General features: G+C 69.6%; 58 protein-coding genes, 5 tRNA genes and 1 other RNA gene (1 of these 64 only partly in view). 31 read left to right on the forward strand and 33 right to left on the reverse strand.

Going from position 1 to position 54,981, the window contains the following annotated elements; translation table 11 throughout:
* Positions 1-5 precede the first annotated feature (5 nt).
* Positions 6-635 carry a DedA family protein gene (locus E1202_RS08780; protein ID WP_132682091.1) on the reverse strand — a complete coding sequence of 210 codons (630 nt, stop codon included), beginning with the start codon at positions 633-635 and terminating at the stop codon, positions 6-8.
* 510 nt (positions 636-1,145) lie between these two features.
* Between E1202_RS08780 and E1202_RS32085 the strand changes: the two genes are divergently transcribed.
* A complete protein-coding gene (locus E1202_RS32085) occupies positions 1,146-1,283 on the forward strand; it encodes a hypothetical protein (protein WP_235877893.1) in 138 nt (45 codons plus the stop codon).
* Positions 1,280-2,896, forward strand: a complete 1,617-nt coding sequence (locus E1202_RS08790) for an alpha-amylase family protein (RefSeq protein ID WP_132682094.1) — start codon at positions 1,280-1,282, stop codon at positions 2,894-2,896. Before E1202_RS32085 ends, E1202_RS08790 begins: the two co-directional genes overlap by 4 nt.
* On the opposite strand, the gene E1202_RS08795 is transcribed toward E1202_RS08790, so the two are convergent.
* Positions 2,885-3,796 (reverse strand): LysR family transcriptional regulator, encoded by a 912-nt coding sequence (locus E1202_RS08795; RefSeq protein WP_132682096.1) that lies wholly within the window; start codon positions 3,794-3,796, stop codon positions 2,885-2,887. The two genes, E1202_RS08790 and E1202_RS08795, sit on opposite strands and share 12 nt — an antisense overlap.
* 72 nt (positions 3,797-3,868) lie before the next feature.
* Here E1202_RS08795 and E1202_RS08800 point away from each other — a divergent pair, with 72 nt between their 5' ends.
* On the forward strand, positions 3,869-4,768 hold the full coding sequence (locus tag E1202_RS08800; protein WP_207918518.1) for an EamA family transporter: 900 nt from the start codon (positions 3,869-3,871) through the stop codon (positions 4,766-4,768).
* Positions 4,769-4,899: 131 nt separating this feature from the next.
* Here the strand turns inward: E1202_RS08800 and E1202_RS31340 are convergent, their stop codons facing one another.
* The 8 genes from E1202_RS31340 to E1202_RS08835 all read right to left on the reverse strand — a co-directional run bounded on the left by E1202_RS31340 (position 4,900) and on the right by E1202_RS08835 (position 12,522).
* Positions 4,900-5,076: a hypothetical protein gene (locus tag E1202_RS31340; RefSeq protein ID WP_165943792.1), complete on the reverse strand. Its 177-nt coding sequence runs from the start codon at positions 5,074-5,076 to the stop codon at positions 4,900-4,902.
* Positions 5,077-5,155: 79 nt separating this feature from the next.
* Complete coding sequence (locus E1202_RS08805; RefSeq protein ID WP_132682098.1) at positions 5,156-6,241, reverse strand: ABC transporter ATP-binding protein; 1,086 nt, start codon at positions 6,239-6,241, stop codon at positions 5,156-5,158.
* 70 nt (positions 6,242-6,311) lie between these two features.
* The gene (locus tag E1202_RS08810; RefSeq protein WP_132682099.1) at positions 6,312-7,310 is read right to left on the reverse strand and encodes an ABC transporter ATP-binding protein; all 999 of its coding nucleotides are present in this window, start codon (positions 7,308-7,310) and stop codon (positions 6,312-6,314) included.
* 12 nt (positions 7,311-7,322) lie between these two features.
* Entirely contained in the window at positions 7,323-8,255 is a 933-nt protein-coding gene (locus E1202_RS08815) for an ABC transporter permease (protein WP_132682101.1), read from the reverse strand.
* A 6-nt stretch (positions 8,256-8,261) separates the two neighbouring features.
* Complete coding sequence (locus E1202_RS08820) at positions 8,262-9,272, reverse strand: ABC transporter permease (protein WP_132682103.1); 1,011 nt, start codon at positions 9,270-9,272, stop codon at positions 8,262-8,264.
* Positions 9,273-9,352: 80 nt separating this feature from the next.
* Positions 9,353-11,047: an ABC transporter substrate-binding protein gene (locus tag E1202_RS08825; RefSeq protein WP_132682104.1), complete on the reverse strand. Its 1,695-nt coding sequence runs from the start codon at positions 11,045-11,047 to the stop codon at positions 9,353-9,355.
* A 327-nt stretch (positions 11,048-11,374) separates the two neighbouring features.
* Positions 11,375-11,971, reverse strand: a complete 597-nt coding sequence (recR, locus tag E1202_RS08830; protein ID WP_132673322.1) for a recombination mediator RecR — start codon at positions 11,969-11,971, stop codon at positions 11,375-11,377.
* Positions 11,972-12,201: 230 nt separating this feature from the next.
* Positions 12,202-12,522 (reverse strand): YbaB/EbfC family nucleoid-associated protein, encoded by a 321-nt coding sequence (locus tag E1202_RS08835; RefSeq protein ID WP_235877941.1) that lies wholly within the window; start codon positions 12,520-12,522, stop codon positions 12,202-12,204.
* 242 nt (positions 12,523-12,764) lie between these two features.
* Between E1202_RS08835 and E1202_RS08840 the strand changes: the two genes are divergently transcribed.
* Positions 12,765-14,567, forward strand: coding sequence for a S9 family peptidase (locus E1202_RS08840; RefSeq protein ID WP_132682108.1), 1,803 nt, complete (start codon positions 12,765-12,767; stop codon positions 14,565-14,567).
* A gap of 7 nt (positions 14,568-14,574) precedes the next feature.
* Here E1202_RS08840 and E1202_RS08845 read toward each other — a convergent pair whose 3' ends face one another.
* Positions 14,575-16,797: a DNA polymerase III subunit gamma and tau gene (locus E1202_RS08845; RefSeq protein ID WP_132682109.1), complete on the reverse strand. Its 2,223-nt coding sequence runs from the start codon at positions 16,795-16,797 to the stop codon at positions 14,575-14,577.
* 58 nt (positions 16,798-16,855) lie between these two features.
* An RNA gene (gene ffs, locus E1202_RS08850) (signal recognition particle sRNA small type) lies at positions 16,856-16,950 on the reverse strand.
* A gap of 122 nt (positions 16,951-17,072) precedes the next feature.
* Between ffs and E1202_RS08855 the strand changes: the two genes are divergently transcribed.
* Positions 17,073-17,158 (forward strand) — tRNA-Ser (locus E1202_RS08855).
* Between the two features lie 149 nt (positions 17,159-17,307).
* Positions 17,308-18,669 carry an FAD-binding oxidoreductase gene (locus E1202_RS08860; protein ID WP_235877897.1) on the forward strand — a complete coding sequence of 454 codons (1,362 nt, stop codon included), beginning with the start codon at positions 17,308-17,310 and terminating at the stop codon, positions 18,667-18,669.
* A gap of 45 nt (positions 18,670-18,714) precedes the next feature.
* On the opposite strand, the gene E1202_RS08865 is transcribed toward E1202_RS08860, so the two are convergent.
* From E1202_RS08865 to E1202_RS08880, 4 genes are all read right to left on the reverse strand, one after another.
* On the reverse strand, positions 18,715-20,496 hold the full coding sequence (locus tag E1202_RS08865) for an endonuclease/exonuclease/phosphatase family protein (protein ID WP_132682112.1): 1,782 nt from the start codon (positions 20,494-20,496) through the stop codon (positions 18,715-18,717).
* A 161-nt stretch (positions 20,497-20,657) separates the two neighbouring features.
* A tRNA-Ser gene (locus tag E1202_RS08870) sits at positions 20,658-20,742 on the reverse strand.
* Positions 20,743-20,851: 109 nt separating this feature from the next.
* Positions 20,852-21,343, reverse strand: coding sequence for a nucleoside deaminase (locus tag E1202_RS08875; protein WP_132682113.1), 492 nt, complete (start codon positions 21,341-21,343; stop codon positions 20,852-20,854).
* Positions 21,340-21,828, reverse strand: coding sequence for a tRNA adenosine deaminase-associated protein (locus tag E1202_RS08880; RefSeq protein ID WP_132673303.1), 489 nt, complete (start codon positions 21,826-21,828; stop codon positions 21,340-21,342). Before E1202_RS08880 ends, E1202_RS08875 begins: the two co-directional genes overlap by 4 nt.
* A gap of 122 nt (positions 21,829-21,950) precedes the next feature.
* Between E1202_RS08880 and E1202_RS08885 the strand changes: the two genes are divergently transcribed.
* Entirely contained in the window at positions 21,951-22,922 is a 972-nt protein-coding gene (locus E1202_RS08885; protein ID WP_132682115.1) for a prephenate dehydrogenase, read from the forward strand.
* 337 nt (positions 22,923-23,259) lie between these two features.
* Here the strand turns inward: E1202_RS08885 and E1202_RS08890 are convergent, their stop codons facing one another.
* Positions 23,260-23,457, reverse strand: a complete 198-nt coding sequence (locus tag E1202_RS08890; protein WP_132673301.1) for an antitoxin — start codon at positions 23,455-23,457, stop codon at positions 23,260-23,262.
* Positions 23,458-23,669: 212 nt separating this feature from the next.
* Here E1202_RS08890 and E1202_RS08895 point away from each other — a divergent pair, with 212 nt between their 5' ends.
* The 4 genes from E1202_RS08895 (at position 23,670) to E1202_RS08910 (ending at position 26,562) form a co-directional block, all read left to right on the forward strand.
* Positions 23,670-24,353 (forward strand): TetR/AcrR family transcriptional regulator, encoded by a 684-nt coding sequence (locus E1202_RS08895; protein ID WP_132682116.1) that lies wholly within the window; start codon positions 23,670-23,672, stop codon positions 24,351-24,353.
* A 23-nt stretch (positions 24,354-24,376) separates the two neighbouring features.
* Positions 24,377-25,561 (forward strand): cytochrome P450, encoded by a 1,185-nt coding sequence (locus E1202_RS08900; protein ID WP_132682118.1) that lies wholly within the window; start codon positions 24,377-24,379, stop codon positions 25,559-25,561.
* 47 nt (positions 25,562-25,608) lie between these two features.
* On the forward strand, positions 25,609-26,154 hold the full coding sequence (locus E1202_RS08905) for a YbaK/EbsC family protein (RefSeq protein ID WP_235877899.1): 546 nt from the start codon (positions 25,609-25,611) through the stop codon (positions 26,152-26,154).
* Between the two features lie 201 nt (positions 26,155-26,355).
* On the forward strand, positions 26,356-26,562 hold the full coding sequence (locus E1202_RS08910) for a hypothetical protein (protein WP_132682119.1): 207 nt from the start codon (positions 26,356-26,358) through the stop codon (positions 26,560-26,562).
* Between the two features lie 48 nt (positions 26,563-26,610).
* On the opposite strand, the gene E1202_RS08915 is transcribed toward E1202_RS08910, so the two are convergent.
* Entirely contained in the window at positions 26,611-27,588 is a 978-nt protein-coding gene (locus E1202_RS08915) for a GlxA family transcriptional regulator (RefSeq protein WP_132682120.1), read from the reverse strand.
* 70 nt (positions 27,589-27,658) lie between these two features.
* Between E1202_RS08915 and E1202_RS08920 the strand changes: the two genes are divergently transcribed.
* Positions 27,659-28,900 (forward strand): MFS transporter, encoded by a 1,242-nt coding sequence (locus E1202_RS08920; protein WP_235877901.1) that lies wholly within the window; start codon positions 27,659-27,661, stop codon positions 28,898-28,900.
* A gap of 743 nt (positions 28,901-29,643) precedes the next feature.
* Complete coding sequence (locus E1202_RS08925; protein WP_132682123.1) at positions 29,644-29,823, forward strand: hypothetical protein; 180 nt, start codon at positions 29,644-29,646, stop codon at positions 29,821-29,823.
* Between the two features lie 31 nt (positions 29,824-29,854).
* On the opposite strand, the gene E1202_RS08930 is transcribed toward E1202_RS08925, so the two are convergent.
* Positions 29,855-30,700: a PhzF family phenazine biosynthesis protein gene (locus tag E1202_RS08930; RefSeq protein ID WP_132682125.1), complete on the reverse strand. Its 846-nt coding sequence runs from the start codon at positions 30,698-30,700 to the stop codon at positions 29,855-29,857.
* 83 nt (positions 30,701-30,783) lie between these two features.
* On the opposite strand from E1202_RS08930, the gene E1202_RS08935 reads away from it, so the two are divergent.
* The 6 genes from E1202_RS08935 (at position 30,784) to E1202_RS08965 (ending at position 35,910) form a co-directional block, all read left to right on the forward strand.
* Positions 30,784-31,665, forward strand: a complete 882-nt coding sequence (locus tag E1202_RS08935; RefSeq protein ID WP_132682126.1) for a LysR family transcriptional regulator — start codon at positions 30,784-30,786, stop codon at positions 31,663-31,665.
* Positions 31,666-31,705: 40 nt separating this feature from the next.
* On the forward strand, positions 31,706-32,239 hold the full coding sequence (locus tag E1202_RS08940; protein ID WP_132682128.1) for a DinB family protein: 534 nt from the start codon (positions 31,706-31,708) through the stop codon (positions 32,237-32,239).
* A 22-nt stretch (positions 32,240-32,261) separates the two neighbouring features.
* Positions 32,262-32,807, forward strand: a complete 546-nt coding sequence (locus E1202_RS32090; RefSeq protein WP_235877903.1) for a putative quinol monooxygenase — start codon at positions 32,262-32,264, stop codon at positions 32,805-32,807.
* 355 nt (positions 32,808-33,162) lie between these two features.
* Complete coding sequence (locus E1202_RS08950; RefSeq protein ID WP_132682129.1) at positions 33,163-33,351, forward strand: hypothetical protein; 189 nt, start codon at positions 33,163-33,165, stop codon at positions 33,349-33,351.
* Between the two features lie 667 nt (positions 33,352-34,018).
* On the forward strand, positions 34,019-34,315 hold the full coding sequence (locus E1202_RS08960) for a hypothetical protein (RefSeq protein WP_132682132.1): 297 nt from the start codon (positions 34,019-34,021) through the stop codon (positions 34,313-34,315).
* Positions 34,316-34,980: 665 nt separating this feature from the next.
* The gene (locus E1202_RS08965; protein ID WP_235877905.1) at positions 34,981-35,910 is read left to right on the forward strand and encodes a tyrosine-type recombinase/integrase; all 930 of its coding nucleotides are present in this window, start codon (positions 34,981-34,983) and stop codon (positions 35,908-35,910) included.
* Positions 35,911-35,960: 50 nt separating this feature from the next.
* On the opposite strand, the gene E1202_RS08970 is transcribed toward E1202_RS08965, so the two are convergent.
* From E1202_RS08970 to E1202_RS08985, 4 genes are all read right to left on the reverse strand, one after another.
* Positions 35,961-36,033, reverse strand: a tRNA-Arg gene (locus E1202_RS08970).
* A gap of 40 nt (positions 36,034-36,073) precedes the next feature.
* Positions 36,074-36,163 (reverse strand) — tRNA-Ser (locus tag E1202_RS08975).
* 79 nt (positions 36,164-36,242) lie between these two features.
* Positions 36,243-38,219 (reverse strand): acetoacetate--CoA ligase, encoded by a 1,977-nt coding sequence (locus E1202_RS08980; protein ID WP_132682135.1) that lies wholly within the window; start codon positions 38,217-38,219, stop codon positions 36,243-36,245.
* Between the two features lie 65 nt (positions 38,220-38,284).
* Positions 38,285-38,971: a dienelactone hydrolase family protein gene (locus E1202_RS08985; protein WP_132682137.1), complete on the reverse strand. Its 687-nt coding sequence runs from the start codon at positions 38,969-38,971 to the stop codon at positions 38,285-38,287.
* 197 nt (positions 38,972-39,168) lie between these two features.
* Here E1202_RS08985 and hisC point away from each other — a divergent pair, with 197 nt between their 5' ends.
* Entirely contained in the window at positions 39,169-40,221 is a 1,053-nt protein-coding gene (gene hisC, locus E1202_RS08990) for a histidinol-phosphate transaminase (protein WP_132682138.1), read from the forward strand.
* A 236-nt stretch (positions 40,222-40,457) separates the two neighbouring features.
* Here the strand turns inward: hisC and E1202_RS08995 are convergent, their stop codons facing one another.
* From E1202_RS08995 to E1202_RS09010, 4 genes are all read right to left on the reverse strand, one after another.
* Entirely contained in the window at positions 40,458-40,871 is a 414-nt protein-coding gene (locus E1202_RS08995; protein ID WP_132682140.1) for a hypothetical protein, read from the reverse strand.
* A 50-nt stretch (positions 40,872-40,921) separates the two neighbouring features.
* Positions 40,922-41,731, reverse strand: coding sequence for a L,D-transpeptidase family protein (locus E1202_RS09000; RefSeq protein WP_235877907.1), 810 nt, complete (start codon positions 41,729-41,731; stop codon positions 40,922-40,924).
* A gap of 266 nt (positions 41,732-41,997) precedes the next feature.
* Positions 41,998-42,768 carry an ABC transporter permease gene (locus tag E1202_RS09005; RefSeq protein ID WP_132682141.1) on the reverse strand — a complete coding sequence of 257 codons (771 nt, stop codon included), beginning with the start codon at positions 42,766-42,768 and terminating at the stop codon, positions 41,998-42,000.
* Positions 42,765-43,736, reverse strand: coding sequence for an ABC transporter ATP-binding protein (locus E1202_RS09010; RefSeq protein ID WP_132682143.1), 972 nt, complete (start codon positions 43,734-43,736; stop codon positions 42,765-42,767). Before E1202_RS09010 ends, E1202_RS09005 begins: the two co-directional genes overlap by 4 nt.
* A gap of 167 nt (positions 43,737-43,903) precedes the next feature.
* On the opposite strand from E1202_RS09010, the gene E1202_RS09015 reads away from it, so the two are divergent.
* The 4 genes from E1202_RS09015 to E1202_RS09030 all read left to right on the forward strand — a co-directional run bounded on the left by E1202_RS09015 (position 43,904) and on the right by E1202_RS09030 (position 45,402).
* Complete coding sequence (locus E1202_RS09015) at positions 43,904-44,332, forward strand: MarR family winged helix-turn-helix transcriptional regulator (RefSeq protein WP_132682236.1); 429 nt, start codon at positions 43,904-43,906, stop codon at positions 44,330-44,332.
* 50 nt (positions 44,333-44,382) lie between these two features.
* A tRNA-Ser gene (locus E1202_RS09020) sits at positions 44,383-44,467 on the forward strand.
* Between the two features lie 146 nt (positions 44,468-44,613).
* Positions 44,614-44,967, forward strand: a complete 354-nt coding sequence (locus tag E1202_RS09025; protein ID WP_235877945.1) for a YunG family protein — start codon at positions 44,614-44,616, stop codon at positions 44,965-44,967.
* Between the two features lie 57 nt (positions 44,968-45,024).
* Entirely contained in the window at positions 45,025-45,402 is a 378-nt protein-coding gene (locus E1202_RS09030; RefSeq protein WP_132682145.1) for a hypothetical protein, read from the forward strand.
* Between the two features lie 45 nt (positions 45,403-45,447).
* On the opposite strand, the gene E1202_RS09035 is transcribed toward E1202_RS09030, so the two are convergent.
* Both E1202_RS09035 and E1202_RS09040 read right to left on the reverse strand, forming a co-directional pair.
* Positions 45,448-46,290 carry a GNAT family N-acetyltransferase gene (locus E1202_RS09035; RefSeq protein WP_132682146.1) on the reverse strand — a complete coding sequence of 281 codons (843 nt, stop codon included), beginning with the start codon at positions 46,288-46,290 and terminating at the stop codon, positions 45,448-45,450.
* 49 nt (positions 46,291-46,339) lie between these two features.
* Positions 46,340-46,984 carry a TetR/AcrR family transcriptional regulator gene (locus E1202_RS09040; protein ID WP_132682148.1) on the reverse strand — a complete coding sequence of 215 codons (645 nt, stop codon included), beginning with the start codon at positions 46,982-46,984 and terminating at the stop codon, positions 46,340-46,342.
* Positions 46,985-47,106: 122 nt separating this feature from the next.
* Between E1202_RS09040 and E1202_RS09045 the strand changes: the two genes are divergently transcribed.
* A complete protein-coding gene (locus tag E1202_RS09045; protein WP_207918519.1) occupies positions 47,107-48,387 on the forward strand; it encodes an MFS transporter in 1,281 nt (426 codons plus the stop codon).
* Between the two features lie 68 nt (positions 48,388-48,455).
* On the opposite strand, the gene E1202_RS09050 is transcribed toward E1202_RS09045, so the two are convergent.
* Both E1202_RS09050 and E1202_RS09055 read right to left on the reverse strand, forming a co-directional pair.
* A complete protein-coding gene (locus E1202_RS09050) occupies positions 48,456-49,622 on the reverse strand; it encodes a metallophosphoesterase family protein (protein WP_132682149.1) in 1,167 nt (388 codons plus the stop codon).
* A 146-nt stretch (positions 49,623-49,768) separates the two neighbouring features.
* Positions 49,769-50,542, reverse strand: coding sequence for a sporulation protein (locus E1202_RS09055; protein ID WP_132682150.1), 774 nt, complete (start codon positions 50,540-50,542; stop codon positions 49,769-49,771).
* A gap of 108 nt (positions 50,543-50,650) precedes the next feature.
* Here E1202_RS09055 and E1202_RS09060 point away from each other — a divergent pair, with 108 nt between their 5' ends.
* From E1202_RS09060 to E1202_RS09070, 3 genes are all read left to right on the forward strand, one after another.
* Complete coding sequence (locus E1202_RS09060) at positions 50,651-51,538, forward strand: LLM class F420-dependent oxidoreductase (RefSeq protein ID WP_132682152.1); 888 nt, start codon at positions 50,651-50,653, stop codon at positions 51,536-51,538.
* Positions 51,539-51,589: 51 nt separating this feature from the next.
* Positions 51,590-51,808 (forward strand): helix-turn-helix domain-containing protein, encoded by a 219-nt coding sequence (locus tag E1202_RS09065; protein WP_132682153.1) that lies wholly within the window; start codon positions 51,590-51,592, stop codon positions 51,806-51,808.
* Between the two features lie 81 nt (positions 51,809-51,889).
* Positions 51,890-52,078 carry a hypothetical protein gene (locus E1202_RS09070; RefSeq protein WP_132682154.1) on the forward strand — a complete coding sequence of 63 codons (189 nt, stop codon included), beginning with the start codon at positions 51,890-51,892 and terminating at the stop codon, positions 52,076-52,078.
* Between the two features lie 45 nt (positions 52,079-52,123).
* On the opposite strand, the gene E1202_RS09075 is transcribed toward E1202_RS09070, so the two are convergent.
* Positions 52,124-52,804, reverse strand: a complete 681-nt coding sequence (locus E1202_RS09075; RefSeq protein WP_165943795.1) for a TetR/AcrR family transcriptional regulator — start codon at positions 52,802-52,804, stop codon at positions 52,124-52,126.
* A gap of 120 nt (positions 52,805-52,924) precedes the next feature.
* On the opposite strand from E1202_RS09075, the gene E1202_RS09080 reads away from it, so the two are divergent.
* The 3 genes from E1202_RS09080 (at position 52,925) to E1202_RS09090 (ending at position 54,891) form a co-directional block, all read left to right on the forward strand.
* On the forward strand, positions 52,925-53,359 hold the full coding sequence (locus E1202_RS09080; protein ID WP_132682157.1) for a hypothetical protein: 435 nt from the start codon (positions 52,925-52,927) through the stop codon (positions 53,357-53,359).
* A gap of 151 nt (positions 53,360-53,510) precedes the next feature.
* A complete protein-coding gene (locus E1202_RS09085) occupies positions 53,511-54,116 on the forward strand; it encodes a hypothetical protein (RefSeq protein WP_132682158.1) in 606 nt (201 codons plus the stop codon).
* Positions 54,117-54,243: 127 nt separating this feature from the next.
* Positions 54,244-54,891, forward strand: coding sequence for a dihydrofolate reductase family protein (locus E1202_RS09090; protein WP_132682160.1), 648 nt, complete (start codon positions 54,244-54,246; stop codon positions 54,889-54,891).
* A 39-nt stretch (positions 54,892-54,930) separates the two neighbouring features.
* Here the strand turns inward: E1202_RS09090 and E1202_RS09095 are convergent, their stop codons facing one another.
* Positions 54,931-54,981 carry the end of a M28 family peptidase gene (locus E1202_RS09095; protein WP_132682161.1) on the reverse strand. It continues 1,461 nt past the right edge of the window, so 51 of the gene's 1,512 nt are visible here — the last part of the coding sequence; its start codon lies off the right edge, out of view; it ends in the stop codon at positions 54,931-54,933.

The following is a 54,981-nucleotide window of genomic DNA, read 5'->3' on the forward strand; positions in this document are numbered from 1 at the left end:
GGGGTTCAGCTGGATTGGGCCGGTTCCGGTTCTTCTGCGGCTTCGGCTCGTTCGACTCGCTTCTGGATGATGCGGGTGCTCCACCAGGCGAAGCCGACGGCGATGACCAGGCCGATCCACGAGAAGCGGTGGAACCACTGCCCCGCGACCAGGCCGAACCCGTAGGACAGGGCGGTCACCAGGCCCGCCCACGCGATGCCGCCGGTGGCGTTGGCCAGCAGGAACTTGCGGTAGGGCATGCCGAGGCTGCCCGCGAGCGGCCCGGCGAGGATGCGCAGCAGCGCCACGAACCGGCCGCCGAAGACCGTCCAAGCACCCCAGCGCTCGAAGAGCTTCTCGGCCTGGGCCAGCGGCTTGGGACCGAAGTGCTTCGGCAGCTTGGTGCCCAGCCAGGTCAGCAGCTTCCGGCCGAAGCGCTTGCCGACGGCGTAGCCGATCGAGTCGCCCACGATCGCCCCGATCGAGGCGAAGGTGGCGAGCAGGATCGGGTTGATCACCCCGTGCGAGGCTGCGACACCGGCGCTGACCAGCAGGATCTCGCCGGGCAGTGGGATTCCCACGCTCTCCAGCCCGATGACTCCCGCGACCACCAGGTAGATCACCCCGGCTGGGATCGTGTTCAGCCACTCGATCATGGAAATCCGTTCTGGTCGGGGGCAAGCGCAGTTCGGCTCCTGCAAGGGTACGGACTGCCTCTCGGCCGTCACCGGGCACCGGGTGGCGGAAAATCGCCGGTCACGGGCACAACTCCGGTAACAGGGCAGAGCGGGCCGGACCTGGGGATCCACGAGCCCGCACGGCCCATCGGCCGAGGACGACCCTCACGCTCAATCGGGGAACGGACTCGACCAAAGTCGGTATTGCCCGGCGCCGCGAACCGGCATCATGGACTCACGTCGCGGGGATGCAGGCGGCGCCCCTGGGGGAGAACTAGTTGAGGAGAAGCGGCGCAGACGGGGGAAACGTCGGGGCATTGCCGCTTCTCCTCTTCTATCTCCCGCAGCAGATCATCACTCGAACGGTCTATGAAACTTGATGTTCGAGAGTTCGCACGGTTCAGTGATGTGGCTATGTGGCCGACCGAAGATCCGACGGAGCAGCTGCGGTGGCGCATCGAGTGCGCCACGTCGAACGGTTGCGGGAACGTGACCGTGTTGGTCATGGGAGACCGCGTCGGAGTCGTGCTACCGCCCGGGGACACCCTGATCTTCACCGCGGAGGAGGCCGAGAGCCTCGCCTACCTGGTGGAGAAGGCGATCGGCTACGCATCGGTGCCGAGATGAGCCTGATCGACACCGACCTGAGCTTCGATCCCCGCGATCCGCGCTTCCCCGTCCCGGGCGGACCGCTGAGCTGGTCGGTTCAGGTGTTCACCACCGCCAACGGCTACGGCCTGCGACCCGCCGAACCGCTCGTCGACGCCGATCGCGTGCGCCTGCGCACCGGCTACGCCGCGCTCGGGCAGCAGCGCACCGTCGACGCCGGTGCCGTCGACGCCGAGGTCGTGCTCCGGGACGGCGTGCTGAGCTGGTCGATCACGGCTGAGCACACCGAGCCGATCAAGGCCGTCAAGCTGCTGCTGCGCGGGCTGCCGGAGCGGCAGCTGAGCGCCGGCTGGTGGGCGCCGAACACCGGTCGCTCGCACAGCCACCACGCGCGCTTCCAGCTGGAGTACCCGAGCCCGGACTGGGCGACGCCGTGGGTCGCCGTCGGCGCGGAGTCCGACTGCTCGCTGCTGAGCGTCCGGGATCCGTCGGTGCGCAGGCACGTGCTGCACGTCAACGCGCCCGCCCACTCCTCCGAGCCGATCGCGGAGCTGGTGCACGTGCCCGCCGCGTCGGCCCGCTCGACGACGTGCCGGGTCCCGGAGATCCGGCTGCGCCAGGACGCCTCGTCACCGGACCAGGACCTGGACGAGCACCTGCGTTTCGTCGAGTACGCGCACGGCCTGCGGCCGTGGGCGTCCCGGCCGGACGTGCCCGGCTGGCTGCGGGACACCGCGCTGGTCGTGACGCTGCACGGCCAGCACTGGACCGGCTACGTGTTCAACACGTTCCCGCGGATGAGCGAGGCCCTCCGCTTCATCGCGCAGCACATCGACCCGCATCGCGTGCTCGCCTACCTGCCCGGCTGGGAAGGCCGCTACTACTACGCCTACCCGCGCTACCGGCCCGGTGCCGATCTCGGCGGCGACGAGGGGTTCGCCGAGCTCGTCCGCACCGCGCACGAGCTCGGGTTCCGGTTGATGCCGATGTTCGGCGGGCACGGCGCCAACGTCGCGCAGTACCCGGACTGGGAGCGGGCGGTGATGCGCAACGACACCGACCGCTACGTGGAGCTGCTCAACCGCCCCGACTGGGACTCCGACCGCTCCGGCGAGGGCGATCAGGTCTTCCTCAACCCCGCCGAGCCCGGTTTCCGCGCGCACCTGGTGGAGTCGATCTCCGCGCTGGTCGAGGAGTTCGGCGTGGACGCGGCGTTCCTGGACACCGTGGGCTACTACTTCAACGACCCCCGTCACGACGTGTTCGACGGGTACCGGCTGCTGGTCGAGGAGCTGCACCGGCGGCATCCCGGGCTGGTGCTGGCCGCCGAGGGCTGGTGGGACGCGCTCAGCGCGCTGTTCCCGTTGAGCCAGCAGTGGTTCGGCACCGACCGGGACCTGCGCGAACCCCGGGTCCTGTCGCGCTACGCCCGCACCACCGGACACCTCGCCGAGGGCACCCCGGGCCCGGGCAGCACGGGTGTGCACGAGAAGGGCTACATCCCGAGGCCGCCGGACGTGGTGCGCGAAGGCCACCTGCCCGTCGTCGGCGTCGTGGACGGCACGCTCGCCGAGCACGGCGACGAACTCGCCGCGATCTGCCGCTGGGCGGCCGCCAACTCACCCCGGTGAGTTGGCCTCCGTCCGGGCGCGGGCTTCGGCGGTGAGCGCGTCGAGGGCGACCTGCACGGCCGGGCGTTCGGTGGCGCCCTTGCGGGAGACGACCTCGATGTTGCGGCCCGCGCGGACCCCGGCGAGCGGGCGCATCACGAGCTGCGAGCTGTTCACGGTGTACCTGGGCAGCAGCGCGATGCCGTGACCTGCGGCGACGAGCGCTTCGGTGACTCGGAAGTCGTTGATGCGCTGGACGACCGTCGGCCGCACACCGGTGCGGACCGCCAGCGAGCGCAGCACGTCGTCGACCGGGAATCCGATGTCGACGCTCAGCCAGGGTTCGCCGACCAGCTCGGTGAGCTCGACGCGTTCGCGGCCGGCCAGCGGGTGCCCGAGCGGCATGGCCACGTCCAGCGGTTCGCGCAGCAGCGGCGTGACCGCGACCCGCTCGCCGTCGTGGGGCGGGGCCTGGTCGTCCCGGTGCGTGACGACCAGGTCGAAGTCGGCCGTGAGGCGGGGGACCTCCGACGGCACCATGTCGACGTCGCGAGCCTCCAACCGGACCGCCGGGTGCTCGGCGATGTGCCGCAGCACACCCGGGAGCAGCAGGAACGCGCCGGAGGGGAACAGCGCGACGCGCACCACGCCGCGCGGTGACGAGCGGTAGGTGTCGAGCTCGGCCTCGGCCCGGTCCAGCGCGGCCAGCACCTCGTCGGCGCGCGTGGCCAGCGCCCAGCCGGCGTCGGTGAGGCGCAGGCCACGTCCGGCCGGTTCGGTCAGCCGCACCCCGACCTCGGCCTGCAGGGCCCGGATCTGCTGCGACACCGAAGAAGGCGTGTAGGACAGGGCCTGGGCGACCGCGGTGACCGTGCCGCGATCGGCCAACTCGCGCAGGAGTCTCAACCTGCGAACGTCCATAGAGGAATACTACACAGTACGTGCACATAGTATTGCTTGTGCTTCACAGACGGTCCCCGCAGGCTGATCGGTATGACCACGAGAGATCGCCTGCTGGCGGTGGTCGTCGCAGTGTTCTGGGGCGGCAACTTCATCGCGTTGGACCAGGGGTTGGGCCATTTCCCGCCGTTCTTCTTCGCCGGGCTGCGCTTCGCCGTGCTGCTGCCGATCCTGTTCTTCGTGCCGTTCCCGCGGGTGAGGTGGCGCTGGCTGATCGGCTACGGCCTGTTCTTCGGGACCTTGCAGTTCGCGTTCCTGTTCGTCGCGATGAAGATCGGCATGCCGACCGGGCTGGCCTCGCTGGTGCAGCAGGGGTCGGCGCCGTTCACCGTGCTGCTGGGCGCGTTGCTGCTGCGCGAGAAGCTCACGCCGGTGCAGGTGCTGGGCATCACCACGGCGGTGCTGGGCATGGTCGCCATCGGGTGGCACCGCGCGCAGACCGCGACCCTGCTGCCGATGCTGATCACGCTGTGCGGCGCGTTCTCCTGGGCGCTGGGCAACCTGTGCAGCCGCAAGGCGGAAGCGCCGAACCCGCTGCACCTCTCGCTGTGGATCGCGATCGTCCCGCCGGTGCCGATGTTCGCGGCATCCGCGCTGTTCGAGGGGCCCACGACCGGCTGGCACGCGCTCACCACCGTGCTGGACTCCCCGACCGGGACGGCAGCGCTGGCCGGTCTCGCCTACACGTCGCTGCTGGCCACCGTGGTGGGGTCCGGGCTGTGGACGACCCTGCTCGGCAGGTACCCGGCGAGCACGGTGGCCCCGTTCTCGCTGCTGGTGCCGGTGGTCGGCTTCAGCACGGCCTGGCTGATCCTCGGCGAGCAGCCGCACCCGTTCGAGCTCGCCGCCGGGGCGGTGGTCGTCGGCGGCGTGCTGCTCGGCAGCATGCGGATCGCCCGACGCCGGCCGGCGCTGGAGCCGACACCGGTGTGACGACCGGAAGGGCCCGATCTGCTGACCTGGTCAGGATTGCGGCGGAGCCGCTGTTCCCAGTGGGACTCAGCTCGCTCCGCCGCGGGCGTCAGGTTCCGCTGCCCGCACCGCCACGCAGAGGAACCTTCGTCCTATGCGATCGGGCCCTTCTCGAAATTCGGATTCCTGACGTGCACGCCGTTCCCCACCGGGCAGTCGTAGAGCACCAGCGCCTGGTTGGTCTCGGCGACGAGCCGGGTGGCGACGATTCGGTCCAGAATCGCCCGGTGCTCGCAGGCCGAGCACCGGAGCGCGCTGCTGTACCTCACGCGCGACCTCCCTTCCCCAGCCGAAGATCCTATGTGGACGTCGGCCGCGACGGAACGGGCTCGCGAGAAACCGCCAGGATCACGCCGTCGGGACGACGGCTTCCGGCGTCACCGAGCGGGGCTGGAGCTCGCCGTCGCGGATCTCCTCGGCGAAGTGGCAGGCGACCCGGTGACCCGTTCCGATCTCCCGCAGCACCGGGCGTTCGGTGTCGCAGCGCTCCTCCTGCCGCCACGGGCAGCGGGTGTGGAACCGGCAGCCCGACGGCGGGTTCGCCGGTGAGGGCAGGTCGCCGGTGAGCAGGATCTGCTCGCGACCGTCCTCGACCTGCGGGTCCGGCACCGGAACCGCCGACAGCAGCGCCTTGGAGTAGGGGTGCAGCGGCTGCTCGTAGAGGTCGTCCGATGTGGACTCCTCGACGATGCCGCCCAGGTACATCACGCCCACCCGGTCGGCGATGTGCCGCACCACGGCGAGGTCGTGCGCGATCACCAGGTAGGTCAGGCCGAACTCCTCCTGCAGGTCCTCCAGCAGGTTGAGCACCTGCGCCTGCACCGAGACGTCCAGCGCAGACACGGGTTCGTCGGCGACCACGAGCTCCGGGCCGACCGACAGCGCGCGGGCGATGCCGACGCGCTGGCGCTGCCCGCCGGAGAACTCGTGCGGGTACTTGCGCAGCGCGGTCGGCGGCAGCCCGACGGCGTCGAGCAGTTCGCGCAGCCGCTTGTCGGTCGACGCCTTGTCGTTGGCCAGGCCGTGCGCGCGCATGCCTTCCACCAGCAGCGATTCCACCGACTGGCGCGGGTCGAGCGAGGACAGCGGGTCCTGGAAGACCATCTGCATCCGCTGCCGCATCGTGCGCAGCTTCTCGCCCTTCATCCCGGACAGGTCGGTGCCGTCGAAGACGACCTCGCCGCCGGTCGGCTTCTCCAACCGCAGCACCGCGCGCCCCAGAGTCGACTTGCCGCAACCCGATTCCCCGACGAGACCGTAGGTCTCACCGCGCCGGATGCTCAGCGACACCCCGTCCACGGCGTAGACGTGGCCGACCGTCCGGTCCAGCACCACGCCCTTCTTGATCGGGAAGTGCACCTTCACGTCGTTCAGCTCGACGAGCACGTCCTCGCTCGCGACGTCCTGAGCGCCGGGCACGGGATTTTCGCTCATGACGCCACTCCGTTCTGCGGGCCACCCGCACCCGGTCGGCTCACATGAGCGTGAGGGACGAGATTTTCGCTCATGACGCCTCCATGCTGTTCGAGATCCGCTCGCGAACCGGGTTGTGGCAGCGCAGCAGCCGCGCTCCCGCGTCGACGCTGACCTCGGGGGTCTCGCGCTCGCACACCTCGGTGGCGTTCGGGCAGCGCGGGCAGAACGCGCACCCGGTGTCCCACGGGATGTTGTCGGCCACCGAACCCCTGATCGGCGACAGGCGTTGCCCACGAGGCGAATCCAGTCGCGGGATCGAAGCGAGCAGGCCTGCGGTGTAGGGGTGCTTGGGCCGCGCGAACAGCTCGTGCCGCGCCGCGCGTTCGACCACGCGACCGGCGTAGAGCACGTTCACCTCGTCGCACAGCCCCGCCACCACGCCGAGATCGTGGGTGATCATGATCAGCGCGGTGTCGGTCTCGGCGACCAGTTCCGAGAGCAGCTTGAGGATCTGCGCCTGGATCGTCACGTCCAGCGCCGTCGTCGGCTCGTCCGCGATGAGCAGCCGCGGCTTGCAGGCCAGCGCCATCGCGATCAGCGCCCGCTGCCGCATCCCGCCCGAGAGCTGGTGCGGGTACTCCTTGAGCCGCCGGTTCGGGTCCGGGATGCCCACCTTGCGCAGCAGCTCCTCGGCCTCGGGCATCGCCTGCTTGCGGGGCAGACCGCGGTGCCGCTCGATGACCTCGGAGACCTGCAACCCGATGGGGACAACCGGGTTCAGCGAGGTCAGCGGGTCCTGGAACACCATGCTCAGGTCCTTGCCGCGCCGGGCGTCGAGCTCCTTCTTGGGCAGCGTCAGCAGATCGGTGCCGTCGAAGGACACCGAACCCGACACCTCCGCCCCGCGCGGCGGCAGCAGGCCCATGATCGCCAGCGAGGTCACCGACTTGCCGCAGCCGGACTCGCCGACGAGGCCGACGGTCCTGCCCGGTTCGACGTCGAAGGAGATCCCGTCCACCGCGGTCACCGGCGGCTCGCCCTTGCGGGCGAAGACCACGGAGAGGTCGCGAACTTCCAGCAGTGCCATTGCCAACTCCCCTTACCGGCGCCGCTTGGGGTCGAGCGCGTCGCGCAGCGACTCGCCGACCAGCGTGAACCCGAAGGCGACCAGGATGATGCAACCCGCGGGCCAGAACGCCAGCTGCGGATGCGAGTCGATGATGTTCTGCGCGCCGCCGAGCATCTGGCCCCATTCCGGCACCGAGTCGTCGGCCGCGCCCAGCCCGAGGAAGGACAGCGCCGCCGCGTCGATGATGGCCACCGCCAGCACCAGCGTGGCCTGCACGATCACCGGCCCCAGCGCGTTGGGCAGCATGTGCCGGAACACGATCGCGCTCTCCTTCACGCCGAGAGCCCGCGCCGCCAGCACGTGGTCACTGCTGCGCTGCGCCAGCATCGTGCCGCGCAGCAGCCGCCCGAAGATCGGCACCTGCACGATCGCCACCGCGAGGATCACCGTGAACTGGGTCTGCTCGGCGAACAGCGCGCCGATCGACACCGCCAGCAGCAGCGACGGCACCGACAGCATCACGTCGGCGATGCGCATGACCAGCGAGTCGACCCAGCCGCCGAAGGCACCGGCGAGCAGGCCGAGCACCAGGCCGCCGCCGAGGCCGATGACGGTGGCCAGCACCGCCACCAGCAGCGTCTGCTGGGACCCCAGCAGCAGCCGGGACAGCAGGTCGCGGCCGTACTGGTCACCGCCGAGCGGGAATCCGGGCTGCGACGGCGGAATCGTGTTCTCCGCGCGGGAGACCTGCGATTCCAGCAGGCGTTGCGCCGGGTCGTGCGGCGCCAGCAGCGGTGCCAGCAGGGCCAGCAGCACGAACGCCACGATGACCAGGGCGCCGACGATGAAGACCGGGTTGCGGCGCAACCTCCGCCAGGCCGACGCGGCGAGGCTGACACCGGCGTCGGAGGCCGATTCCGCCAGCGCGTCGAGCTTGTCCTTGCGCTGCGTGTTGAGCACCATCGTCCCTCACCGTGTCCGCAGTCGTGGGTCGATCAACGCGTACGAGAGGTCGACGACGAGGTTGACCAGCACGTAGACCATCGCGGAAGCCAGGATGACCACCTGCAGCACCGGGAAGTCCTTGCGTTCGAAGCCGATCGCGACGGCCTGCCCGATGCCGGCGATGTTGAACACCCGCTCGGTCAGCACCGCGCCCGCCAGCAGCGCACCGGTCTGCAGGCCGATGGTGGTGACCACCGGCAGCATCGCGTTGTGCAGGATGTGCCTGCGCCGGATCACCATCTGCCCCAGGCCCTTCGCGCGCGCGGTGCGCACGTAGTCCTCGTCCATCACGTCGAGCACCGCGGCCCGGGTGATCCGGAAGATCACCGCGAACGGGATGGTCGACAGCGCGATGGCGGGCAGGATGAGGTGCACCAGCGCGTTCCACGAGGCGTCCCACTCGCGGGTCAGCAGCCCGTCGAGGATGTAGAAGCCGGTGACGCGGGTGGCGTTGATCGCCGAGTCCTGCCGCCCGGACGCGGGCAGCGCGCCGAGCTCGATGGCGAAGACGAACTTCAGCAGGAACGCCAGGAAGAACACCGGCACTGCGACGCCCACCAGCGACCAGGTGATGCTCAGGTTGTCCAGCCATCCCCCGCGCTTGCGGGCCGCCAGGTACCCCAGCGGGATGCCGACCACCACGGCCAGGGCCAGCGCCAGGATGGACAGCTCCAGCGTCGCCGGGAAGCGCGTGATGAACACGTCCAGCGCGGAGTCACCGCGCTGCACCCCGGTCGAGGTGCCGAAGTCGCCGGTGATCGCCCGGCCGAGGAACTTGAAGTACTGCACGAAGATCGGCTGGTCGAGCCCGAGAGCCTTCTCGAGCTGCTCCCGCGCGGCCGGTGTGGCGCGGTCGCCCAGCAGTGCCGAGACCGGCCCGCCCGGCAGCATGCGCAGCCAGCCGAACAGCAGCATCGACAGGACGAAGACGACCAGCACCAGCTGTCCCAGTCGTCGAACAGTGAAGCGGAGCACGCGAAAACCCCCGTGTTCAAGTCAGCGAACCGGGTGCTGCGCGGAACCGGTGCGAACCGGCCCGCGCAGCACCTCGCCGATCACTGCTCCGAGACGCTCACCGAAGCGAACTCTTCGGCGGTCAGCGGTGAGGTCACCAGACCCTGGACTCGGGAGCTCGTCACGATCGCCGGCGGCGAGTGCGACAGCGGGACCGCGGGCAGGTACTCGGACAGCAGCTTGCGGTTGATGTCCTGGTACATCGAGGTGCGCTTGGCCTCGTCCGGCTCGGAGTCGGCCGCCTTCAGCTGCCCCGCCAGGTCCTCGCCCCACGGCGCGCCCGCGGTGTAGAAGCGGTTGGTCGGCGTGCCGAAGAAGGTGCCGATGAAGTTGTCCGGCGTGTTGTAGTCACCGGTCCAGCCGAGCAGGAAGATGTCGGCCTTGGCGTTGTCGACGTCGTCGATGTAGCCGCCGTTCCACGGCTTGCTCACCGGGTTCACGGTGATGCCTGCTTCGCGCAGGTCCTCGGCGAGGGCGTTGTAGATGCCCTGCGGGTCCGGCATGTAGGGCCGGGTGACCTCGGTCGGCCAGTAGAAGTTCAGCGTCAGGTTCGACGCGCCCGCCTCGGCGAGCAGCTGCTTGGCCTTGGCCGGGTCGTGCGGGTACTGCTGCACGTCGGGCGCGTAGCCGTCGACGTTCTGCGGGTAGAACTGGCTGGCCACCGTGGCGCCTTCCGGCAGGTTGGCCTTGACCAGCGTCTCCCGGTCCACCGCGTGGGCCAGGGCCTGCCGAACCTTGAGGTTCTGCAGCGCCGGGTTGTTCTTCTGGGTGATCCCCAGGTACATGATGTTGAACGGCTCGCGGACCTGGACGTTGTGGCCCGCGTCGCGCAGCGCCTTCAGGTCGGCGGCGTTGGGGAAGTCGTAGCCGTCGATCGCGCCCGACTCCAGCTCCTGCTTGCGCACGGTCTCGTCCGGGATGATCCGGAAGATCAGTTCGTTGACCTTGGTCTTGTCACCCCAGTACTGGTCGTTGCGGACCAGCTTGATGGTGCCGTTGGACTGGTCGTAGGAGTCGAACTTGAACGGCCCCGTGCCGGTCGGGTGGGCCTTGGCGTACTCGGGGTAGACGAAGCTGTCGCCCTGCGCCTGCACGTCGTTGGCCTTGTACTTCTCCATCGCCGTCGGCGACTGCATGCTGAACGACGGAAGGCCCAGCAGGTCGGGGAACTTCGAGGTCGCGCGGGTCAGGTGCACGACTGCGGTGGTCGGGTCCGGGTTCTCGCAGTTCTGGAACAGCGAGGGCGCCTTGCCGTCGGCGAAGCCGCCGAAGTTCTCGATCCAGTAGTAGGACAGCGCGTTGTTCTGCCCGGCACCGGTCTGGTTGTACCAGCGCTGGAAGTTCTTGCAGACCGCGTCGGAGTTGAAGTCCGTGCCGTCGTGGAACTTCACGCCGCTGCGCAGCTTGAACGTCCAGGTCTTGCCGTCCGGGGTGTGCTCCCAGCTCTCGGCCAGGGACGGTTCGACCTCGACCGAGCCCGGCTTGAAGTTGACCAGGCCCTCCATCAGCTGGCGCGTGACGCGGAAGGTCTCCCCGTCCGAGGCGTAGAAGGGGTCGAACAGGTCCGGAGCACCGGCCGCACCGAAGGTGAAGGTGCCGCCCTCTCCGCCACCGGCCCCGCGCTCGGATTGCGCGCAGCCCGCCAGGGACGCTGCAGTTGCGAATGCGATGCCGACCGTGATGATCCGACGCAGAGAGCGGGTCCCGCTTCGCCGCACCGATGGAGCTCTACTCATTGGATTTACCCACCCGTTTGTGTCCAGAGGCAGCAGAGTTCCGTGAGAGTAACCCTCGAAAGGAGGGGAATGGAACAATCGAGGTTACGATCGCGCTACTTAGGCGATCCTTAGCGAACGGGGATCAATCAGGCAAAAGAAGAACCTTGCCAGAACTGCGAGTTCTCCGCTAAACGCGGGCGAATAGAGGACGGAATCGCCCTAGTCAAGACCCTGGCGACTTGTTTCCTCGGACACGAAGACGGCGCCTGACCTCCCGAGAGTCCGAGAAGAAAGGCGCCGCCGTTCTCGCTATTGATTTGTTCGCGTTTTAAACGTTCGCGCCTACTACATCGAACGCCGACCGGACAGCGCCCGACCGAGCGTCAATTCATCGGCGAACTCCAGGTCGCCACCCATCGGAAGTCCGGAAGCGAGCCGCGTGACGTTCAGACCCGGGAAGTCGCGCAACATCCGCACCAAATACGTCGCGGTCGCCTCGCCCTCGGTGTTCGGGTCCGTCGCGATGATCACCTCGCTGATCTCGTCGGTCCCGATCCGCGCCAGCAGCTCCCGGACCCGGAGCTGATCCGGTCCGACGCCCGACAGCGGATCCAGCGCACCACCGAGCACGTGGTAGCGGCCCTTGAACTCGCGGGTGCGCTCCACCGCGAGCACGTCCTTGGGCTCCTCCACCACGCAGACCAGCGTCTTGTCCCGCCGGGCGTCCCGGCAGATGCGGCAGGTCGTCTCCTCGGAGACGTTGCCGCAGACGTCGCAGAACACCACGCCCTCCTTGACCTGCTGCAGGACCTCCTGCAACCGGGTCACGTCCGCCGGCTCAGCGGCCAGCAGGTGAAAGGCGATGCGTTGCGCGCTCTTCGGACCGATGCCGGGAAGACGTCCCAGCTCATCGATCAAATCCTGTACCGGACCCTCGTACACGTCGACTCGCTTAGAAGTTGCGGAAGTTCGTGGTCTTCCGAGCGGCGGAGCCGCCTTCTCGTTCACCAGCTCAGCAGCCGGCACCGCCGCGGGTTCTGAGGTGGTTCTCCTGTGAGGACGCCTCGACGCCGTGTATGGCACACATGAGTCGGGGCGCCCGGAGCAGGAGGGCCGCCTCAGGTTCCGCTAACCGCACCGCCACGCAAGCAGACCACCAACCTCCTCGCTGATCACAGGCCTGGCAGGCCGAGGTCGCCCAGGCCGCCGCCCAGGCCGCCCGTCAGCGGGCCCATCTTCTGCGCCTGCAACTCCTGCGCGGCCCGGTTGGCGTCGCGAACGGCCGCCACGACCAGGTCCGCCAGCGTCTCGGTGTCCTCCGGATCGGCCGCCTTCGGGTCGATCACCAGTCCCTTGAGCTCCCCGGCACCGGTGACGGTCGCGGTCACCAGCTCGCCACCGGCACTCCCGGTGACCTCCGCATCGGCGAGCTCCTGCTGCGCAGACATCAGCTGCTCCTGCATCTTCTGCGCCTGTTCCATGATCTGCTGCATGTTCGGCTGGCCACCTGGCTGCACCGTTACTCCTCATCGCCCGGGTGAGTACCCCCGCACGGGGCACACAACCAGCGTAGAGGTTCTGCGGTTCCAGCTCTGAACTCACCTTGCTTGGCGGCGCGGGTTGCGGTGCCGGCTGCCAGGGTGGCCTTCACATCTCGTGGCCGCGCCCCTCGCACGACGAGACGGGGCGGGCTCCCGTCCTTGGTCGTCCTCACACGACGTGACAGGGTGATCACGTGACGCTGGACATCGCGCGGCTGTTGGAGCTGACCACCTGGCGCGCGTTCGACGTGACCGACGACGGGCGGGTGCTCGCGGGCTGCGACGAGTCCGGCTCGGTGCAGCTGGTGGAGCTCGCCGACCACCGGCGCACCGAGCTGACCGCGCTGACCGGAGCCGTCACCGGGCGCTACCTGCCGGGCGAGCGCGCCGTGGTGGTGCAGCACGACAGCGACGGCAACGAGCGCGGCCAGCTCTCGCTGCTGCGCCTCGACGACCGCCGGCGGCGACCGGCCCAGCTGTCCGAACTGGAGCCGCTGGTCCGCGACCCCGAGCACGTGCACCGGCTGCTCGACGTGCTGCCCGGCCGCATCGTCTACGCCACCAACCGCCGCAACGGCGTCGACTTCGACGTGGTGATCCGCAGCGTCGTCACCGGCGAGGAGCACGTCCTCTACGACGGCGGCGGCATGGTCGCCGAGGTCTCGGTCTCCCCCGACTCCCGCTACGCGGCCATCACCGTGCCCGCCGCGAACCCCCTGTCGGACCAGGTGATCCTCGCCGACACCATGCCCGAGACCGGGGCCGACCGGATGCGCGAGCTCACCGGCCGCGACCTCGCCGCGCGCCACCTGAACCCCGGGTGGCAGGCCGGAGGCCTGGTCGTGACCAGCGACGCCGAGCGCGAGCACACCGGCATCGCGCGGCTGGACCCGCGCACCGGTGAGCGCCGGTGGCTGCTCACCTCCCCCTCGCACGACCTCACCGGCCTGGTGTCGCCGGACGGGCGCACCCTGCTGGTGCTGACCTCCGTCGACGGCGCGCACCGGCCGGCCCTGCACGACGCCGAGACCGGCGAGCACCTGATGGACATCGCGCTGCCGACCGAGGGCTGGTGCGGGTTCCCGCTGCCCGAGCCGGTCTGGTCACCGGACTCCCGGTTCGCGGCGCTCACCTTCAGCTCCCCCACCTCCCCCGGTGACGTGCTGCTCGTCGACACCACCGCCCGCACCTGCGCTCCGCTGACCTTCTCGGCGGCGCAGCTGGCCGGGGAAGCCCTCGCCGAACCGACCGCGCACCGGGTGCCCGCTCGCGACGGCCAGGAGATCCCGTGCTTCCGCTACGCCCCGGCCGAGCCGGACGGATCGGCCGTCCTGCTCATCCACGGCGGCCCGGAGAGCCAGTCGGTGCGCGCGTTCCACCCGCTGGTGCAGGCGATGGTCGCGCGCGGCCACACGGTGCTGGTGCCCAACGTGCGCGGCTCCACCGGCTACGGCAAGACCTGGTACTCGGCCGACGACGCCCGCAACCGGCTCGAATCCGTCGACGACCTCGCCGACCTGCACCGGTGGCTGCCCTCGGTGGGCGTCGACCCGTCCCGCGCGGCGCTGTGGGGCGGCTCCTACGGCGGCTACATGGTGCTCGCGGGGCTGGCCTTCCAGCCGGAGCTGTGGGCGGCGGGCGTGGACATCGTCGGCATCTCCTCGCTGGTCACGTTCCTGGAGAACACCGCGCCCTACCGGCGGGCCCACCGGGAACGCGAGTACGGCAGCCTCGCCACGGACGCCGACTTCCTCCGCGAGGCGTCGCCGCTCACCCGGGTCTCCGCCATCGCGGCACCGCTGTTCGTCCTCCACGGCGCCAACGATCCGCGCGTGCCGCTGACCGAGGCCGAGCAGATCGTGGAAGCGGTGCGCGGCAACGACGTCGCGTGCGAGTTCCACGTGTACCCCGACGAGGGTCACGGTCTCGCCAAGCGCTCCAACCGCCTCGACGCCTACCCGAAGGCCCTGGCCTTCCTGGGTCGGCACCTCAGCTGACGGGACGTCAGCCCTCGATGCGGCGAGCGCCCAGCTCCCGTTCGAAGAGCTCGACGGCCGCCGAGTCGGGATCGCGGCCGACGCGCGTTCCGGCCTCCATCGGGGAGGACTCCGCGAGCATCGACTCCGGGTCCTCGTCCTCCGGCTCCGGCACCGCGGGGCGCTGCGGCTCCGGCGGCGGCGGGATGTCGTCCGGCGGGGGCTCCTCGTCCGGGGGTTCCGGCGGCGGCGGGATGTCATCGGGTTCTGGCGGACGCGGAACCGAACCACCGCGCGCACCACCGGGATTGCGCTGCTGAGCAGCACCGTGGGGGCCTTGCCCGTTGCCTTGGGACGGCTTGGGCTCCGGCGGGCGCTGCTCCGCCGGCTGCTGCTGCGGCGCGGGGGCCTGCTGCTGCGACGGGCGCTGCGGTGGTTGCGGGGGCTGCTTCGGCGCGGCGGGCCGGGCCGGCGGAGCCGCCCCGGCTTCGACGCACTGGATGTCCCACTCGCCGCCGACGACCTCGCGCAGCGACTCCCGGACGAAGTCCAGCCGCCGCTGCTGCGCGAGCTGCTTGACCAGCCCGGACGTCGGCATCGACAGCACCAGCACGCCGTCGTTGAGGTCCTGCACGGTGGCGTTGAGCAGCAGCGCCTGCGTCGGCCGGTTGCGCTTGGCCACGCCCTGCAGCACGTCGGTCCACACCCGCCGCACGGCCGCGGCGTCGAACCCGTTCGGCGCCGACGCGGCGGGAGCGGACGCAGCGGGAGCCGATGCGGCGGGCTGGGCGGGTTCCGGGGCCGGTTCCGGTGGGCGCGGTGGCTCGGCGGGACGCTGCGGCTGCGGTGCCGCGGCGGGCTTCTCGGCCTGCGCCGCAGGCCGCTGCGGTGTCGGTTCGGGCGCCGGAGCAGGTGCCGGCTTCTCCTGCACGGCAGGGGTTTCCGCCGGTTTCGGCGTGGCGGGCGCCTCCTGCGCGGTTTCAGCGGCGGCGCGCTCGTGCGGTCGCTGGAAGACCCGCTTCGGCTTGTCGCCGTCGTTCGAAACCGGCGCCGCAGCACCGGGTTCCGCGGCCGGAGCCTCTCCCGGCGCGATGGTCATCCGGCGCTCGACGCGTTCGAGACGTTGCAGCAGCGCGGTTTCCGAGTCCGACACGGCCGGCAGCAGCATCCGCGCGCACAGCAGTTCCAGCAGCAGGCGCGGCGCCGTGGCTCCGCGCATCTCGGACAGTCCGGTGTGGACGATCTCGGCGAACCTCGACAGCGTCGCCGCGCCCAGATGCTCGGACTGCTGCTGCATGCGGGTGAGCTCGTCCCCGGTGGTCTCCACCAGACCCCGCTCGCCCGCGTCCGGGACGGAGCTGAGCAGCACCAGGTCGCGCAGCCGGTCCAGCAGGTCGGAGCCGAAGCGGCGCGGGTCGTGCCCGGCCTCCACCAGCCGCTCGACCGTGCCGTAGACGGAGGCGGCGTCACCGGCCGCGAGAGCGTCGACCATGTCGTCGATCAGCGCGACGTCGGTGACCCCGAGCAGCGCGACGGCCCGCTCGTAGGTGACGCCCTCGTCCCCGGCGCCGGCCAGCAGCTGGTCGAGCACGCTGAGGGTGTCCCGCGCCGAACCGCCACCAGCCCGGATGACCAGCGGGAACACCGCCGGTTCGACCTTGACGCCCTCGTCGGCGCAGATCCGCTCCACCAGCTCGCGCATCACGCCCGGCGGCATCAGCCGGAACGGGTAGTGGTGGGTCCGGGACCGGATGGTGGTCAGCACCTTGTCCGGTTCGGTGGTGGCGAAGACGAAGATCAGGTGTTCCGGAGGCTCCTCGACGATCTTCAGCAGGGCGTTGAAGCCCTGCGTGGTGACCATGTGGGCCTCGTCGATGATGAAGATCCGGTACCGCGACTGGGCCGGGGCGAAGAACGCGCGGTCCCGCAGCTCGCGGGTGTCGTCGACACCACCGTGGCTGGCCGCGTCGAGTTCGACCACGTCAACGCTGCCGCCGCCCTCGGGCGCCAGCGACACGCAGGAGTCGCACTCGCCGCACGGGTCCGCCGTCGGGCCCTGGGCGCAGTTCAGCGACCGCGCCAGGATGCGCGCGCTGGAGGTCTTGCCGCAGCCGCGCGGGCCGGAGAACAGGTACGCGTGGTTGATCCGCCCGGCGGACAGCGCGGTCCGCAACGGCTCGGTGACGTGTTCCTGCCCGGCGACCTCAGCGAAGGTCGCCGGACGGTACTTGCGGTAAAGGGCGAGCGCCACGGTCGGAACCCTACGCGGTCGGGCTGACAACTCGGACCAGGGTGAGCTTCCCTGAAAAGTAAGGGGACCCCGTGCACCCGTCAGAGCCCGCTTACCCTTGCTGCCTTCCGGCCCTGGGGGAGTTCACAGGATGGACGCCGCACGAGGTCCACGGACAGTGTACCCAGACGCGGCCCCCGCTCGTAAAACCGGGGCCCGCGACTCGCGCCACCAGTGGTCACCGCAGCTCAGACCCCCTATCCGCTTCGCCGAAACGCCCTGTTAGGCTTCCGCACGGAGGATTGGCCGAGCGGCCTAAGGCGCACGATTGGAAATCGTGTTGGGTTAATAGCCCTCACGGGTTCGAATCCCGTATCCTCCGCTCGCGAAGAGCCCCGGACCAGCTGGTCCGGGGCTCTTTCTCATTTCCGCCCTTTTCCGGGCCGAACGTCTCTGTGCAGCGCACCGCAGGAGTCGCATGGTGCGATCGAGGCGAACGCGCAGAGCGGAGCGGGGGCGGCTGTCGTGGGCATGACGATCGAACAACTGCGGGAGCAGGTACGCGGTCCGGTGATCACACCACCGGACGCCGGCTACGAGGCCGCCCGACGGGTCCACAACGCGATGATCGACCTGCACCCCGCCGCCGTGGTGCGCTGCGCCAACGCCGGGGACGCGCGGGCAGCGGTCGCCTTCGCGCGGCAGAACGGCGTCGACCTGGCGGTGCGCGGCGGTGGTCACAGCGTGCCCGGCTTCGGCACCTGCGAGGGCGGCGTTGTCGCCGACCTGTCCGGGATGCGCGGCGTGCGCGTCGACGGCGAGCGCCGGACCGCGCGCGCGGAGGGCGGCGCGACCTGGGGCGACTTCAACGCGGCCACGCACGCCTACGGGCTGGCGACCACCGGCGGCATCATCTCCACCACCGGGATCGGCGGGCTCACCCTCGGCGGCGGGATCGGGTACCTGGCGCGGGGGCTCGGCCTGTCCTGCGACAACCTCATCTCCGCCGACGTCGTGCTGGCCTCCGGGGACGTGGTCGTGGCCGACGAGCAGCACAACACCGACCTGCTGTGGGCGCTCCGCGGCGGAGGCGGCAACTTCGGCGCGGTGACGTCGTTCGAGTACCGGCTCAGCCCGGTGCGCGAGATCTACGGCGGCCCGATCTTCTTCGACCTGGAACACGCGGCGGACGTGCTGCGCGGCTTCCGCGACCTGATCGCCGACGCGCCCGAGCAGCTCGGCGGTTTCCCGGCCTTCCAGATCGCCCCGCCGCTGCCGTTCATCCCCGAACAGCGGCACGGCGTCCCGCACATCGCGGTGGTGACCTGCTGGTCGGGGCCGGTCGAGGAAGGACCGGCGGCCGTGGCCGCGCTGCGCGACCTGGCGCCCGTGGTCGCCGAACACGTCGGCCCGATGCCCTACCCCGCGCTCAACGCCGCCTTCGACGCGCTGGTCCCACCGGGCCTGCAGCACTACTGGAAGGCCAACTTCGCCACCGAGCTCAGCGACGAGATGATCGCCGCGCACCTCCAGCACGGACCGCGGGTTCCGGTGGTGAACTCGACCGTGCACATCTACCCGATCAACGGTGCCTGCCACCGCGTCGCACCCGGCGAGACGGCCTTCGCCTACCGGGACGCGAACTTCGCGACCGTCATCGCGGGCATGTGGCCGGATCCCGCCGACAACGAGGCGAACATCAGCTGGGTGCGCGACTACTACGCCGCGACCGCTCCGCACTCGGAAGAGGGCGGCTACGTCAACTTCATGGCCGCCGACGACCAGAACCGGATCAAGGCGAACTACCGCGAGAACTACGATCGCCTGGCCGAGACCAAGCGCCACTACGACCCGCACAACCTCTTCCGGCTGAACCAGAACATCGTGCCCTGACCCCCGACGTGGCGGGGTTCCAGCTGGAACCCCGCCACTCGCGGGTCATTCCGCGGCGCGGAGGCGGACGACCTGCGGGTCGTGGTCGCTGATCTGGTCGGGGAACTCGGCGTTGACGTGCACGATGTCGTAGTCGACGGTGAGCGGTCCGGTCAGCAGGATGTGGTCGAGCTGCTGCGAGTTGCCCTCGTAGACGTAGCTGTAGCGCTCCACGGGCGGCAGCGCGTCGGCCGGTGAGGTCAGGGCCTCGGTCAACGGCGCGAGTGCCGGGGAGAAGCCGTAGTCGTTGAGATCGCCGGCCACCACGATCGCCGCCTGCGGGTCGACGGCGAGGGTCTGGTCGACGAACCCGCGCACGGCCTTCGCCTGCTCGGCGCGCTGCTGCTCGGAGGACCGGGCCGGCGGCTGGAAGCGGCCGTGCAGCGGCTGGTCACCGCCCTTGGAGCTGAAGTGGTTGGCCACCACGAACACCGGCCGCCCCTGGAACAGGAACTCGCCGACCAGCGGTTTGCGGCTGTCGGTCCACGCGGCGTTGGCCGGTTCGACGCGGCCGGGCGAGACGCTCAGCGCGGCGCGGTCGCCGTCGGCCACCGGCTGCACCGCGGTGGTCGCGTCGCCGCCGGGCCGGTCGACGAAGGACACCCGGGCGGGGTTGAACATCAACGCCACCCGGATGTTGCCGCCGGGCTCACCGCCGTCGGCGTTGTTCTCGGGGTCGATCTGCCGCCACTGGTAGCGCGGGCCGCCCGCTGCGGCGATGGCGTGGGTGAAGCGCTGCAGCGTCTCGTCGGCGGCGACCACGCCGTCATCGGTGGCGCCGGTGTTGTCCTGGACCTCTTCGAGGGCTAGGACGTCCGGTGCGGCGAGGTTGCCGACGACGCCTTGCGCGAGCCGGTCGAACTTGGTCTGCTCGTCGGCCGCGTCGAGGTTCTCCACGTTGTAGGTGGCGACGGCGAGTTCGTCGGGCCGCTGCGCGCGGGTCGTCTCCGGCTGCGCGCCGCCGGGCACGTGGGCGCCCAGCTGCGCGGCTTCGAGCACGTACCCGCCGAAGGAGCTGTAGTCCAGCGGACCGGAGGTCGACCCCTGCAGCCGGTCGCCGACCGCTGCCGCCGGGAACTCGCCGGCCAGCAGCGATTCGACCTTGAGCCGTCCGGCGTTGGGGTCGGCGTAGCCGGTGTAGGTGGTGCCGCCGCGCTCGTTGGCGTTCTGCGCGGGCTTGGTGGTGATCCACAGCGACCGGTACTCGTCGGTCGGACCGACCACGCGGGCGTCGTCGACCCGCAGCGCCATGGCCTCGCGCGACTCGTAGAAGTCCAGCGCGAACCGCTCCGGTTCGAGCTCGCGCGAGTCGATCTCCCCGTCGGGAGTGTGCTCGACCGGCACGGTGTCGGCGACCAGCGGCTCGGGCGGGATCTCACCGGTGCCGCTGACCTGCCAGGACGCCGAGGTCAGCTCGGTCACGGACTGGTTCGGCCCGTCCTGGCCGCCCGGGTAGTGCTCGGCGACGGTCCCGGAGACGGTGACCGCTGCACCCACCGCGACCTGCGGCGTCAGGTCGCCGGTGAAGACGAACAGCCCCTCGCTGGTGCGCGGGTCGGTGTCGGGCTGCGGGTCCTGGAACCAGAACCCGCGCGCCGAGCCGGTCGCCCGGACGCCGGTGACCACGCCGGTCACCCCGCTCACCTGCTGCCCGTTCAGCGGCGAGACCCGCGTGGTGCCCTGGATGTCATGGATGCGCACGGCCTGCTGCGCAGCGGCGAGCGAGGCCGTCGCCGGTAAGACCGTGGTGGTGAGCAAACCCGTGGCGATCAACGGTAAGACGCGCACGTCGCGTTCCCCCTGAAGTCGAAGAGCCGATCAACGCCGGACGCTAACCAGCCGAATCGACGACAGCGTGAACACCGAACCCCCTGAGCAGAACTCGCCACGATCCACAGGGGGGCGGACGTGCAAAAGGGCCGGTCCCCGAGGGGACCGGCCCTTGCGAGCGGTAGCGGTGGGATTCGAACCCACGGTGGCTCTCACCACACGCGCTTTCGAGGCGCGCTCCTTAGGCCGCTCGGACACGCTACCGCCGATAAGGCTACCGGCCGCCTCGTCACGGCCCGCACAGGGGGTGGCCCCCGGCGCGCTCCGGAGCCGTCTCCCCTGGCCACCGAGGGCGCGACTCCGTACGCCGGCCTCAGCCCCCGGGAGAGGTGCCGCGGTGGGTCGCGAAGAAGGATTCCAGGAGGGCTGCCGACTCGTCGGCGAGGACGCCGCCGACGACCTCGGGGCGGTGGTTGAGGCGGTTGTCGCGGACGACGTCCCAGAGCGAACCGACAGCTCCGGTGCGCGGTTCCCAGACGCCGAAGACGACCCTGGCCACGCGGGACAGGACCAGCGCTCCAGCGCACATCGTGCACGGTTCGACGGTGACCGCGAGGGTGCAGCCCTCCAGCCGCCAGCCGTCGCCGTGGGCCCGGGCGGCGGCGCGCAGGGCGAGGACCTCGGCGTGCGCGGTGGGGTCGCAGTGGGCTTCGCGCCGGTTGCAGGCCTCGGCGAGCACCCGGCCTCGGGCGTCGGCGACGACGGCACCGATGGGCACGTCGCCCGTGGACGGCGCGTCGGCGGCCACCCGCAGCGCGGCCCGCACCAGCTCGACGTCGCCGGCGCGGGCCTCGGTGGTGTTCACCGGTACATGTTCTCCAACAGCTTCGAGAAGTCATCACCGAACCCGCAGCGCTGGGCGATCATCTCCAGCTGCTCGTCCGGGTAGAGGTCGACCTCCTCGATGATGACCAGCAGCTCGCCCTCGGGAAGCCCCAGGTCGGACAGCACCGCGAGGTTGCCCTCCGGCCAGACCTCCTCGTCGTCCTCATCCGGAGCGTCCACGCGCAGCAGGTCGAGCACGTCCGCGGCGATGTCGTAGTCCAGCGCCGCAGCGGCATCGGACAGCAGCAGGTCCACACCCCCCGGGACCGGCCGGATCAGCACGAAGAACTCGTCGTCCACATTGCACATTCCGAACACCGCGCCGGTGGAACGCAGCTCGCGCAACGCCGTGATCGAGGCGTCCAGGCCGGTCAGCACCGAGTTGTCCATCGCGCTGCACCGCCACCGCCCGTCTTCCCGGACCACGGCGACGGCGAAGCCTGCGACCGGCTCCTGCACCGTCATGGAGACACCGTAAAGCGTACGAAGGCCACCCGAAAGCACTATTGCGATTGTCGTATCCATCAGGGGACGGAAAGCGCTCAACCGGGTGCGTGCGATGCGGCTCCGTCGGGCAGGATGGACGGATGCGTGCCGTGTGCGTGATCGGACTGGGACTCATCGGCGGATCCGTGCTGCGGGCCGCGTCCGGCGCCGGGCGCCCCGCGTGGGGTGCCACCGCGTCGGAGGCGGATGCCGCAGCAGCCCGCGACGACGGTTTCGAGGTGCTCGAGACCGATGCCGCGCTGCGCCGGGCCAAGCAGGAGGACGCGCTGGTGGTGGTCGCGGTGCCGCTGACGGCGCTGCGCGAGGTGCTGCGCGCGATCGCCGAGATCCACCCGGGCGCCTGGCTCACCGACGTGGTCAGCGTGAAGGACCCGGTCGACTTCGAGGTCCGCAAGCTCGTGCCGAACGCCCGCTACGCCGGCGGTCACCCGATGGCGGGAACTTCGGCCTCGGGTTTCGCGGCCAGTTCCGCGGAGCTGTTCCAGGGCGCGGCCTGGGCGGTCACGATCGAGGAGGCCACCACGATCGACGCGTGGCGCGAGGCCGCTGCGCTGGCGCTGGACTGCGGCGCCCACGTGGTCCCGACCGGCGCCGCGGCGCACGACGACTCGGTGGCCCGGATCTCCCACCTCCCGCACCTGTTCGCGGCGATCCTCGCCACCGTCGGCGCGGACGGCGGCCCGCTCGCGCTGTCGCTGGCGGCGGGTTCGTTCCGCGACGGAACCCGGGTGGCGGGCAGCAACCCGGAGCTGGTGCGCGCCATGACCGAGGGCAACAAGGCCGCCCTGCTCGACGCCGTCGACGACGCCCTGGGCCGCCTGGGCGCCACCCGCGGTTCCCTCGCCTCCACCGGCGGCCTCAAGTCCACACTGGACTCGGGTCACGAAGCCCGGAAGCGCCTGGACGCCCTGGCCACCGGCGAGGGCACGACGACCTCGACGGTCCGCCTCCGCCCGGAAGCCCTCGCCCGTCTGAGAGACCTCGGCGAACTCGGCGGCCGAGTCACAGCCATCGACGACGACCAGGCAACAACCCAGGTACCAGTCGCCTAACCCACAACCCGTCAGGCAAGCGACGCAGTCGCTTTCTCAGCACCCCACCAGAGCAACTGGCACCGCCGCGGGTTCTCAGACGTCTTCTGGGGAGGACAGCCGAAGCGCCGTGCATTGGACATGCACAAGCCTCGGATCCCGGAGCCAGAAGACGACTGAGGTTCCGCCACCCGCACCGCCACGCAGATGTGCCCCACAAGATTCATCAAGACGAAGAAGAGGTCGCCCTGTGCGTGGGGGCGACCTCTTCTATGGTGCGCTCCGACCACTGGTCGGGACGGCTTCTCGCCTGGTCCCGCCGCCAGCGTGGGCCGCAGCGCCGTTGCTTCGAGTTGTCCTACTGGCCGGGCGGCGGGGGCTCTTCCTGGTCTCCACCGACGAAGCCCTTGCCCTTCTCCACGGCCTGGTCGACCTGGTCCTCGTGACCGAACTTGTTCTTGGCCGCGTCACCGGCCTTGTCCATGCCCTGCTCGACCTTGTCGCCGTGCTCCTGACCGAGGTTCTGCAACTTGTCCTTGAAGTCTCCGAAGCCCATGGTGCTCCTTCCCGTGCCTCGTGAAAAGCATCGTTGAGTCCCCCGGCGAAGCTAAGCCCGATCGCTGGTTCCTGCTCGACGCAACACCCGTCGAGGCAGGGCCCTTAACTCGTCCCGGTGACACCTTGCGCACGCCCGAGCACGGGACTACCTTGAAAATGACCTGATGACCAGTTTTGCAATTCTGGTCACTGAGTCACGGAGGTACCCGCATGAGACAGCCCACCGACCGGGCGGACCGCATCCTCGACGCGGCCGCCGAGCTCATGGTCAGGTTGGGCTACCGCAAGGTCACCATCGACGACGTCGCCCGCCGCGCCGGAATCGGCAAGGGCACCGTCTACCTGCACTGGCGCACCAAGGAGCAGCTGTTCGAGGCGCTGATCATGCGCGAGTCGATCGGCGTGCTCAACGGCCTGGTGGAGGCGTTCCGGGCCGATCCGGCCGAGGTCCTGCCGCACCGATTCTTCGCCCGCAGCTTCCTGGCCGCCATGCGCGATCCGCTGATGAAAGCACTCGTCACCGGCGACACCGAACTGCTGGGCAGCATCAAGCAGTCCGCGCACCAGGGGCAGGCCCAGCGGTTCGGCGACCGCTACCGCGAGCTGATCTTCAAGCACCGGTTGCTGCGCGACGACGTGCCGGACGTCTACATGGCCGTCGTCGCCACCGCGACCGGCTTCCACCTCACCGACAACATCAACCCGGAGTTCGCCGCCCTCGACCACGAGGCCAAGGCGCGGGCGCTGGAACACACCATCCGGCACGCGTTCGAGCCGGCGGGCGACCCCGACCCGGAATCGCTGGCGGCCGTCGCCGACGAGATCGGGAACCTCTTCGACGAGCTCAACGCGCGGTTCCGGGAGTGGATCTACACACCACAACAACGCGGCTGACCGGCCGCGATCGGGGGCATGACATGACCGCACTGGCCGACACCTGGGGGATCAACGCCGCGCAGTTCTGGCTCCGCGGCCAACGGCCGGACCGCGAGGTCGGCTACGAGGAAGCGACCGGGATGTGGGAGGTCCACGGGTACCCGGAGATCCTGCGGGCGCTCAGCGACCCGGCGACCTTCTCCTCCAACACCCAGCGACTGGTCCCGGAGGCGAGCGGGTTCTCCGAGGGCAACCTGACCCAGCTGGACCCGCCCGACCACCAGAAGCTCCGGAAACTGGTCAGCCACGCCTTCACCCCGAAGGTCGTGGCCGACCTGGAGCCGAGGATCGCCGAGATCACCGTCGAGCTGATGGATCAGATGGAGGACCGAGCGGAGCTGGTGGCCGACCTGGCCTACCCGCTGCCGGTGATCGTCATCGCCGAACTGCTCGGGGTTCCCGCGAGCGACCGCGACAAGTTCAAGCGGTGGGTCGACGGGATGTTCAACTCCACCAACAAGGTCTCGATCACCGGGGACCGCTCTCCCGAGGACGAGGCGTACTTCGCCTCGGCCATGGAGCAGGTTGGCGAGCTCGCCAACTACCTGACCGAGCACGTCCGCGAACGCCGCGCCGAGCCCCGCGCGGACCTGCTGAGCAAGCTGGTCGAGGCCGAGGTGGACGGTGTCCGGCTCACCGACGCCGAGATCACCAACTTCGGCATGGTGCTGCTGGTGGCCGGGCACATCACCACCACGATGCTGCTGGGGAACACGCTGCTGTGCCTGGACGCGCACCCGGACCAGTTCGCGATGGTGCGGGCCGACCGGTCGATGGTTCCGGCGGCGATCGAGGAGTCGCTGCGGTTCCTCAGCCCGTTCGCGGCGGTGTCGCGGGTGACCAACGAGGAGACCGAGCTCGGCGGGGTGCGCATCCCGGCGGACCAGATGCTGCTGCTGTGGATCGCCGCGGCCAACCGCGATCCCCGGCAGTTCGCCGACCCGAACGTCTTCGACGTGACGCGCGATCCGAACCCGCAGCTCGGTTTCGGTCGCGGCATCCACTTCTGCCTGGGCGCTCCGCTGGCCCGCCTGGAGGGCAAGGTCGCGCTGAACCTGCTGCTGGACCGCTTCCCGGAGCTGCGCACCGATCCCGACGACGCACCGGAGTTCCTGCCCAGCCCGAACATGACCGGCGTCCGCAGGCTGCCGCTGCTGCTGCGGTGAAACCCGCTGGCCGCCGTGCCGCGCAGATCAATAGTCTGCGCGGCGGCATGAGCAACATGACGGACGCGTTCACCGAACGGCTGCGCGCCCTCGGCGCCGAGGGCGAGGTCGTCGAGTTCGACACCGAGGTGCCCACGGCCGCGGCGGCCGCCGAGCAGCTGGGCTGCGAGGTCGGCGCGATCGCCAACAGCCTCGTGTTCACCGCGGACGGCCACCCCCTGCTGGTGATCCCCAGCGGCGCGCACGGGGTCGACACGCGAGGCCTGGAGCGGTCGCTCGGGGTCCGCGAGATCCGGCGGGCCAGTCCGGAGTTCGTCGCGGAGGCGACCGGTCAGCCGGTCGGCGGCGTCGGGCCGCGTGCTGGCCGCGCATCCGACGGTCTGGGCGGGGGCCGGCAGCAAGCACGCGATGTTCCCGACGAACTTCGTCGAGCTGCTGCGGATCACCGGCGGATCCGCGGTCGACGTCGCCCAATCCTGAACGCCACCGTCAGGGGAAGCCTTTTACGTCTGGTGCGAGGCGACCTGGCGGCGGCCTCAGCACCGCGTCACCGCAAACCACCCTTTTGGATTCGCTTTCAACACTCAAGGTGACAAGCGCGCGGAAGCCACCCGTTCGCCGGATGAATTCAGCTGCGCCGGGCAATGATTCACGAGGCGGAACACTTTTCGGTGAAGACCCCGTCGGAGCATCTGCAACCGGGGGGTCCAGCAGGTACACCTTGTTTTGCCCGATTCCGGGTCAGCCTGATCCAGAAATACCACCGGGCAAGCCGAATTGGAAGGAAGGCAATTATGCGTTCGCTGCTTCGTCCCATTGTCGTCGGTGCGTTCATCCTGCCGCTCGCTTTCGCCGGAGCAGGCCTTGCCTCCGCAGGCGACATGGAGGCGCGCGGAGGTGGCCACGGGAAGTGCGTCCACTACTCCTGCAACTGGTGGGACTGGGACACCACCGTGAACGACAACGACACCTCCATCATCAACGCAGGCATCATCGGCTGACCCGCTCGCGGACCGAGGCCCCGCCGGCCACACCCGGCGGGGCCTCACCTACGGATCGGACCTGGGCACGCCGCGAAATGTCGCGCGGTAGGCGCTCGGGGAAACACCCAGTTCACCTTGCAGGTTCTGGCGCAACGATGCAGCGGTTCCAAATCCTGAATCGCTTGCGATTTTCTCGACCGGATGGTCGGTTTCCTCCAACAGTTGTCGCGCGCGTTCGATGCGCTGCCTGGTAATCCACTGCACCGGAGAAATGCCGACTTCCTCGCGGAATCGCCGGGTGAAGGTGCGCACGCTCAGCGAGTCCTGCGCGGCGAGTTCACGCAGCGTGAGCGGCCGGTCGAGGTGCTCGAGAGCCCACGCGCGCGCCCGCGAGGTCGTCGAGATCCGCGGCTCCGGAACGGGCCGGCGGATGTACTGCGCCTGGCCGCCCTCCCGATGCGGCGGAACGACGGTGGTGCGCGCGACCTCGTTGGCCACCGCCGCCCCGTGGTCGCGGCGGATCAGGTGCAGGCACAGGTCGATGCCGGACGCCTCCCCCGCCGAGGTCAGCACGTTGCCGTCGTCGGTGTAGAGCACGTCCGGCACCAGCTCGACCTGCGGGAACAGCCGGCGGAAGTGATCGCAGGACTTCCAGTGCGTGGTCGCCCGCCTGCCGTCGAGCAGCCCGGCCGCGGCCAGCACGAACGAACCCGTGCAGATCGACGCGATCCGCGCGCCGTCGGGGATCCGCGCGAGCGCGGCGGCCAGGGCGGACGGCAACCACCCCTCCGTCTCGGTCTCGTCCGGCTCGTGGCTGGCGGGCAGGACGACGGTGTCCGCGCAGTCGAGCGCGTCCGCTCCGCGCTCGACGTGGATCGGGAAGTCCGCATCGGTGCGGATCACTCCCGGCACGACCGCGCAGGTCACGACCTCGTACAGCGGTTCGCCGGAGGACGAGCGGGCGCTGCCGAACAGCTGGTGGACCAAGCCCAGCTCCATCGGCATCACGCCGTCGCGGACCAGCACCGCCACCCGAGTGGACATGGCCCGATCCTTTCACATGTTGGCCATCAGGCCACTCGTCGCGAGCCCGACCGGATCGCAGGGTGAGGGCATGTCCCTTCATCGAGCCTGGTGGGTCGCCGCGGTGACCGCCCTGGTGATCATCGGAGCCGGCGCCTGCGCCACGACCGCCGGACTGCTGGTGACCCCGCTGCACCACGAGTTCGGCTGGCCGCACGGCACGATCAGCGCGGCCGCCTCGGTGAACCTCGTGCTGTACGGGTTGACCGCGCCGTTCGGAGCCGCCGCGATGGACCGCTTCGGCATGCGCCGGACGGTCGCCGCCGCCCTGCTGCTGATCGCCTCCGGCGCGGGCCTGACGACCGCGATGACCGCGCCGTGGCAATTCGTGCTGGGCTGGGGCGTGCTCGTCGGCACCGGCTGCGGCGCGCTGGCCACGACGTTCGCCGCGCTGGTGGCGGACCGCTGGTTCGCCGCCCGGCGCGGACTGGTGACGGGTGTGCTCACCGCCGCCACGGTGTTCGGCCAGTTCGCGCTGCTGCCGGTGTTCTCGCTGCTGGTCGACTTCGACTGGCACGCGGCCACCGGCGCGCTGGTCGGGGTCGCCCTGCTGGTCACCCCGCTCGCCTGGGCGGTGCTGCGGGACCGTCCCGCCGACGTCGGCCTGCTCCCCTACGGCGCGACGCACCCGGAACCGCCGTCCGCGCCCGCGTCGGTGACCCGCGCGGTGCGCGCCCTCCCGCTGCGCAGCGGCGCCTTCTGGCTGCTCGCTACCACTTTCGCGGTCTGCGGAGCATCGACGAACGGCATCATGTGGACCCACTTCACCCCGGCCGCCCACGACCACGGGATGCCGACCGGCGTCGCGTCCTCGCTGCTGGCGGTCATCGGCGTGGTCAACGTGCTGGGCACGGTCGGCTCCGGCTGGCTCACCGACCGCCTGAACCCACGCCTGCTGCTGACCGCCTACTACGCGCTGCGCGGCGTCTCGCTGATGCTGCTGCCCGGCGTGTTCGGGCCGTCCGTGCAGCCGGGGATGCTCGCGTTCGTGGTGGTGTTCGGCCTGCTCGACGTGGCCACGGTCCCGCCGACCATCGCCCTGTGCCGGGAGCTCTACGGCACCGACGGCCCGATCGCCTTCGGCTGGATCAGCGTCGCCCACCAGCTCGGCGCCGGAACCCTGGCGTTCCTCGGCGGCCTCACCCGAGACCTCACCGGCACCTACGCCCTCCTCTGGCCCGCCACCGGCGCCTTGTGCCTGACAGCAGCCCTCCTCGCCACCCGCATCCCCCGACTCGCGAACACCCCCGCTCGAGCGACGTGCGCACGCTGAGATCCGACGATGAGGCAGCGCTTTTAGCCCAATTGGGCGGTGAGGCGTGGAGCGCGAAAGGGACTCGACCGGAGGGCCCGAGAGCGGTTACAGTACTGATATCGGCTCTTCAAGAGCTTGCCAAGGATTGCCCGCGGTGCTGCCACCGCTCTCCTTAAGTGGATCGGCCCTTGGAAGCTCTTGGGGAGCCGATCTCATTGCTGCAGCGGGTGCATGGGAACCAGTCGTTCGTGCGGACGAGCTCGTTTCGCGGCATGCTCTATCACTGTGCGTGATCGCCCCTGTTTGAGTGATCTTGAGCCGAACGGCAGTGCGACAAATCGCTGCAAGACTCACCTGACGAGACCGCGCTGTCCGCGCGCAGCGGGAAGACCGGCAGAAACAGCTGAACGGTAGGTCGGCGATCTCCTCCGATCGGCGACCCGGCCGCTGGAGATCGACATCATCTCGGGCAGCAGCCGGTCCATCACGTCGGCCCGCGTGGTGCTCGCCTGATCGGCGAACACGTCCGCGAACGGCCCGGGTCCGTCCGCATGGGGTGCGCACGGGGCCGGGAGAGACCGTGCTTTTGCTGCCGCCGGTGATCACGCAGACTGCTCCTCCAGGTTCAGCTCCGTGACCACCGCCGTGCGGCGCCGCGGAGCCGATCGCTGGCGGGTTTCGGCCATGGCGGCCGGCTCCGCTGTGGCCTCGGTTCTGGGCGTGGCGTGCCGAATCGTCGCGGTCGCCCGTATCGTCCAGTTATGCGCAACTCGAAAATCCGGATCGTCACCGCCGTCGCCGGCGCCGTCTTCGCGCTCGGCGCGACCGCCGGCTGCGACTTCGCCCAGCCCCCGCAGCAGGAGGACCAGCAGGAGCAGCAGGACGGCGACCAGCAGCAGGAAGATGGCGGTGAGCAGCAGGAGGACGGCGACGACAACTGACCGCACCGGCGCGACGGCTGTGGCGCCAGGCTCAGCTCAGCGGGATCGGGACCGCTCCGCCGGTCACGGTCGCGCTGGGGTCGTCGGGGCTGACGTCGACGGTGATGCGGCTCGGGCGTCCCATGTCCTCGCCCTGGATCACGGTGAAGCGGCGGGGTTCGGTCACGTGGCCGAGGGCGCGCAGGTAGCCGCCGAGGGCGGCGGCCGCGGCACCGGTGGCCGGGTCCTCCACCACGCCGCCGACCGGGAAGGGGTTGCGGGAGTGGAAGACCTCGTCGTCCTGCCGCCACACCAGCTGGAGGGTGGTCCAATTCCGCTCCAGCATCAGGGTTTTGAGCGCCTCGAAGTCGTAGTCCAGGTCGGCCAGGCGTTCCCGGGTTCGCACGGCGAGGACCAGGTGCTCGTTGCCGCCGAAGGCGACGTGCGGCGGGAAGGCGCTGTCGAGGTCGTCGTCGTTCCACCGCAGCGCTTTCAGAGCCTCGCGGACCTCGACGTCGGTGGCGGCGCGGCTCGTCGTGGCGACGCTGCGCAGGCTCGCTCGGACGGCGCCGGAGGAGTCGGTGCCGGTGCTGATCGCGATCTCCCCCGCCGGGGTGTCGAAGTGGAGGTCGCCGGTCGTGGTGCGCTCCGCGAGCGCGACCGCGGTGGCGACGGTGGCGTGCCCGCAGAAGGCGACCTCGGCGAGCGGGCTGAAGAAGCGCAGGTCGAAGCGCCGCGGCCCGGTGGGGAAGGCGAAGGCCGTCTCGGAGTAGCCGACTTCGGCGGCGATCTGCTGCATCCGGGTCTCGTCCAGGCCCCTCGCGTCCAGCACCACGCCGGCGGGATTGCCGCCGGTGGGGGTCGAGGTGAACGCGGCGTAGCGGTGAATGTCAGCCATGGGTCCACTGTCCACCAGCTTCCTCATTCGTTCAAACGATGGATTTCGATCGCCACGATCGAGCGAGGCGATAGCCTGAGCGTGTGGACACCGACCTGCTGCGCACGTTCCTCGCCGTGACCCGTCACGAGAGCTTCACGGCCGCCGCGGCGGAGCTGAACCTGGTCCAGTCGACGGTGACCAGCAGGATCAAAGCGCTGGAGAAGGCCCTCGGCGCCCGACTGCTCGATCGCCTTCCCGACGGCGCCCGGCTCACCGACGCCGGTCAGCGCGCCGTGGACCACGCCCGCACCGTCCTCGATGCCGAGCACCGGCTCATCGAGAACACCGCGTCCGCGGAGCCCGCCGGCGAGGTCGTCGTGGGCGCGCCCGAGTCGGTCTGCGCCTACCGCCTTCCGAAAGCCGTCGCGGCGCTGCGGCGGCAGCATCCCGGGGTCACGGTCCACCTGATCCCCTCCGGAACCCGCGAGACGTTCCAGGGCGTGCTGGAAGGACGCTTCGGGCTCGGGCTGATCCTCGACCGCGCGGCGGCTCCGCGACCGCTCAGCCTGCTGCCCGTCGGGACCGAGCCGATCGAGCTGGTCGCCGCCCCCGAACACCCGAGCACCCGCGATGAGATGACCTGGCCGACGCTGGCCGAGCACTCCTACTTCCTGCTCGAAGAGGGGTGCGGCTACAGCGACGAGTTCGTGCGCGAACTCGAACGGCACAGCCCGATCCGGCCGCAGATCACCCGATTCGGCAGCATTGAAGCCGCTCGCTCGTGCGCCGAAGCCGGTCTCGGCCTCTCGGTCCTGCCGCAGGTGGCGTGCGCGGACGCGCTCCGGAACCACCGCCTGCGAGCCCTTCCCCACGCGCGTCCCGACGCCCCGCTGGCGTTCGTGCTCGACGAGCGGAGGTGGCGATCCCCGACGGTCGACGCGATCACCGCGACCATCGCGGAGTCCTTCCACACCGACCGGTGATTCGATCGCGGCGATCCGGTGGTGGTGGGAGCATCCGGGCATGCCGGTCCCCAGGGTTGAACTGCTGCTCCGACAGCTCGACATCACGTGGGCGTTGTTCGAGCACCACGCCGAGGGCCTCAGCGATGCGCAGTGCCTGTGGACGCCCGCCGATCACCACTGGACGGTCCGGCCCGACGAGAGAGGCGACTGGATCGCCGATTTCGCCGAGACGGAGCCGGATCCCGTTCCTGCGGTCACGATCGGCTGGATCACCTGGCACATCGGGTACTGGTGGTCGACCCTGCTGGAATGCCTCGACGGGGACGCTCAGGCGATGCGCGCCGCGAAGCACTGGCCCGGCAACGCCCGCGACGCGGTGCAGTGGCTGCGCGACCTGCACGATCGGTGGCGGGAACGGCTGGGCGGCATGACCGACTCGGATCTCGACTCCACGGACCTGACCGCCCAACTCCCCTGGGGCGCAGGCATGACCCTCGGCGACGTGGCCGGCTGGGTCAACGTCGAGCTCACCAAGAACGTCGCCGAGATCGGCGCCCTGCGCATCCTCCAACGCGCGCGGGACGCTTCCTGACCCCTCGGGAAGACGGCGACCGATGATTTCCGGGCCGCGGATCGGTCACTCCAAGAACCTGTTCGGTTCAACCCCCGGAGCACAGATGTGGATCATCGCCGGTCACCTGACCGTCGACGAGGACGAGCGGGACGCGTTCGTCGAAGCGCACCGCGACCTCGTCGAGCGCGCCCGCAAGGCCCCCGGATGCCTCGACGTCGCGATCACGGCCGACCCGGTGACCCCGGGCCGGGTGAACAACTACGAGCGCTGGGAGTCCTGGGACGCGATCGAAGCCTGGCGCGAACGAGCCCACGCCCCCGACACCGGCGTCGAGATGCGAGAGGTGAGAGGTGAACGTCACGGCGTACGAAATCGCCACCACCCGACCGCCGTTCTGACCACACGCCCCAGGACAGCAAGAAACCCCCTGCGAGAGGGGGTTTCTGCTGTCTCGACCAGACGTGCGCCCGTAGGGATTCGAACCCCAAACCTTCTGATGGCGTCTCCGTCTTCGTCGATGGTTCTCATCGCTTGCGAACATGCTTCGTACGCTGCGGCGGCGGAACGTTCAGCGATCCCTGTGTGACCCGTCGTTTGCGGTCGTTCGCGGTCGATTCTTGGCGATAGATTGGCGAGGAAGTTAGCCTCGCCACCAGGTTGCGCCACATGCTGTGCACGCCATGTCGCCGTCTTTCGGCGATCGATCGTCTCCACCTCAGTATGAGGGTGATCGCAAGGTCTGCTCCCCTTGGCTCGCCATTCTGCCTGCAGCCGCTCCGCGTCTTTCATCTCCATACGAGCCCTCCTGCTCGACCTGGGGCGCGTACCGCGCCGATCCGGTATCGCCGCAGCGCACAGCGTCGTTACGGCGCCCCGCCCGACTGTGAGGGACAGTAGGCGAGACGACCCTTTGTGCAATTTCGCTACATGTGGAGGAAGTGGTGAAGGCTGAAGTGGTTCACAACAACAGCGGTCCGAGCGTTGTCGTCGACATGGACATGTTACCGCCGGTAGGGGCGGAGCTGGTGTGGACAGACAACTACTCAGGCATCGTCCAACAGTTGCAGTGGCGCATCGAGGCCGCTACTCCCGACTTGGACGCGGCCGAAGCAGCCAAAGTCATGATCTAAGTGTTCTGCATCTGGAGGTTGGTGACGCGGTGCGGGGTGGCTGAGGCTGGTGGCTGGTCTCCGATCGCGGTATGTGCTCGGTGGTAGTTGTAGTGGATGTTCCAGCGGTGCAGACCTGCCGATTCGTGTTGCCGGTCGAGGTCACGTACATGCGCGAGCGGCCGCTTCTGGGCGGTCACACGCATCAGGCGACGGCGACCCTCCGGTGTCAGAGGCGCGTTACGGTGCATGGTGCGGGTCTTCCTCCGCTGCAACGGGTGCATGGGTCGCGCTACACACCCTGCTGGGAAGACCCGCCCTTCGTCACGACCTGACCGCTCTCAACAACCTCACCGAACACAACAACGAGATCATTTCGCGACCATTCACGAAAACCGACTGCGGTCGACGACGCAGCAAGACTGCGACGCCCTGAATTGCACGAACATATTTCATGAAATAATGTCGCCATCGAGACACTTTCACTTCTGCCGACACCGATAAAGAGCCATCTTTAATCATCCCACCCGTAAGTATGCTGATTTTTCCCGTTGGTGTGATGGTCCTATCTTGGGCCACCCGGGACCGTTAACGTCTGCGCTGCCGATCAACAACGGGAGGCACGGGGGGACCCCACGCACCGTTCATAAGTCGGCTATTGAAGTTGAGACGAAAGATGGAGAATTGCATGCGCACTTACGCTCGGATTTTGGGGATCGCTGCCACCGCGGCAGCCATTACGGCCCTCGGTTCGCCGGCCTTCGCCGGTGGCGGTCCCGACTCGGTGGAGCAGGAATTTGGGATTGAGAGCGAGAGCGGTCACGCTGGCAACGGAGGAGACGGCGGCGAGTCCGCGAACGCCCTGAGCTGCCTGATCAACATTCCGGTGGTCTCGCCGAACAGCGACCAGGTTTGCAACCCCAGCTCCGACGGGGGCGAGGCTGGCGACTCCACGGCCACCTCCGGCCAGCACGGCGAGGACTGATATGCGGGGCGCGGCGTAAAACCTGTGCCCGATTTTCCGAAAGGGATCACGACGAGGCGCCCTTCGCTGGATCCGAGGATCGTTGCCTGCGCATCCAGCAACCACTCTCCGGGGCGCCGCCCGGAGCCCGGCGGACATGCTTTGCACTGGGCATGGTCGCCGGGCTTCTCGGTGTTGACGAATGGCACGTGCACAGGTTGCGCCCGGCGGACATGCTTGCACTGCGTATGGGCCGCCGGGCATGGACGTTGACAAACGGAATCTGACGGGGCGCGCCAACGACGGAGACGGATCATCGGGAGCGACCACCTACGGGGCCTGATGGTCGACCTGCGACGAGACCCTCGACCCAGATGACAGCACCGTCATCTCAGACGCGCGGAACACCCCCCTTTGTCACGACCTGACCGCTGTCAACAATGTCACCGAACACAACATCTAAGTGTCGTGATGAGGTAAGCGCTGCTTCCCTTCACCCACATGGGAGGGCCTCTGTCCTCACCCCGTCGACCTGGCGAAGCCCTCATCAGCTCGTGTCAAAGGGGGCAACCGCCGATGTCAGCGGGAGATGCCGGCACCCAAGCTTGCCCCCTTTGACGCGGGCTGATAGCCCTTGTGGAGGTCGATGGGGTGAGGACAGAGCAGCCACGACCGAACCGCAGCCGATGCGCCTGTCCCCCTCACCCCCGGCACTCGGCAACATCCGGCTTTTCGAGATCCGGCCGCCGGTCATCAACGCCCTGTGCCAGTCCGTACTGAAGGCCAACAGTCTGAGCTTGGCTCGGCACGTCCGCGCAGTGATCGGCAACGTCATGACCTACGCCGTCCAGGCTGGAGCGGTGGATAGGAACCCGGTGCGCGAGATCGCTCCGCTGACCGAGCGCAAGGCCAAGACCAAGCGGAGGAAGGCCCGAGCGCTCACCGCTGAGGAGCTGCTCGACCTCCTGGCCAAGCTCGACGCCGATGAGGAAGCCCTCCGCTGGGACCTGCCGGGCCTGGTGCGGCTGTTCGTGGCGACCGGCGAACGCCGCGGGGAAGCTCTCGGGGCGCACTGGTCGGACTTCGATCCGGAAAACCAGGTGCTGACGATGACCGGCAACATCATCAGCGCTCGCGGCCGGGGCACGATCCGCAACAAGGGCAAGTCGGAGGCAGCGGACCGCGAGATCCCTCTCCCCGACTGGTGCGTGCGGATGCTGCAGGAGCGCTACGCCGCGATCGGCGATGTAGACCCGGACAAGCCGATCTTCACCAACACTCAGGGCGGCTACCTCAACGCCTCGAACCTCACGAACCGCGTGTGGGTGCCGTTCCGGAAGCGGGCGGGCTTCGAGTGGGTGACCTTCCACACCTTCCGCAAGACGGTCGCCACCCTGCTCGATGACGCGGGACTTACCGCTCGCCAGGTGGCCGACGTGCTGGGCCACTCCCACCCGTCGATGACCCTCAACAACTACATGGGCCGGGGGCAGGTCTCCCGGGCTGGTGCCGAGGCGCTGTCGCTGGTGGTCAAGACGGCCGATCCCAAAATTGGCGATAAATTGGCGAACCGACTTCCCGACGACGCCAGCGGCGACGATGAGAGCGAGGCGTAAAAGCAAGAAACCCCCAGGTAACTGGGGGTTTCTGCTGTCTCGACCAGACGTGCGCCCGTAGGGATTCGAACCCCAAACCTTCTGATCCGTAGTCAGATGCTCTATCCGTTGAGCTACGGGCGCTTGTTCAATTGTCAGGTCCCACCCTAGGGTAGGGCCCTTGCGGAGGCTCCGGGATTTGAACCCGGGAGGGGGCGTAACCCCCAACCGCATTAGCAGTGCGGCGCCATAGACCAGACTAGGCGAAGCCTCCCGGCGTCCTTCGCGGCCACCGGAGAATACTTTACACACCCCCTCAGCGCCCTCGAACAGGGGGGCCCTTAATCCGCCGTTCACTCCCTCGCAGTCTTGCTGAGCTGCACAAACGGATCCAGGGACGCCGGGTTCTGGAGGGCGTCGCGGCTCACGGCCCGCTCCGGCGGGGTGCCGGCGAGGATCTTCTTCACCGGAACCTCCAGCTTCTTGCCGTTCAAGGTGCGCGGGACCTCGTCGACGACGATGAAGCGGTTCGGCACGTGGCGCGGCGAGAGCTCGGTGCGCAGCGCGGCCTTCAGCTCGCCGAGGACGTCCGCGAGCTCCACTCCCTCGGCCAGGACCAGGAAGCACAGGAGTTCGCCGTCGGTTTCGCCCGCGCCGGAGGTGTCGATCACCAGGGAGTCGGCGATCTGCTCGAAGCCCTCCACCACGCGGTAGAACTCGGCGGTGCCCATCCGGATGCCGCCGCGGTTGAGAGTCGAATCACTCCGGCCGTAGATCACCAGCGAACCCCGGTCGGTCATCCGGACCCAGTCGCCGTGCCGCCACACGCCCGGGAACGTGTCGAAGTAGGACTCGCGCAGCCGGCTCCCGTCCGGGTCGTCCCAGAAGAACACCGGCATCGTCGGCATCGGCTTGGTCAGCACCAGCTCGCCGACCTCCTCGTGCAGCTCCTCGCCGAACTCGTCGTAGGAGGCCGCCGCAGCGCCCAGCAGCGGGCAGGAGATCTCGCCCAGCCACACCGGGACGTCCGGGCTCGCGCCGACGAACGCCGTGCACAGGTCCGTGCCGCCGGACACGCTGGCGATCTGCACGTCCGCGCCCACGGCGTCGGCCACCCAGCGGAACCCGTCGGTGGTCAGCGGAGCACCGGTCGAGCCGACCGCGCGCAGCGCCGAGAGGTCGAAGTCGTCCTCGGGGCGCAGCTCGCGCTTGAGGCAGCTCTGGATGTACGGGGCCGACGTGCCGAAGAAGTTCACCCGGTACCGGGCCGCCAGCTCCCACAGCGCCGACAGCGACGGGTAGCCAGGGCTGCCGTCGAAGAGCACCAGCGTGGTCCCGGTCAGCAGGCCGCCGATCAGGAAGTTCCACATCATCCAGCCGGTGGTGGTGAACCAGAAGAACCGGTCCCCCGGGCCCAGGTCGCAGTGCAGGCCGATGGCCTTGAGGTGCTCCAGCACCATGCCGCCGTGCCCGTGCACGATGCCCTTCGGCAGCCCCGTCGTGCCCGACGAGTACAAGATCCACAGCGGGTGGTCGAACGGCACCGGCGTGAACTCCAGCGCCGCGCCCCGGTGGTCAGCGAGCAGCTCCGACCAGTCCAGCGCGCCCGGCAGCCGGTGCTCCTCGCCGAGGTAGTCGATCAGGACGGTCGTGGCCAGGCCGGGCATCTCCGAGCGCAGCTGGTCGACGGTCTCGCGGACGTCGAAGCGGCGACCGCCGTAGCAGTAGCCGTCGACGGCGATGAGGACCTTCGGCTCGATCTGCACGAAGCGATCGGCCACGGCACGGGCGCCGAAGTCCGGCGAGCACGACGACCAGGTCGCGCCCAGGCTCGCGCTGGCCAGGAACGCCACCAGCGTCTCCGGGCTGTTCGGGGCCAGGGCGGCGACCCGATCGCCCGCACCGACGCCCAGCTCGGCGAGCGCGGAGCGGGCCGCGGAGACCCGGTTGCGCAGCTCGCCGTAGCTGATCTCCTCGCTGCGGCCGTCCTCGCGCACGAAGACCACCGCGAGGTCCTCATCGCCCTTGCCCTCGCCGTCGCGCAGCGCGTGCTCGGCGTAGTTCAGCGTCGCACCCGGGAACCAGCGGGCGCCGGGCATGACCTCCTCGGCCAGCACCTCGTCGGCGCGCTCGTGGAAGGTGACGTCGAAGAACTCCGCGATCGCCGACCAGAAGCCGGGCAGGTCGGCCACCGACCACTCCCACAGGGCGCGGTAGTCCGACACGTCGAGTCCGCGCTCCTCGCGCAGCCAAGCGCGGAAGGCGGCCATCCGGCTGGCGGCCACTCGTTCCGGACTCGGTTCCCACAACAGCTCCGGTGCGGTCGTCATGGGCTACTTCCTAACCCACCGGAGGCACTCCCTGCCAGGGCGAACATCACCCCGGCGTGCCCTGCTCAGCGAAGGTGCAGGTCGAACCAGTTGCGCGCGCGGCGCAGCGCCTCAGCGGCGGCGTCCGCGTCGAGGTCGAAGCGGTGACCCGCGCCCGGGTAGCGGACGACGTCGGTGACGACCTCGGCGGCGTCGGTGATCTCGCGGAGCTTGTCGACCTCACCGGCCTCGACGTCGTCGCCGTAGAGACCCAGCCACGGGCACGCCAGCTCGCCGGCGACGTCCACCAGCGGCGGCAGCTCCGCCGACAGCGGTTCGAGGATGCCGCTGCCGCCGACGCTCACCGCAGCGCCGAGCGAGCGGTTGGACGCGACCACCAGAGCCGCCGAACCACCGATGTCGAAGCCCACGATCCCCTGCCGGTCGGTCGGAACGCCCTGGTCGGACAGCCAGAGGAAGGCCGCGTCGGAGTCGGCGAGGATCGACTCGCCCGAGAGCTTGCGCACCTGCTCCTGCTCGCTCTGGTCCTCGGCGAGCTCGTCGGTGCCGTCGCGGTGGTACAGGTGCGGGGCCACCGTGAGCCAGCCCTCCTGGGCCAGGAGGCTGCAGAGCTTGCGCACCCGCTCCGTGATTCCGCGCGCCTCGTGGAGGAAGACGAGGCCCCCGCGCACCACGTTGTCGGGCTCGGCGACGGTCAGCCGCAGGCCCGTTCCGTCGGTGAGCGCGATCGTCTCGGTACGGGTTTGGATCATGTCCGGCAGGTAACCACAGGTAGGTAAACATCGAGCAACACGGTCATCCATACGGACCAACACTCGATCGAAGAGCACCTCATCGTGATCGGGGTGCGGCTGTCCGCTTCACCGAGGCGGGAAGCGGACAGTGGTGGTGTGGGGGCGGGGGACGTCGTACTAACGTCCTGGTTGACGGATCGAGGTAGGAGATGTCGATGAGCGTGCGCACCCGTGCCGACCTGGAGCAGTTGCCGCCCTACGTGGCGGGCCGGACCGTTCCCGGTTCGATCAAGCTGGCCAGCAACGAGGTCTCCGAGGGGCCGCTGCCCAGCGCGGTGACCGCGATCAACCAGGCCGCGACCGAGGTCCACCGCTACCCCGACATGGGGGTGAGCGCGCTGACCGAGGCGCTGGCCGCGCACTACGACGTCGCGCCCGAGCAGATCGCGGTCGGCTGCGGCTCCGTCGCGCTGTGCGAGCAGCTGGTGCAGGCGACCTGCACCGCCGAGGACGAGGTCATCTTCCCGTGGCGGTCGTTCGAGGCGTACCCGATCATCACGCAGGTCGTCGGGGCCAAGCAGGTGAAGGTGTCGCTGACGGGTGAGCACGCCCTGGACCTCGAAGCGATGCTGGCGGCGATCACCCCGGCGACGCGGCTGATGTTCGTGTGCACGCCGAACAACCCGACCGGCACCCTGCTGCGCGAGGCCGAGCTGAACGCCTTCCTCGACCGCGTGCCCGGCGACGTCCTGGTGGTGCTCGACGAGGCGTACTTCGAGTTCGTCGACGACCCGGAAGCGCCGGACGGCGTGGAGATCACCCGGGTTCGCGACAACGTCGTGTCGATGCGGACCTTCTCGAAGGCCTACGGCCTGGCCGGGCTGCGCGCCGGTTACGCGATCGCTCCGGTGAAGGTCGCCGAGGCGCTGCGCAAGGTCACGATCCCCTTCAGCGTCAACGCTCTCGCCCAGACCGCCGCGATCGCGTCCCTGCAGGCCCAGGACGAGCTCCGCAGGCGCTGCGCCGATGTGATCGCCGAGCGCGGCCGGGTGCACCGCGAGCTGGTCGCGATGGGCTACGAGGCCCCGGAGACGCAGGCGAACTTCGTGTGGCTGCCGCTCGGCGAGCGCACCACCGCGTTCAACGAGCACTGCCTGGAGAACCGGGTCGTGGTGCGGGCGTTCGTCGGCGAAGGCGCCCGGGTGACCATCGGCCAGGCGCACGAGAACGACGCGTTCCTGGCCGCCGCCAAGTCCTTCGGCGGCTGAGGCTCAGAACCGCTCTCCCGCGAGGGAGAAGAACAACGGTGGTGGCCGGCGAAGAGAGGGGGAGTACTTCGCCGACCACCACCGCTGCGGATGCGGTCGTTTGAGCCGAAACGACCGCACTTTTTACGCGTAGCGATCTACGCAGCACCGGAATGTAGTGGCGGGCCGGGCCCGCCGCTACAAAAGCGACAGGGGTCCACCCGTTCAGGTGGCCTGCCCATCCATCCGGGTGGATTTCAGCCGGTCACCGCGTGGTGGCCCTGCACCGCGACGGGTGCCGGCGCCTCGGGCAGCGATTCCTCGCCGGGCGAGACCTCGTGCGGCGGTTGCACGGCGGGCGGCTCGGACGGCTCGGTGGGCTCTTCGGTCGGCGGCTCGGTGGGCTCCTCCGCCGGGGGCTCGCTCGGCCCCTCCACGATCGGAGCGTTCGCCGCGCACACCACGTTCTGCGGGGACGCGACGGGCACGACCGCGCCGAGGATGGCGATGTTGTTGCCGCACAGCTGGATCGGCAGCACGCTCAGGTTGTTGTCGTTGCCGACGTTGACGCCGTCGTTGTCGGTGCTGTCGGCGAACGCCTGAGTGCCGCCGATGACCATGCTCGCGGTGCCCATGGCCAGCGCGCCCGCCAAGTAAGCAGTCTTGCGCATAGATCGCTTCCTCTTCCTTTTCCTGGTGGGGAATTCCACCCGTGGCGAAGTCACCGCAGGTGGACGAGCGTGCCCAGTGGCAGCTTTGCCAGCAGGCGCAGCGCGTCATCGGGAACGCGGACGCAGCCGTCGCTGCTGGCCTGGCCGAAGACCGAGGGGTCGGGCCAGCCGTGCAGCGCGACCGTGCCCGGTCCGCCTCCGTACGTGCTGAAGGTGTTGGAGTGGGTGCCCAGCGGCAGGATGATCGGGCTGAACTTGGTGACCGTTTCCTCGATCGCGGCCATGATGTAGGTCCGGCCGCGCGGCGTCGGCGAATCCGGCGCCCCGACGCCGACCACCCACTCGCCGACGACGGCGCCGTCCCGGCGCACGGTCAGCCGCCGCGCGTCGATCTCGACGTCGACGACGTAGGGCGTGCGGGCCCGTTCGACCTGGTCGTCCTCCAGCACCCAGCCGGTGGCGCCGTTGGGCCGGGAGGGCAGCAGGACCTGGGCCCACCGGCCGTGCTCGGCGATGACCGGCACCCACGTGGGGTTGTTCAGCTGCTTGGCGGGCAGTTTCGCGATCACCGGCCCGCCGGGCGACTGGTGCACGGCCACGTCGCCCTGCACCCGCAGCACGACCCCCTCCGTCAGCCCACCCGGGGCGGGATCGGTTGGGGCGGTGGGGAATTCGGTGAACGTGGTGGCGTCGGCCTGCATGCCCAGGTCGGCCCTGGCCATGGCGTAGGGAGGCCGTTCCACCGGCGCGGTGCCCTCGGCCGCGCAACCGGTCATCGCGAGGCATGCCAAGCCCAGCGAGGCGGCCGTCAGCGACCGCGCCACGCGTGCGGTGCGTCCGGCTGTGCGACGTAGGCTCATCATCGGCTCCTGGCCCGTTGGCGCTGCCGTCCTCCGGACCGAAACGCCTTGGGACGCCCGGAGGTGGTCAGCTGATCGGAGAGATCACATGCCGACGGGAAGTTATCCGGGCGATCCAGCACCACCACACCGGCCCGCGCAGCGGCCGCGAGGAGAATTCAGCCTCTGATCAGCTAAAACAGGCTTTCCGACGAGCCACCGGAACCTCGTTACCGAGCAGTGATCACCTGATGGTGTGGATCTTTTACCTCGTTCGAGCGACGGCTCTAGTCGAGAGCGCGGCGCAGGAAGAACTTGATCCCCAGTGCGCCGAACAAAGCCGTCGCGAACAGCAGCGCCAGCACGCACACCCTGGGGGCCATGTGCGGGATCCCCGGCAGCAACGCGCCGCGCATGCCCTCGCTGACGTAGGTCAGCGGGTTGATCGCGCACAGCACCTGGAACCAGCGGAGGTGCTCCAGCTGCGCCCACGGGAACTGGGTCGCACCGGTGAACATCAGCGGCGCCAGGATCACCGCGAACATGATGTTGATGCGCCTCGGCGGCACCGCCGCACCCACCGTCAGCCCGACCGCGGCGCCCGCCGCCGACCCCAGCACCATGCACAGCAGCGCGAACGGCAGACCGCCCAGGTCCCAGTCGATCCGGCCGAGCATCCACACGCCCATCGGCACCATCAGCACCGCCGCGAACAGCCCGCGCAGCGCGCCGAAGAGCATCTTCTCCACCGCCACCCAGCTGATCGGCAGCGGCGCCAGCAGCCGGTCCTCGATCTCCCGCGAGTACGAGAAGTCCAGGACCAGCGGGAACGAGGTGTTCTGCAGCGCCACCAGGAACGCGTTGAGCGCGATCATGCCGGGCAGCAGCACCTGCGCGTAGCCGGGCTGGGTGTAGCCGAGCTCGCCGAGGACCTTGCCGAAGATGAACAGCAGCGCCACCGGCTGCACCAGCACCTGCGCGAGGAAGCTCGGCAGCTCCCGGCCCGTGACGAAGACGTCCCGCCCGAGCACGGCGAGGAAAGCGCGGACCGAACTCATCGCAACTCCCGTCCGGTCAGGTCGATGAAGACGTCCTCCAACGTCGCCGAGCCCAGCGACAGGTCGCTGACCGGAATCCGCTGCTCGTGCAGGGTCTGCGCGATCGGGCCGAGCAGCGCGGCCGGCTCGGCGTCGACGTAGAGCCGGAGCCGCAGCTCAGCGGCATCGTCGGCGCTGATCCGCTCGACCCGGTGCACGCCGCGGACCTCGGCGAGCACGTCGGTGATCTTGCCCGGGTGGTGGCCGTCCGGCAGCACCGTGGCGTCGAGGGTTCCGCTGCCGGGCAGGGAGCGGATCAGGGCCTCCGGCGTGTCGAGGGTCAGCAGCGTGCCGTGGTCGACGACGCCGACGCGGTCGGAGAGCTTCTCGGCCTCGTCCATGTCGTGCGTGGTCAGCACCACCGTGACGCCCTGCTCGCGCAGGTCGTTGATGCGGTCGTGGACGAACAGCCGAGCCTGCGGGTCCAGCCCGGTGGAGGGTTCGTCGAGGAACAGCACCTCGGGCTCGTGGATCAGCGCCCGGGCGATCATCAGCCGCTGCGCCTGACCGCCGGAGAGGTCGTCGACGCGGGCCTTGGCCTTGTCGGTCAAGCCCATCCGGTCGAGCAGCTCGTCGGCCAGCCGATGCCGCTCGGCGCGCGGAACCCCGTGGTAGGTGGCGTGCCAGATCAGGTTCTGCCGTGAGTTCAGCGAGCGGTCCAGGTTCACCCGCTGCGGCACGACGGCGACCTTCCTGCGCGCGGCCACCGGGTTCGCGGCCACGTCCACCCCGGCGACCACCGCTCGCCCGCTGGTCGGCTGGACCCGCGTGGTGAGGATGCCGACGGTGGTGGTCTTGCCCGCACCGTTGGGCCCGAGCAGTCCGAAGACCTCACCCGCCCGCACCTGGAAGGACAGCCCGTCGACCGCGTTGGCGCGGCTCTTGGGATAGCGCTTGACCAGCTCGCTGACCTCGACCGCGACCGACACATCGACCCCCTGGTTCGGACTCGATGCTAGTCGCGGAAAGCGGAGGCCAGGCAATCCACTTTCAACCGGAGGTTTCCGACCTGGACACGCTTCCCCGCAGAGCTCGGTAACCTGACCGGGTGAGTGAGGCGACCGAGCAGCTGACCCCCTGGCTGGGCGACACGGAGATGACGGCCTGGCGCGCCTACATCGTGGGCAGCGCCCTGCTGGAGCATCGGCTCAACCGAGAACTGCAGGTCGCGCACGGCCTGTCCATCGCCGACTACGAGATCCTCGTCTCGCTGTCGGAGGCTCCGGACATGCAGATGCGGATGAGCGAGCTGGCGAACGGCATCGCGCATTCCAAGAGCCGGATGTCCCACCAGATCCGCAGGATGGAGAGCGAGGGCCTGGTCCGCCGCCAGGAGTGCCCGCAGGACGGCCGAGGCGTGCTCGCGGTCCTCACCGAGCAGGGCCTGGCCAAGCTGCGCGAAGCCGCCCCGTCCCACGTCCAGGGCGTCCGCGACCACATGATCGACCTGCTCGACGCCGACGAGCAGAAAACGCTCGCGGCGGTCTTCAGCCGCCTCACCGACCACCTCCGCAGCCTCGAATGACCCCGGACCGGCTGTAGGCCGACCACCCGGAGTTGGCTACGCTGCGGCGTGGAAGCGTGGCAGAGCGGCCGAATGCACTCGCCTTGAAAGCGAGCGTCGGGAGACCGACCGCGGGTTCGAATCCCGCCGCTTCCGCTCGGTTGACCAGCACAAACAGGGCCCGGCGGGATCTCCCCCACCGGGCCCTGTTGCTGCTCGTCTCACTTCTCGTCTCAGTTGCACCTGCGTTGTCGGTGGGCTTCGGGATGCTGCGTCGCATGATCTTCAGGTCTTTGATCGAGGTGGAGCGTGCGATTCGGGCTTCGTGGGGTGCTGACACTTGTGCCCCGGAAGACGTTCCCGACTGGCGATTCGACAACCCGGCGCGAGGCCAATGCGGCACCACGGCTCTCGTCGTCAACGATCTCTTCGGTGGTGTCCTCATGCGAGGAGATGTTCACCGCGACGGCGAATGGGTCGATTGCCACTGGTGGAACCGTCTCGGCGACGGACTCGAATTGGACCTGACCCGAGAGCAGTTCGCCGCCAACGAGCTCGTCGGCCCCGGGGAAGCCGTCCCCCGCCCCGGCAGCGGGCGCCTCGACGCTGAGTACGAAACCCTCCGGAAGCGAGTTCGAGAACGTCTCGAGCGCTAGGCCTGCAACGCGGTCGTGACAGCCGGAGAGCGGCTGTTGCCATGCATCATGGTGGCTGTGGAGATACGAGAATTCGACGACCGAAGGGTGTGCAGCAGCGAGGACCACACCTCGTTCATGGTCGAGCTGTGGTCGACGCAAGTCGCTGAGCACGATCAGCTTCGCGGGCTCTCGTGCAGGACCTGCGCGCTCACCGGCTGCGATGTGCTCACCGGCTGCGATGTGCTGGAAGCGCTGGCCTGGTGTCGCGAGAACCAGCCGAACCCGGGTTGTTTCGTGCTCCACGCCGCGACCTGGACCAACCACGGCTACCTGGAAACGATGTGGCTCACCGGTGAAGCCCCGCAATCGGCCGGCACCGACCAGCCGAGCGCTACCGCCACCTACGAGGCCCTCCCAACACTCCCGAGGTCCCGGCGAAGGACCGACGGCTAGGGCGGATCGGCATCACGGGTCCCCCTGCTCTCGTTGTCGTTCGAGTCAAGTTCGGGTTCGGGAGCTTCGGGAGGGTGTGCTGCGGAGGCCGAGGGTGCGGCGGATCTTGCGGCGGGCTTCGTCGAGGGCGATGCGGGCCGGGTTGAACCTGACGACGAGGACGATGGCGTCGCGGGGGCCGAGTATCGAGGCGAACCACTCGTCGATGTCCGTGCGATCGGACGTGGGGCGTTGCGTCCACAACCCGGCTTCGTCGTAGGCGTCGGTGATGACCAACGTGCTGCTGTCCAGCCGGTCGGCCTGTCCGAGGTCGGCGGCGGCGTCCGCCGCGATGCGCCGGACGTGGTCCGGGATCGCCCGGCCCGGGGCGGGCCAGGTGGCGTCGGTCCTGCCGGTGGCCGCTGACCACGCGCCGTAGACCAGCGGGTTCCCCGTGCGCATCACCGCGTGCAGGCTGCGCGGGGCGGCCTCGACGATCGCCGAGCGCAGCAGCGCCCGCCAGATCGTGCTGGACAGGCCCGCGCCCTGGTACTCCGGGTGGACGCCGGCGGAGTTGGCGTAGAAGCACCTGCGTCCGCCGAACTGCCGGTCGTTGCTGGCCACCCACGCCACGGGCAGACCGGTGGAGTCGAAGACGATCACGAGGCCGGACAGCTCGTCCAGCTTCTCGTCGGAGAGCCAGTTCTCCCAGCACTGCTCGGTGGTCGCGGTGAACGCCAGCACCGCGACGGACGGGAGCGTGGCGCGCAGGTGCTCCCGGGCCGGGGTGGGCAGCTGCGATGCCACATCCGTCCAGAGCAGACCGGTCAGGCCGGTGGGGGCGGAGATCTTCTTCGCGCCGCGGAGAAGATCGGGCGGGAAGTGCGAGGACGCGGGTTCGTCGGTCATGTCCGTCTTCCAGATCCGGGTGAGCCGCTCGCGGCGGCGCGGTCGTCGGTCACCGGCTCGGTGGTTCGCGGTCGAGGACCGCACGCACGGCTGCCGCCAGGCGCTCCCTCGCGTCGGCGGGGATCCGCCCCGCGCCGTCCGCGTCGACCTCGCGGAGGGGTCGGCGCAGCAGCGCGGTCGGCAGGTCGACCACGCACGTGGTGATCACCTCGACGCTCGGGCCGTCCTGCCGTCCCCACATCGCCGCGCTCAGCCGGCGCAGCACCTCGGTCACGAGCCTCCGGTCGAGACCGAGCAGCGAGTCGGCGAGCTCCTCGGGGAGCTCGGGCCCGAGAAGCTGCTCCCTGCGCACCGTCATCAGCATCCGAGCCGCAGCCGGACGCCGATCCGCCAGCGCCGCCGGGGCATCGGCGGCGACGACCACCGCGTTCACGGCACCTTCGAGTGCCGGTGACGTGCCGAGGGCTTCGTCGATGAGCGCCACCTGCAGGTCCAGGAACTCGGTGGCGGCGCGCAGCCACATCCGTCCGCGCAGCGCGGCCAGCGAGCCGAAGGCGTGGTAGAGCGCGCCGTTGGGCACACCGCCGGCCGCGGAGAGCCGACGCACGGTGAGCCTCTCCGGCCCGTCGTCGACGACGATTCGTTCGGCGACGTCCAGCAGCTGATCGAGGTCGTGCACGCGCGGTCGGGGCATGCCCCGCACAGTAGTGGAGCACCCGCTCCACAACAAGGTTCCGGCTTGTGATCTAGTCCCTCGGCGGTTCCCCGGCGCGTCCCGAACCGGCAGCATCCAGGAGCGATCGTGAGGAGGTCTGGGTGAGGATTCGTCGGGATTCGCTGTGGGGTGATCGCGATTTCCGACGCCTGTGGGTGGCGGACGGGCTCAGCCAGATCGGCACGAGGATCAGCTTCGTCGCGCTGCCGCTGCTGGCGCTCGCGGAGCTGAACGCCTCGCCCTTCCAGGTGTCGATGCTGGTGGTGCTGGAGACGGCCGCCTTCCTGGCGCTGGGGCTGCCGGTGGGCGCGTGGTGCGACGGCTGGCGCAACCGTCCCGTGCTGCTGATCGCCGACGTGGGACGGGCGGTGGCGCTGGGATCGCTGCCGGTCGCGGCGGCCTTCGGGGTGCTCACGCTCGGGCACCTGTACGCGACCGTGGCGATCACCGGGATCCTGACCGTGTTCTTCGACGTCGCGCACCAGACCTACCTGCCGCGGCTGGTGGAGCGGGAGCACCTGGTCGAGGGGAACTCCAAGCTGCAGGCGAACATCTCGGTCGCCGAGGTGTCGGGACCCGCGGCCGGCGGGCTGCTCGTCCAGTGGCTGACCGCTCCCCTGGCCCTCGTCGTCGACGCCCTGAGCTTCGTGTGGTCGGCCGCGTGGCTGCGCTCGATCAAGCGCAGCGAACCACGGCGGGAGCCGCGAGCCGACCGCCGGTTGATCAGCGAGATCCAGGAGGGGCTGCGGTTCGTCTTCACCCACCGGCTCCTGCGCGCGATCGCGTGCAGCGGGGCCAGCGTCGTGTTCTTCCAGGCCGGGAGCATCGCGATCACGATCACGTTCCTGACCGTCGACATCGGACTGACGCCCGAGAAGGTCGGTGCGCTCACCAGCATCGGCCCGCTCGGAGCCGTGGCGGCCGCGCTGACCACGGGCGCCCTCGCGCGCCGGGTCGGGCAGGCGCTGCTGATGCGGATCGCGATCGTCGGCCTCGGAGCCGGGATGCTGCTGGTGCCGCTGACCGGACCCGGGTGGCACCTCGCGTGGTTCGCCGTCGGCGGCCTGATCAGCGGGTTCAGCCTCATCGCGTTGAACATCGTGGAGGTCAGCTTCCGCCAGGCGCTGTGCCCGGACCACCTGATGAGCAGGATGAACGCCACGATCCGGTTCATGTTCCGCGCCACGGCGCCGTTCGGGGCGCTGCTGGGCGGGGTGAGCGCCACCCAGCTGGGGATGCGGCCCACCCTGTGGATCACGGGCGCGGGCGTCCTGCTCTCGTCGGCGTGGCTGCTGAGCTCACCTCTCCGCCACGTCCGCGACCTCCCGCTGGACCAGGGCTCGGCCGTGAAGTCTCCCGCGGGCGGTTCTGGCCCGAAATGACCGGACGAAACCGGCATCGATCGTGGACGGGTCGGACCAGAACCGCCCCGGGGTGACCGCGTCTCGGGTCAGCGACCTTCGGGCATGGGCAACGGGTCCATGCTCTGATCGGTGTCGGAGAGGTCGATGCCGTAGTCGGCGGCGAAGACGTTGTGGGTTTCGACGGTGACGTCCTTGCCCGTGTGGTGGAGGTTGAACACGCGGGCGCCGCGAAGGCGGTGGTTGCCCTCGCCGCCGAGCCCGTAGGTGCCGAAACCGGTGCCGGGCCCGTAGCCGAGCAGCACGCCGTAGTAGTCGCCCTGGTAGGTGTTGATGTGGTCGTGCCCGACGAACACGCCCTTGACGTCACCGCGGTGCTGGATCGCCGAGAACATCCCGGAGTTGAACGGTCCCGGGCACTCGTCCTCGTTGCGCTCGCCGGTGATGCCGTGCTTCTCCACCGCGCGCGCGTGATCGGCCTCGGTGCGGCCGTCCACGCTGGCGAACCACATGAACCGGTGCTCCCAGAGGCAGATGTGGTGGAACATCAGGCTGGGAATCCGGAACCCGAAGCGCTCCTCCAGGGCGGCGGAGGTGTCGAGGTACCAGTTGATCTGATCACCGCGCAGCCAGTCCCAGTCCGGGTAGCCCTCGAAGTCCTGGCCCGCTATCTGCTCGGGCGCGTAGCGACCGCTGTCGAGCAGCCAGACGTTGAAGGCCGGTGCGGCGCCTCGGGAGTCGTTGATCAGCAGGTTCATGTTCCCGGTGCCGGTGACGCCCTCGGGACCGACCTCGTTGACGTTGTTCGGGTAGCCGCGGAAGAACTCCAGCATGTCCGGCTCCGCGAAACCGGTCTTCGGGGTGGAGTCCTCGTCGTGGTTGCCGAACGTCGCCGCCCACGGCACACCGCGGCGCTCCATCGGCTGCACGATGTTGTTGAGGGCCTGCTTGGCCTCCAGCTCGGTGTTCGGGTCACCGTTGATGAGGTCGCCGACCAGCACGACGAGGTCGGGCTTCTCGCTGTCGAGCACCCGTTCCACCAGTTCGATCGTGCGGCGGTCGATGCGGTGGCCGTCCTGGGTGTCGTTGAACTGGACGATCTTGAACTTGCCGCTGTCGTTGAACCGCAGCGAGGTCTCGCCCGCGCCGGCAGCCGTCGGCCGCCCGGTCGAGCCCAACGCCACCGCCAGCGCTCCGACCCCACCTGCCTTGAACACGCTGCGACGCCCCACACCCGAAACGGCCCACTTCGACACGCTTTTCACTCCCTCTCGTCGGAACGACGAAAGCTTGTTCCACCAACGTGATCCCCGGGTGAACCTCCCGGGGACCACAGCCGAAATGTCCGGGATCGCACGGTTCGCGGAGCGGCCGCGGCCCGCCGGACCGCGGCCGCTCGGCGTCACAGCCAGCCGCTGCCCATGCGGGAGAGGTGGTTGTGCAGCTCGGCCGTCCAGTCGACCTGGGGAATCGCCTCGTAGTCGATGTTGAGGACGTTGGTGAGGTCTCGACCGCTGGAGAGCAGGCCCGCCTTCTTGTCCCCTTCGACGACGACGTCGAGGCCGTCGTGCCCCGCGATGAAGGTTACTTCGAGCTGCTTCAGGCGCGGGTAGTTCGGCGAGCCATGGAACTCGATCTCCTGGTAGAACGGCAGCGTCTGGCGGGTTCCGCGCAGGTGGCCCGCTTCGCAGTCGACCCGGTGCAGGACGAAGCCGAGGCGTTCCACCGCCTCCAGCAGGACGTGCTGGGCGGGCAGCGCGCCGATTCCGACCGGATCGGTGTCGGTGGCGTCGACCGCGCCGCTGATCTCCAGCCTGGTGCGGATCGCGACCTCACCGCCCGGCAGGTGCCTGCCGGCGTAGAACGTGATCGGGGTTTCCATCGGGGCCATCACCTGGAACGGCAGCTCCACGACCTGACCCGGTTGCAGGGTCACGCCCTCCCCGACCCGCTGCAGGCCGAAGCCGCGCACCGACTCGACCTCGTCGTCGTGGACCTCGCGCTCCACGCGGGTCACGAACTCGACCGACACACCGTCCAGCTGCTGCGGGACCTCGCCGCCGCGCAACCGCACGACCCCGTGGACCTGACCGCCCGGCTGCACGCCCGGGGTGTGCAGCTCGGTCTCCACGTCGGCGCCGCCGACGCCGACCGCCGCCAATAACTTCTTGAACATGCGCACCAGTCTTCCGGCTGCGTCCGCCGCGCGGGCCCGAATTACCCATTGTTCAGGCACTTCTCAGCGAAAACGCGACAACGGCCGCGCGGGTATAGCGTCGGAGGCATGACTCAGATCGATTTCCAGTCCCGCGTGGGCGTGTGGTGGACCAGCGATGCCTGGAGCATCCAGGACGTGCGCTCTCGGGCGAAGGAGATGGAAGGGCTCGGTTACGGTTCGCTGTTCTACGGCGAGGCGTTCGGCAAGGAGTCCTTGACGCAGGCCGGGGCCCTGCTCGGAGCGACCGAGCGGCTCGTCGTCGGCACCGGCATCGCCAACATCCACTCCCGCGACGCCACGGCCGCCGAAGCCGGCTCCCGAACCCTCTCCGCCCTGCACCCCGGGCGGTTCGTGCTCGGGCTCGGCGTCAGCCACGCTCCCCTCGTCGAGGGCAACGCCGGGACCTACGCCAAGCCGCTGGCGACCATGCGCAACTACCTCAAGCGCATGGACGAGCTCTCGGACAAGGTCGAGCCCGGTGCTGCGCGGCCTGCCCGGCTGCTGGCAGCGCTCGGGCCGAAGATGATCGAGCTGTCCGGCACGGCCGGCGACGGCGCGCACCCGTACCTGATCACCCCGGAGCAGACGGCGAGCACGCGCGAGCTGCTCGGACCCGACAAGTGGGTGGTCAGCGAGCAGGCGGTCGCGCTGACCACCGACCGCGAGGTCGGGCTGCGCCGCGCCCACGAGCACCTGCACATGTACTCGCAGCTGCCGAACTACCGGAACTCCTGGCTGCGGCAGGGCTTCGACGAGTCCGATCTCGTCGTCGGCGGATCCGACGAGCTCGCCGAGGCCCTGGTGGCGATCGGCGACGCCAAGGCGATCGCCGAGCACGTGCAGCGCCACCTGGACGCCGGGGCGGACCACGTGGTCATCCAGGTCCTCGGGGACGACCCGTCCGCGGACCCGCTGCCCGCGCTGCGCGAGATCGCACCGGCACTCGATCTGTGAGCCTTGCGTCAGGGTGACGGACCGGTGATCTTGCGCCGATAGGGTCGGCGCGTGAGTGGAACCGAGCAAGAACACCCCCACGACACCGAGGACCTGGTCCGCCTGGTGCTCCTCACCCGCCAGGAGCTGGGCTGGGACCAGGCGAAGCTCGCCGCGTCGGCCGGAATACCCGAGTCCGACGTGGCGCGCTTCGAGGCGCAGGAGATCGTCCCGGCCAAGCCGCTGGCGCTTCGGTTCCTCGAAGTGATGGGCGTGGTGGTGCAGGCCTGAACCCGCTCGTCATCGAGGGTTCTGCTTCCCGACGGAGGGCTCGGGGAACGCGGGCCGCCCCGTGCTGCGAGCATGGGGGTCGTGGATGAGACGCAAGACGTGAAGGCCCGGCCCAAGCCCACCGGCGCCGCCGTGTGCGCGCACCTCGGAATCGGGGTCGACGACGAACAGGCGAAGCTCGCCCGCGACCGCCTCAACAAGTCGCTGGCGAACTACAGGGTGGCGTTGCTGGCAGGGGAGCAGGCGGGCGCCGAGGTCGTCGGCGCCTGACGGCGCACCGACCGGGCAGCGGCGAGCGCGCTCCGTCCCGCGGAGCTAGCTCGTCGCGATGCGCTGCGCCTTGGCGCGCTCCTCGGTGGCCCGCTGCTCGCCGATGAACGGGGCGACGACGCAGAACAGCAGATCCGGCAGCAGTTCGGGCAGCTGCTCGGCCTCGCCGCGCTGCACGCGGTTGTAGAGGACTTCGAGGACCGCCCCGACGATGGTCTCGGCGGTGAAGCTCGCTCCCAGAGCGGTCTGCGGGAAGTTCCGCGTCTGCTCGGTGATCACCTCGGTGAGGTTGCGGATGATCTCGCCGCGGCGGCGCAGCGCCTCGGGACCGGCGGCGAAGACCTCGACGATGCCCAGCGCGGCCGCGTCCGGATCCGCCGCGAGCTCGCGCAGCGTGCTCTCCAGCGCCTCGCGAGCGCTGGAGACGTAGTCCTCGTGCGCCGAGTAGGCGGTGTGCACGGCCGTGACCAGCCGATCGGCGACCTGGTCGAACGCGGTGAGGAACGCGACCTGCTTGTTGGCGAAGTGCTGGTAGAAGGTCTTGCGCGAGACTCCGGCCCCGCTGACGAAGTCCTCGACCGTCGCGTCCGCGTAGCCGCGCCGACCGACGGCGGTCACCACGGCGTCGAGGATGCGACCGCGCTGGTCGTCGGCCACCTGATCCGCCGGGATTCCGTGCCGCCCGGGTGGCAGCTTCCGCTGATCGCGGGGAACCCTGGCGCCCACCTGCCTGCTACCTCTCTCGTGGTCGATGGATCGGTCTGCCGGAAGCAAGATCTTCAAATCGAGCTTACCGGCCCGCTAACGTGCCCGCGTAGACATTGCGGGGGGAACGAAGGTGAGCACGTGATCTCGAATTCGCCGGAGTCGTTCGCCGATGCGGTGGAAGCGTGGCACGCGGCGTGCAAGCAGGCGTGCCTGGAGAATCGGAACTGCCTTGATCGATACGGCGCGGTGGTCACCGCGCTGATCACCTGGTTGGCCGACAACCCGGCCGCTGCTCGGCTGTACTTCGGTGACTGCGATGAGACCGAACATCCGTGGCTATCGGCCTACGTCCGTTCCTCCGCGAACGATCTGACCAGGTCACTGGTCGAGTGGAACGCGGCGCACAACCAGCCGGAGAACAAGACGAAGATCGAATTCGTCATCGGGGCGCTCCGCCATCTCGTTCGCGAGGAATTACGCAGGGAAACAATCGACCACACCCGATTGGCCCACCGCCTCACCCTTTTCACCCCGCTGCTGCCAACAAATCGGAACTGCGGCGACCACTGTTGATCACACCTGTCATTGCGATTTAGAAACACGCGTGTTTCTATACATTTTCCCTCAGGCGCAGCCTCGAATTCACCACCGCTGAACACCACTCCGCGACGCGAAACGACGTGCCGCCGGAGCTGCGAGGCATGCCCCACGACAGGAGGTCATGATGCGCACAGGACGACGCAAGATCGCAGCCGTGGCGATGATCGCCGCGTTCTCCCTCGGCGGCGCCGCCGCGGCCCAGGCGGCCACCGCCCAGGCCGTCCAGTGGAACCCGCAGAACACCGTCGAACCCATCACCCTCGTGAGCGGAACGCAGCTGGTCATGACGGCCAACACCGGCGTCGAGGTCAGGTGCAACGTGGTCAACGGCAACGTCCAGGCACCGGTCGGCGGCAACCCGGCCGTCGCCGGAACCGTCGATTCCTCCGGCGCCCCGGCAGCACCGACCATCACCGACTGCACCAACACGCTCGCCCCGTCGGCGGCCACCACCGTCACCCCGTCCGGCCAGTGGCTGGCCACCGCGACCAGCACCGGCAGCGTCGACATCAGCCAGGCCAGCGCGACGGTGACCATCAGCGGAGCGTGCACGATCACCGTGGACAACGCCTCAGTCCCGGCCAACGGCTGGGACAACGGGACCCATCAGCTGACCGCCAACTCCCGCTCCTCGTTCCCGATCAGCGAGAGCGGCCTGCTCTGCGACGGCGCGACCAGCGCGACGCTCAGCGGCACGCTGCAGCTCCCGGCAGAGGTGACCATCTCCTGACCCGGAGAGCGGGGCGCGGTCGTCGTCGCGCCCCGCTCGTGCCGATGTGCGCAAGATCGGAGAAGACATCGCCGGTGGGGCGTCCTAGGTTCGACGAGTCGAACGTTCACAGGAAGGGCACCCCACCATGGCGCAGCGCGTCCGCGTTCACTGCATGAGCGTCTCCCGGGACGGCATCGGAGCAGGCCACGACCAGAGCTTCGAGCGACCGTTCGGCACGGCCGTGAGCCCGGAGGCGATGTTCTCCTGGGCCGGCGCCACCGCCAGCTGGCCGAACCGCGCGGACGCCGGAGGCACCCGGGGCTTCGAGGACCGCCTCACGCGCGACTTCACCCTCAACATCGGCGCCGAGATCATGGGGCGCAACAAGTTCGGCCCGCTGCGCGGCCCCTGGCAGGACCACGAGTGGCACGGCTGGTGGGGTGACGAGCCGCCGTTCCACACCCCGGTCTTCGTGCTCACCCACCACGAACGGCCCTCGTTCACGCTCTCCGACACCACGTTCCACTTCCTCGACGCGACTCCGCAGGAGGCCGTCGAGAAGGCGAAGGCCGCCGCGGACGGCAAGGACGTGCGCATCGGCGGTGGCATCACCACGCTGCGCGAGTTCATCGACGCCGACCTCATCGACGAGATGCACATCGCCGTCGTCCCGGTCGAGCTCGGCGACGGCATCCGCCTCTGGCGGAGCCCCGACGAGCTCGCCGACCGCTACCACCTTGAACGCGTCACCGCCCCCAGCGGCGTCGAGCACCACTTCTTCTGGAAGCGCTGAGCGGGGCGCGGTCGTCGCCGCGCCCCGCTCAGCGGTCGGTCAGCTCGCGTTGTGGCCGTGCGGGATCGCGCGGCCCTCGGCGTGCGCGGC

The sequence above is a fragment of the Saccharopolyspora karakumensis genome, assembly GCF_004349225.1.
GTDB lineage: Bacteria > Actinomycetota > Actinomycetes > Mycobacteriales > Pseudonocardiaceae > Saccharopolyspora > Saccharopolyspora endophytica.

What these genes read in the sequence shown, in the direction of transcription:
- E1202_RS09060 (WP_132682152.1), top strand. Translation starts at nt 50,651, where the DNA reads ATGACTCAGATCGATTTCCAGTCCCGCGTGGGCGTGTGGTGGACCAGC.
- E1202_RS09035 (WP_132682146.1), bottom strand. Translation starts at nt 46,290, where the DNA reads ATGACCGACGAACCCGCGTCCTCGCACTTCCCGCCCGATCTTCTCCGC.
- E1202_RS09040 (WP_132682148.1), bottom strand. Translation starts at nt 46,984, where the DNA reads ATGCCCCGACCGCGCGTGCACGACCTCGATCAGCTGCTGGACGTCGCC.
- E1202_RS08920 (WP_235877901.1), top strand. Translation starts at nt 27,659, where the DNA reads ATGTCCCTTCATCGAGCCTGGTGGGTCGCCGCGGTGACCGCCCTGGTG.
- E1202_RS08985 (WP_132682137.1), bottom strand. Translation starts at nt 38,971, where the DNA reads ATGATCCAAACCCGTACCGAGACGATCGCGCTCACCGACGGAACGGGC.
- E1202_RS08810 (WP_132682099.1), bottom strand. Translation starts at nt 7,310, where the DNA reads ATGGCACTGCTGGAAGTTCGCGACCTCTCCGTGGTCTTCGCCCGCAAG.
- hisC (WP_132682138.1), top strand. Translation starts at nt 39,169, where the DNA reads ATGAGCGTGCGCACCCGTGCCGACCTGGAGCAGTTGCCGCCCTACGTG.
- E1202_RS08910 (WP_132682119.1), top strand. Translation starts at nt 26,356, where the DNA reads ATGCGTTCGCTGCTTCGTCCCATTGTCGTCGGTGCGTTCATCCTGCCG.
- E1202_RS09055 (WP_132682150.1), bottom strand. Translation starts at nt 50,542, where the DNA reads ATGTTCAAGAAGTTATTGGCGGCGGTCGGCGTCGGCGGCGCCGACGTG.
- E1202_RS08790 (WP_132682094.1), top strand. Translation starts at nt 1,280, where the DNA reads ATGAGCCTGATCGACACCGACCTGAGCTTCGATCCCCGCGATCCGCGC.
- E1202_RS32090 (WP_235877903.1), top strand. Translation starts at nt 32,262, where the DNA reads ATGATTTCCGGGCCGCGGATCGGTCACTCCAAGAACCTGTTCGGTTCA.
- E1202_RS08795 (WP_132682096.1), bottom strand. Translation starts at nt 3,796, where the DNA reads ATGGACGTTCGCAGGTTGAGACTCCTGCGCGAGTTGGCCGATCGCGGC.
- E1202_RS08930 (WP_132682125.1), bottom strand. Translation starts at nt 30,700, where the DNA reads ATGGCTGACATTCACCGCTACGCCGCGTTCACCTCGACCCCCACCGGC.
- E1202_RS08960 (WP_132682132.1), top strand. Translation starts at nt 34,019, where the DNA reads ATGCGCACTTACGCTCGGATTTTGGGGATCGCTGCCACCGCGGCAGCC.
- E1202_RS08965 (WP_235877905.1), top strand. Translation starts at nt 34,981, where the DNA reads ATGCGCCTGTCCCCCTCACCCCCGGCACTCGGCAACATCCGGCTTTTC.
- E1202_RS08885 (WP_132682115.1), top strand. Translation starts at nt 21,951, where the DNA reads ATGCGTGCCGTGTGCGTGATCGGACTGGGACTCATCGGCGGATCCGTG.
- E1202_RS08825 (WP_132682104.1), bottom strand. Translation starts at nt 11,047, where the DNA reads ATGAGTAGAGCTCCATCGGTGCGGCGAAGCGGGACCCGCTCTCTGCGT.
- E1202_RS08805 (WP_132682098.1), bottom strand. Translation starts at nt 6,241, where the DNA reads ATGAGCGAAAATCCCGTGCCCGGCGCTCAGGACGTCGCGAGCGAGGAC.
- E1202_RS08800 (WP_207918518.1), top strand. Translation starts at nt 3,869, where the DNA reads ATGACCACGAGAGATCGCCTGCTGGCGGTGGTCGTCGCAGTGTTCTGG.
- E1202_RS09000 (WP_235877907.1), bottom strand. Translation starts at nt 41,731, where the DNA reads ATGAGCCTACGTCGCACAGCCGGACGCACCGCACGCGTGGCGCGGTCG.
- E1202_RS08915 (WP_132682120.1), bottom strand. Translation starts at nt 27,588, where the DNA reads ATGTCCACTCGGGTGGCGGTGCTGGTCCGCGACGGCGTGATGCCGATG.
- E1202_RS08780 (WP_132682091.1), bottom strand. Translation starts at nt 635, where the DNA reads ATGATCGAGTGGCTGAACACGATCCCAGCCGGGGTGATCTACCTGGTG.
- E1202_RS08925 (WP_132682123.1), top strand. Translation starts at nt 29,644, where the DNA reads ATGCGCAACTCGAAAATCCGGATCGTCACCGCCGTCGCCGGCGCCGTC.
- E1202_RS08995 (WP_132682140.1), bottom strand. Translation starts at nt 40,871, where the DNA reads ATGCGCAAGACTGCTTACTTGGCGGGCGCGCTGGCCATGGGCACCGCG.
- E1202_RS08980 (WP_132682135.1), bottom strand. Translation starts at nt 38,219, where the DNA reads ATGACGACCGCACCGGAGCTGTTGTGGGAACCGAGTCCGGAACGAGTG.
- E1202_RS08815 (WP_132682101.1), bottom strand. Translation starts at nt 8,255, where the DNA reads ATGGTGCTCAACACGCAGCGCAAGGACAAGCTCGACGCGCTGGCGGAA.
- E1202_RS09005 (WP_132682141.1), bottom strand. Translation starts at nt 42,768, where the DNA reads ATGAGTTCGGTCCGCGCTTTCCTCGCCGTGCTCGGGCGGGACGTCTTC.
- E1202_RS08860 (WP_235877897.1), top strand. Translation starts at nt 17,308, where the DNA reads ATGACGATCGAACAACTGCGGGAGCAGGTACGCGGTCCGGTGATCACA.
- E1202_RS09015 (WP_132682236.1), top strand. Translation starts at nt 43,904, where the DNA reads ATGACGGCCTGGCGCGCCTACATCGTGGGCAGCGCCCTGCTGGAGCAT.
- E1202_RS08895 (WP_132682116.1), top strand. Translation starts at nt 23,670, where the DNA reads ATGAGACAGCCCACCGACCGGGCGGACCGCATCCTCGACGCGGCCGCC.
- E1202_RS08905 (WP_235877899.1), top strand. Translation starts at nt 25,609, where the DNA reads ATGAGCAACATGACGGACGCGTTCACCGAACGGCTGCGCGCCCTCGGC.
- E1202_RS08900 (WP_132682118.1), top strand. Translation starts at nt 24,377, where the DNA reads ATGACCGCACTGGCCGACACCTGGGGGATCAACGCCGCGCAGTTCTGG.
- E1202_RS08835 (WP_235877941.1), bottom strand. Translation starts at nt 12,522, where the DNA reads ATGCAGCAGATCATGGAACAGGCGCAGAAGATGCAGGAGCAGCTGATG.
- E1202_RS09090 (WP_132682160.1), top strand. Translation starts at nt 54,244, where the DNA reads ATGGCGCAGCGCGTCCGCGTTCACTGCATGAGCGTCTCCCGGGACGGC.
- E1202_RS08890 (WP_132673301.1), bottom strand. Translation starts at nt 23,457, where the DNA reads ATGGGCTTCGGAGACTTCAAGGACAAGTTGCAGAACCTCGGTCAGGAG.
- E1202_RS08940 (WP_132682128.1), top strand. Translation starts at nt 31,706, where the DNA reads ATGCCGGTCCCCAGGGTTGAACTGCTGCTCCGACAGCTCGACATCACG.
- E1202_RS09085 (WP_132682158.1), top strand. Translation starts at nt 53,511, where the DNA reads ATGCGCACAGGACGACGCAAGATCGCAGCCGTGGCGATGATCGCCGCG.
- E1202_RS08880 (WP_132673303.1), bottom strand. Translation starts at nt 21,828, where the DNA reads ATGACGGTGCAGGAGCCGGTCGCAGGCTTCGCCGTCGCCGTGGTCCGG.